48 protein-coding genes (1 of these 48 running past the window's edge) are annotated in these 57,671 nt (G+C 64.5%); 28 read left to right on the top strand and 20 right to left on the bottom strand.

Annotated elements, in window-relative coordinates; genetic code table 11:
* Positions 1 to 1,076: the 3' portion of a hypothetical protein gene (locus K8I61_02810; protein MBZ0270942.1), read on the top strand. It extends 670 nt beyond the left edge of the window; only the last 1,076 of its 1,746 coding nucleotides appear in the window; its start codon lies beyond the left edge, outside the window; it ends in the stop codon at positions 1,074 to 1,076.
* 42 nt (positions 1,077 to 1,118) lie between these two features.
* Here K8I61_02810 and K8I61_02805 read toward each other — a convergent pair whose 3' ends face one another.
* The 6 genes from K8I61_02805 to K8I61_02780 form a co-directional block, all read right to left on the bottom strand.
* Complete coding sequence (locus tag K8I61_02805) at positions 1,119 to 2,135, bottom strand: glycerophosphodiester phosphodiesterase family protein (protein ID MBZ0270941.1); 1,017 nt, start codon at positions 2,133 to 2,135, stop codon at positions 1,119 to 1,121.
* 28 nt (positions 2,136 to 2,163) lie between these two features.
* Positions 2,164 to 3,309: a poly-gamma-glutamate system protein gene (gene pgsW / locus K8I61_02800; protein ID MBZ0270940.1), complete on the bottom strand. Its 1,146-nt coding sequence runs from the start codon at positions 3,307 to 3,309 to the stop codon at positions 2,164 to 2,166.
* On the bottom strand, positions 3,306 to 3,770 hold the full coding sequence (gene pgsC, locus K8I61_02795) for a poly-gamma-glutamate biosynthesis protein PgsC (GenBank protein ID MBZ0270939.1): 465 nt from the start codon (positions 3,768 to 3,770) through the stop codon (positions 3,306 to 3,308). The genes pgsW and pgsC overlap by 4 nt, the downstream gene beginning before the upstream one ends.
* A gap of 1 nt (position 3,771) precedes the next feature.
* A complete protein-coding gene (gene pgsB / locus K8I61_02790) occupies positions 3,772 to 4,965 on the bottom strand; it encodes a poly-gamma-glutamate synthase PgsB (GenBank protein MBZ0270938.1) in 1,194 nt (397 codons plus the stop codon).
* A gap of 206 nt (positions 4,966 to 5,171) precedes the next feature.
* On the bottom strand, positions 5,172 to 7,502 hold the full coding sequence (locus K8I61_02785) for a hypothetical protein (GenBank protein ID MBZ0270937.1): 2,331 nt from the start codon (positions 7,500 to 7,502) through the stop codon (positions 5,172 to 5,174).
* Positions 7,503 to 7,606: 104 nt separating this feature from the next.
* Positions 7,607 to 8,773, bottom strand: coding sequence for a hypothetical protein (locus tag K8I61_02780; GenBank protein MBZ0270936.1), 1,167 nt, complete (start codon positions 8,771 to 8,773; stop codon positions 7,607 to 7,609).
* 231 nt (positions 8,774 to 9,004) lie between these two features.
* On the opposite strand from K8I61_02780, the gene K8I61_02775 reads away from it, so the two are divergent.
* Complete coding sequence (locus K8I61_02775; protein ID MBZ0270935.1) at positions 9,005 to 10,147, top strand: DUF362 domain-containing protein; 1,143 nt, start codon at positions 9,005 to 9,007, stop codon at positions 10,145 to 10,147.
* Between the two features lie 342 nt (positions 10,148 to 10,489).
* On the opposite strand, the gene K8I61_02770 is transcribed toward K8I61_02775, so the two are convergent.
* The 5 genes from K8I61_02770 to K8I61_02750 are packed head-to-tail and all read right to left on the bottom strand — an operon-like array spanning position 10,490 to position 15,402.
* Entirely contained in the window at positions 10,490 to 11,665 is a 1,176-nt protein-coding gene (locus tag K8I61_02770; GenBank protein ID MBZ0270934.1) for a DegT/DnrJ/EryC1/StrS family aminotransferase, read from the bottom strand.
* Positions 11,662 to 12,261, bottom strand: a complete 600-nt coding sequence (locus K8I61_02765) for a transferase (protein ID MBZ0270933.1) — start codon at positions 12,259 to 12,261, stop codon at positions 11,662 to 11,664. The genes K8I61_02770 and K8I61_02765 overlap by 4 nt, the downstream gene beginning before the upstream one ends.
* 13 nt (positions 12,262 to 12,274) lie before the next feature.
* Complete coding sequence (locus tag K8I61_02760) at positions 12,275 to 13,312, bottom strand: Gfo/Idh/MocA family oxidoreductase (GenBank protein MBZ0270932.1); 1,038 nt, start codon at positions 13,310 to 13,312, stop codon at positions 12,275 to 12,277.
* A 10-nt stretch (positions 13,313 to 13,322) separates the two neighbouring features.
* On the bottom strand, positions 13,323 to 14,441 hold the full coding sequence (locus K8I61_02755; GenBank protein MBZ0270931.1) for an aminotransferase class I/II-fold pyridoxal phosphate-dependent enzyme: 1,119 nt from the start codon (positions 14,439 to 14,441) through the stop codon (positions 13,323 to 13,325).
* A complete protein-coding gene (locus tag K8I61_02750; protein ID MBZ0270930.1) occupies positions 14,431 to 15,402 on the bottom strand; it encodes an NAD-dependent epimerase/dehydratase family protein in 972 nt (323 codons plus the stop codon). The genes K8I61_02755 and K8I61_02750 overlap by 11 nt, the downstream gene beginning before the upstream one ends.
* 85 nt (positions 15,403 to 15,487) lie before the next feature.
* On the opposite strand from K8I61_02750, the gene K8I61_02745 reads away from it, so the two are divergent.
* From K8I61_02745 to K8I61_02720, 6 genes are all read left to right on the top strand, one after another.
* Positions 15,488 to 16,921 (top strand): B12-binding domain-containing radical SAM protein, encoded by a 1,434-nt coding sequence (locus K8I61_02745; protein ID MBZ0270929.1) that lies wholly within the window; start codon positions 15,488 to 15,490, stop codon positions 16,919 to 16,921.
* Positions 16,922 to 16,964: 43 nt separating this feature from the next.
* The gene (locus tag K8I61_02740) at positions 16,965 to 17,360 is read left to right on the top strand and encodes a DUF302 domain-containing protein (protein ID MBZ0270928.1); all 396 of its coding nucleotides are present in this window, start codon (positions 16,965 to 16,967) and stop codon (positions 17,358 to 17,360) included.
* Between the two features lie 21 nt (positions 17,361 to 17,381).
* Positions 17,382 to 18,458 (top strand): acetate/propionate family kinase, encoded by a 1,077-nt coding sequence (locus K8I61_02735; protein ID MBZ0270927.1) that lies wholly within the window; start codon positions 17,382 to 17,384, stop codon positions 18,456 to 18,458.
* Complete coding sequence (locus K8I61_02730; GenBank protein MBZ0270926.1) at positions 18,455 to 20,812, top strand: xylulose 5-phosphate 3-epimerase; 2,358 nt, start codon at positions 18,455 to 18,457, stop codon at positions 20,810 to 20,812. Before K8I61_02735 ends, K8I61_02730 begins: the two co-directional genes overlap by 4 nt.
* A gap of 173 nt (positions 20,813 to 20,985) precedes the next feature.
* Positions 20,986 to 22,611: a site-specific DNA-methyltransferase gene (locus tag K8I61_02725; protein MBZ0270925.1), complete on the top strand. Its 1,626-nt coding sequence runs from the start codon at positions 20,986 to 20,988 to the stop codon at positions 22,609 to 22,611.
* On the top strand, positions 22,605 to 25,235 hold the full coding sequence (locus K8I61_02720; protein ID MBZ0270924.1) for a DEAD/DEAH box helicase family protein: 2,631 nt from the start codon (positions 22,605 to 22,607) through the stop codon (positions 25,233 to 25,235). Before K8I61_02725 ends, K8I61_02720 begins: the two co-directional genes overlap by 7 nt.
* Positions 25,236 to 25,255: 20 nt before the next feature.
* Here K8I61_02720 and K8I61_02715 read toward each other — a convergent pair whose 3' ends face one another.
* On the bottom strand, positions 25,256 to 25,498 hold the full coding sequence (locus tag K8I61_02715; GenBank protein ID MBZ0270923.1) for a hypothetical protein: 243 nt from the start codon (positions 25,496 to 25,498) through the stop codon (positions 25,256 to 25,258).
* A 526-nt stretch (positions 25,499 to 26,024) separates the two neighbouring features.
* Entirely contained in the window at positions 26,025 to 27,098 is a 1,074-nt protein-coding gene (locus K8I61_02710; protein MBZ0270922.1) for a radical SAM protein, read from the bottom strand.
* 140 nt (positions 27,099 to 27,238) lie between these two features.
* Between K8I61_02710 and K8I61_02705 the strand changes: the two genes are divergently transcribed.
* From K8I61_02705 to K8I61_02680, 6 genes are all read left to right on the top strand, one after another.
* Positions 27,239 to 28,930: a carbamoyl transferase gene (locus K8I61_02705; GenBank protein ID MBZ0270921.1), complete on the top strand. Its 1,692-nt coding sequence runs from the start codon at positions 27,239 to 27,241 to the stop codon at positions 28,928 to 28,930.
* Between the two features lie 7 nt (positions 28,931 to 28,937).
* The gene (locus K8I61_02700) at positions 28,938 to 29,639 is read left to right on the top strand and encodes a glycosyltransferase family 2 protein (GenBank protein MBZ0270920.1); all 702 of its coding nucleotides are present in this window, start codon (positions 28,938 to 28,940) and stop codon (positions 29,637 to 29,639) included.
* On the top strand, positions 29,636 to 30,898 hold the full coding sequence (locus K8I61_02695) for a hypothetical protein (protein MBZ0270919.1): 1,263 nt from the start codon (positions 29,636 to 29,638) through the stop codon (positions 30,896 to 30,898). The genes K8I61_02700 and K8I61_02695 overlap by 4 nt, the downstream gene beginning before the upstream one ends.
* A 78-nt stretch (positions 30,899 to 30,976) precedes the next feature.
* Positions 30,977 to 31,807 carry a hypothetical protein gene (locus K8I61_02690; GenBank protein MBZ0270918.1) on the top strand — a complete coding sequence of 277 codons (831 nt, stop codon included), beginning with the start codon at positions 30,977 to 30,979 and terminating at the stop codon, positions 31,805 to 31,807.
* The gene (locus K8I61_02685) at positions 31,800 to 31,958 is read left to right on the top strand and encodes a hypothetical protein (GenBank protein ID MBZ0270917.1); all 159 of its coding nucleotides are present in this window, start codon (positions 31,800 to 31,802) and stop codon (positions 31,956 to 31,958) included. Before K8I61_02690 ends, K8I61_02685 begins: the two co-directional genes overlap by 8 nt.
* Entirely contained in the window at positions 31,955 to 33,352 is a 1,398-nt protein-coding gene (locus K8I61_02680) for a radical SAM protein (GenBank protein MBZ0270916.1), read from the top strand. The genes K8I61_02685 and K8I61_02680 overlap by 4 nt, the downstream gene beginning before the upstream one ends.
* Positions 33,353 to 33,527: 175 nt before the next feature.
* On the opposite strand, the gene K8I61_02675 is transcribed toward K8I61_02680, so the two are convergent.
* The 4 genes from K8I61_02675 to nifJ form a co-directional block, all read right to left on the bottom strand.
* Positions 33,528 to 35,105: a hypothetical protein gene (locus K8I61_02675; GenBank protein MBZ0270915.1), complete on the bottom strand. Its 1,578-nt coding sequence runs from the start codon at positions 35,103 to 35,105 to the stop codon at positions 33,528 to 33,530.
* Positions 35,106 to 35,189: 84 nt separating this feature from the next.
* Positions 35,190 to 35,684 (bottom strand): hypothetical protein, encoded by a 495-nt coding sequence (locus tag K8I61_02670; protein ID MBZ0270914.1) that lies wholly within the window; start codon positions 35,682 to 35,684, stop codon positions 35,190 to 35,192.
* 61 nt (positions 35,685 to 35,745) lie between these two features.
* Positions 35,746 to 36,738 carry a dihydroorotate dehydrogenase-like protein gene (locus tag K8I61_02665; protein MBZ0270913.1) on the bottom strand — a complete coding sequence of 331 codons (993 nt, stop codon included), beginning with the start codon at positions 36,736 to 36,738 and terminating at the stop codon, positions 35,746 to 35,748.
* A gap of 10 nt (positions 36,739 to 36,748) precedes the next feature.
* The gene (nifJ, locus tag K8I61_02660; GenBank protein MBZ0270912.1) at positions 36,749 to 40,336 is read right to left on the bottom strand and encodes a pyruvate:ferredoxin (flavodoxin) oxidoreductase; all 3,588 of its coding nucleotides are present in this window, start codon (positions 40,334 to 40,336) and stop codon (positions 36,749 to 36,751) included.
* Positions 40,337 to 40,615: 279 nt separating this feature from the next.
* On the opposite strand from nifJ, the gene K8I61_02655 reads away from it, so the two are divergent.
* From K8I61_02655 to K8I61_02590, 14 genes are all read left to right on the top strand, one after another.
* The gene (locus K8I61_02655) at positions 40,616 to 41,407 is read left to right on the top strand and encodes a VOC family protein (GenBank protein ID MBZ0270911.1); all 792 of its coding nucleotides are present in this window, start codon (positions 40,616 to 40,618) and stop codon (positions 41,405 to 41,407) included.
* Between the two features lie 128 nt (positions 41,408 to 41,535).
* The gene (locus K8I61_02650) at positions 41,536 to 41,931 is read left to right on the top strand and encodes a hypothetical protein (protein ID MBZ0270910.1); all 396 of its coding nucleotides are present in this window, start codon (positions 41,536 to 41,538) and stop codon (positions 41,929 to 41,931) included.
* A 168-nt stretch (positions 41,932 to 42,099) separates the two neighbouring features.
* Positions 42,100 to 43,449: a TolC family protein gene (locus K8I61_02645; GenBank protein ID MBZ0270909.1), complete on the top strand. Its 1,350-nt coding sequence runs from the start codon at positions 42,100 to 42,102 to the stop codon at positions 43,447 to 43,449.
* The gene (locus tag K8I61_02640) at positions 43,446 to 45,305 is read left to right on the top strand and encodes an efflux RND transporter periplasmic adaptor subunit (GenBank protein MBZ0270908.1); all 1,860 of its coding nucleotides are present in this window, start codon (positions 43,446 to 43,448) and stop codon (positions 45,303 to 45,305) included. Before K8I61_02645 ends, K8I61_02640 begins: the two co-directional genes overlap by 4 nt.
* Entirely contained in the window at positions 45,292 to 48,456 is a 3,165-nt protein-coding gene (locus tag K8I61_02635) for a CusA/CzcA family heavy metal efflux RND transporter (GenBank protein MBZ0270907.1), read from the top strand. Before K8I61_02640 ends, K8I61_02635 begins: the two co-directional genes overlap by 14 nt.
* 108 nt (positions 48,457 to 48,564) lie before the next feature.
* Complete coding sequence (locus tag K8I61_02630; GenBank protein MBZ0270906.1) at positions 48,565 to 50,778, top strand: copper-translocating P-type ATPase; 2,214 nt, start codon at positions 48,565 to 48,567, stop codon at positions 50,776 to 50,778.
* A gap of 13 nt (positions 50,779 to 50,791) precedes the next feature.
* On the top strand, positions 50,792 to 51,334 hold the full coding sequence (locus K8I61_02625; GenBank protein MBZ0270905.1) for a hypothetical protein: 543 nt from the start codon (positions 50,792 to 50,794) through the stop codon (positions 51,332 to 51,334).
* Between the two features lie 109 nt (positions 51,335 to 51,443).
* The gene (locus K8I61_02620; GenBank protein ID MBZ0270904.1) at positions 51,444 to 51,638 is read left to right on the top strand and encodes a hypothetical protein; all 195 of its coding nucleotides are present in this window, start codon (positions 51,444 to 51,446) and stop codon (positions 51,636 to 51,638) included.
* 26 nt (positions 51,639 to 51,664) lie between these two features.
* On the top strand, positions 51,665 to 51,886 hold the full coding sequence (locus K8I61_02615; GenBank protein MBZ0270903.1) for an SHOCT domain-containing protein: 222 nt from the start codon (positions 51,665 to 51,667) through the stop codon (positions 51,884 to 51,886).
* Between the two features lie 103 nt (positions 51,887 to 51,989).
* The gene (locus K8I61_02610) at positions 51,990 to 52,250 is read left to right on the top strand and encodes a DUF2933 domain-containing protein (protein ID MBZ0270902.1); all 261 of its coding nucleotides are present in this window, start codon (positions 51,990 to 51,992) and stop codon (positions 52,248 to 52,250) included.
* Positions 52,247 to 52,918, top strand: a complete 672-nt coding sequence (locus tag K8I61_02605; GenBank protein MBZ0270901.1) for an isoprenylcysteine carboxylmethyltransferase family protein — start codon at positions 52,247 to 52,249, stop codon at positions 52,916 to 52,918. The genes K8I61_02610 and K8I61_02605 overlap by 4 nt, the downstream gene beginning before the upstream one ends.
* Entirely contained in the window at positions 52,915 to 53,565 is a 651-nt protein-coding gene (locus K8I61_02600; GenBank protein ID MBZ0270900.1) for an L-2-amino-thiazoline-4-carboxylic acid hydrolase, read from the top strand. Before K8I61_02605 ends, K8I61_02600 begins: the two co-directional genes overlap by 4 nt.
* A complete protein-coding gene (locus K8I61_02595) occupies positions 53,558 to 54,223 on the top strand; it encodes a class I SAM-dependent methyltransferase (protein MBZ0270899.1) in 666 nt (221 codons plus the stop codon). The genes K8I61_02600 and K8I61_02595 overlap by 8 nt, the downstream gene beginning before the upstream one ends.
* Positions 54,220 to 55,089, top strand: a complete 870-nt coding sequence (locus tag K8I61_02590) for a methyltransferase domain-containing protein (protein MBZ0270898.1) — start codon at positions 54,220 to 54,222, stop codon at positions 55,087 to 55,089. Before K8I61_02595 ends, K8I61_02590 begins: the two co-directional genes overlap by 4 nt.
* On the opposite strand, the gene K8I61_02585 is transcribed toward K8I61_02590, so the two are convergent.
* The 3 genes from K8I61_02585 to ltrA form a co-directional block, all read right to left on the bottom strand.
* On the bottom strand, positions 55,073 to 55,300 hold the full coding sequence (locus K8I61_02585) for a hypothetical protein (protein MBZ0270897.1): 228 nt from the start codon (positions 55,298 to 55,300) through the stop codon (positions 55,073 to 55,075). The two genes, K8I61_02590 and K8I61_02585, sit on opposite strands and share 17 nt — an antisense overlap.
* 3 nt (positions 55,301 to 55,303) lie before the next feature.
* Positions 55,304 to 55,699: a hypothetical protein gene (locus K8I61_02580; GenBank protein MBZ0270896.1), complete on the bottom strand. Its 396-nt coding sequence runs from the start codon at positions 55,697 to 55,699 to the stop codon at positions 55,304 to 55,306.
* Between the two features lie 213 nt (positions 55,700 to 55,912).
* Positions 55,913 to 57,259: a group II intron reverse transcriptase/maturase gene (gene ltrA / locus K8I61_02575; protein MBZ0270895.1), complete on the bottom strand. Its 1,347-nt coding sequence runs from the start codon at positions 57,257 to 57,259 to the stop codon at positions 55,913 to 55,915.
* Between the last annotated feature and the right edge of the window lie 412 nt (positions 57,260 to 57,671).

Raw genomic sequence — 57,671 nt, 5'->3', positions numbered from 1 at the left:
GCTGGCTTTTGCTTTTTACGCTGCTGTTCGCGGCCGCGAAGTGGATCCCCGCCTCCGAGCTCTGGACGACCTCCAACGTCCGCGCCGCGGCGCTGGGGCACGCGCGCGACGTCGTCGCCCTGCCCGCGCGCGCCGATGCCCTGTTCGATCTCGTGGCGCCGGGCGGGTTCGGCTGGATCGTTCTGGTGATCGCGACCTTCGCGCTAATCGGCGCGGCGCTCGACGCTAACCGGCGCGGGTGGGGGCTGCTCGCCGCGTCGATGTTCTTTCTGGCGCTCTTGCCCGGCGCGTTTCCCGGCGGCGGCGTGCGCGCCCTGCCGGCGATGCTGCGCCCCATCGCCCGCCCGGATGCGGCGGCGCCGTTTGTCCTGCTCGTCGCGCTCGCGCCGCTTGTGGCCGTCGGACTCGATCGCCTGTCGCGCTGGGATCCGCGCGCCGCGACGTTTGCCGCCGGCGGGCTCGCGGCGCTTGCACTCGTGGCGCATCTGGATCGCCTGCCGCGAACGGCCGCGCCGCCCGAGCCTGTCGAATTGCTCACCTCCGCGCGCACCGATCGCATGACGCAGGTCGCGGTGACGCGCCCTCCGGGAGGCGACCCGCCGGTCTATCTGCATCCGACGCTCTATGTGATGGAAGGCAAGGGCGTGACGAACGCCTTGACCGCATTCCGGGGACCGCAACGCGCCACGCCAAAATACCGGCTTTATTCGCAGGGGCGCGCGGTTCGCTACAACCGGCAACATCGCTCGGAGATCCGCGTGGAGGATCGCCACGGCCGCGTGACGAACGCGCATCTCGGCGCGCGCGTCATTTCGTTCACCGCGACGACCGAGCGCCCGAACGCGGTGGTGGCCGTGAACCGCAACCATGACCGGGATTGGACGGCGAGCCTTGGCCGCGTCGTGCGTCCCCGCGGCATCCTCGGCGTGCGCCTGCCGGTCGCGGGCGAACATCACGTCGTGCTCCGCCACTCGTCCGGCGCCGTGCGGATCGGCCTTTGGATTACGTGGCTCGCGGTCGTGGGTTGCCTGGTGTTTGGGGGGTATCGGTTGAAGCGGCGATATCGTCCGGTCTGAATTTCCGACAACCGTTTCGTCGCCGATAACGCGCCCGGCCCGTCACTCGCACAGACTGTCGCGATGGCCCGCGAGCGCGCCGGGGAAGTCGGTCGAGATGATGTCGACGCCCTCCTCCATCATCGTCGTCCACGCCTGTGGGTAGCCGAGGATGGCGATGATGTCCCGCACACCGAGTGAATCCATGGAGATCGTCGCGCCGACGGACTTGATAAGCGCGACGTTCGCCGCGGACAAGCCCGCCTCGCCATTCAGCTCGATGTGCTCCGGGTCCGGATCGAAGTGGTCGAGAAGCGCCTGCGTCTCGGCGACGGACGCCGTGGGCGGCTGGATTCGGATGTCCGGCGACACGGCGCGCACGCGGTCGAGCTTGGAGAGGTTGCCGGAATAGACGAACGCGCTCGTTTCGAGCCCCAGGTCGATGAGCACATGCATGGCGCCTTCCACCGCGTCGGTTTTCAGATCGACGTACGCCTGCCCGCCGTGCGAGGCGACGAGCTGCATCGCCTCGCCGAATGTCGGCACACGCACGACCTCGTCGATCCACGGGTACATCCAGCGATTCAGTTCGAGGGCCTTGATCTCGGCGAGCGTCATGCCCGAGACGAGGCCGTCGCCGTTTGTCGTGCGGTTGACCGTGTCGTCGTGCATCAGCACGAACTCGTCATCCGCGGTGTCGCGCACGTCCATCTCGACGATCGTCGCCCCGCGCGCAAACGCCTGCTCCATGGCCTGAAGCGAGTTCTCCGGCGCGTAGGTGCTGCCGCCGCGGTGCGCGGAGATAAGCACGTTCGGATAGAGCGGAACGCAGTCGTCGTCGCCCGCGTCGTCGTCCGATGTGTCGTCGTCGGACGAATCGTCATCGGGCGTGTCGTCGTCGGTTTCGTCGTCGTCAGCGGCGTCGTCATCATCGACGGCGGTGTCATCATCCGCACCGGTGTCGTCGTCCGCCGCGTCGTCGTTCGCCGCGCCCGTGTCGTCATCATCGTCACCGCACGAGCACCCCGGCGCGAGCGCGCAAGAAAGGACGAAAAGTATCGCAAGAAACGAGATCCTCAATCCTCGATCCACGATCCTCAATCCTCCCTCACACCATCTGCTCCGGGGCCTGTTTCTTGCGTTCGCGCTTCGCGGCGCCGGTGATGCGATAGCCCCAGTCAAAGCGGATGAACGCGACCATGAGCGCGAAGATCGTGACGAGCGATCCGACGACGAGGTAGTCGTTGTATTCCTCCTTGACGAAGATCGTGCCCTCGCCCACGGGCGGCGTGACGATCGGCTGCAGCGGCAGGCCGTAGCGCATCGCCAATTCGTCGATACTCACCAGGTGGATGATCGGCACGCCGTCGAGCGCGAATCGCGTCATCACCGAATCGATCGCCAGCGACCCGCGCGGCGCCGTCATGTTGAGGCCCGGCTCGTACATGCGCTTGCCCACGCGCGTGCCCACCGACGTGGTGCCTCCGCCGACATTGATGTACGCCTTGATCGGCGCGTCGCCCGCGTTTTCGTAATAGAACTTCATGCGCATCTCGACGCTTTCCGCATACGTCGCCGGGCGGATCATCGGCAGGTCGTTGCGGTCGATGGCCTGGTCGATCAGCCGGCGGCCCTGCTTGGAAAGGCCGAGCGCGCGGTCCTCGACGCCGCCGCGCGACGCCGCGACCGAGCGGAACGTGAACACCTCGCGCTCGAAAAGCCACCGCTCCATGTCGATCCACAGCGCGTTCGTTTCGTTCGCGCCCCACTGCGATCCCGAGGCGCTGGAGATGGCGACCGGGAACAGATCGAGAGTTTGCACCGCGGCGTACGCACAAATGTTGAGCGCCGGAAACGAGCCGGACAATCCAAGCGCGACCGTGTCGCCCTCCTTCACTCCGGCGCGTTCGAGCAGATGAACGATCACCGCGGCGAAGTTCGGATTGACCGACGTCTGCTTGGCTTGCAGATGGCCCGTGTTCGTCGTGACGGGCGACATCAGAACGCCGACCAGGCCCGTCTGCGCCGGGTCGGCCTCCAGATCCGGCTTCCAGCCGCGCTTGAGCTTGTAGGCTTTGACGACCTCGAATGCGTCCTTCGTAAGACGCGACGCCTCGATTTTTTCGCCGTAACGCGGCTGCTTCACCTTTTCCAGACGCGTCTCGATGATCGAAAGGAACGCGATCGACAGGGTCGCGATCAGCGCGAGAACGACGCGGGAAACCTTATGCGGGCGCCAAAAAACCTTCTTCATACCGCGCGAACGTCCATGCCCACGGCGAGGATGAGGATAAGACGCACCGCGACCGACGCCGTGACGAGCGCGGAGACCGTCTCCACCACGCCCTGGCGGTCAAGCCAGATCGCGATGAGGCCGGGGATGATGAAACCGATGACGTCGTAGTCCGTGCCGAGCGGCGCGGTGATGGTGTGCGTCACGGACCGGACGATCATGCCGATGAGGTAGCCGACGAGGATCATCATCACCGTGCGGCGCCGGCCGTAGATGATGAGAATCGACGACAGGCTGTGGACGATGACGAAGGTCACGAAGCCGGCCAGGATCGTCAGAAGGCAATCGACGGGATTCCAGAGATTCAGCGCGATGTAGCCGGGCACGACCATGCCGCCGGCGGCCATGCCGAACATCTCCGTGAACACGAGGCTCAGGATGAGCCCGATGCCGATCGACAATACGAGAAGCTCGCCGCCCATTTCAGTCCTCCTTGGGGGCTTCGCGATTCTTGAAGAAGCGAACGATCTCGAGCCCGATGCCGCCGATGTTCCCCATGCCCATGACCAGCGCGGTTTTCGGGATGAGGCCGATGACCGTCTCGAAGATCTCCTCCACGCGCAAATCCTCGGCGAACACGATCTTGCCGATATCCACGCCGCCCTTGACCGCCTCGCGCGCGAAGATGTAGGTGCCCGTGCCGACAAGGACGATCTTGTCCGGAGGCGTCCATTTGGCCACGACCTGCCCGAGCTGGCGCGAGCGATCCGGGCGGTCGCTTCGGCAGTTGAAGATCGCGATGCGCGTTTTCATGCGCGGGTGCTTGCCGATCGCCAGGTTCCAGATTTGCTCGGTCGATTCCGGGTCGTTGGCCGCGAAGCCGTTCACGAACACCAGATCGCGCCCGAAAAAGTGGATCGGGTGCTCGGTCATCGCGCCCGGGTCGGGATTGAGCTTCCACATGCCGCGAATCGCCGTTTCGCGGTCGACGCCAAGGTCCTTCAGAACCGCCAGCGAAAGCGCCACGTTGTCCGGGTGCTCGGTGTAGGAGAAACCGGCCAGGTCGTCCACGGTCACGGACGAGATGTCCTCCTCGCCGATCGCGACGAATTGCGACTTGCGCTCGTCGGCCGCCGCCTTGAACACGTCCACGTGACGGCGGTCGGATGTAAACATCTTTCCGCGAATCGGCGTCATGCCCGCCAGCGCCAGCGCGACCTCGCGCTCGCCCGGGCCCATGACATCCAGATGATCCTCGCGCGCGTTCGTGACCACGCCGTGCGTCGCGCGGATGAACTTCGACTCGCACAGATATTGCAGATCGGGTTGTAGCGCCATGCACTCGACGACAAGCGCCTTCGACTTGTTCGCCGCGGCCGCCGCGACGATGCGGATCTGCTCGATGACATTCGCGCCCGACGGGCGAAATACGGGCACCTCCCGCCCGTCCGGAAAGATCATGCGCGCGAGCGTTCCCGTGGTTTTCGCGCTCGTGCGGATGCCGGCCTCCCGCAGGCCCGCGGCGATGAGCCGCGTGACGCTGGATTTTCCTCGCGTGCCGTTGACGTGAATCCGGATGGGAACGCGGGAAAGCGTCATCTTGTGCCGCACGTATTCCCAAAGCCCTGCCGCCACGACGAGCAACGTCAGGATCAGAAGAAAATCGTACGTGCCGATGACGTGCTTCAAAATCCGCCCAAATGCCGCCGCCGCCGAAGAATTCGACGACGCCGCGCGAGGCTGGCGCGGTCATCGCGTGACGCGCGCGGAGTTTCGGCAAATCGCCCCACGCGGTCAAGGGTCGATCGATGCGCGCACGTCAAACCACCGGCGGCCGGCCGCGGCGCGCGGCCCGAATTCACGGGCCTCGGCCGCGCGCGATTTCAGCAGCCGCAGGACGATCCGCAAGCGTCATCGTCGTCATCGTCGCCGCCTCGGCCGGGCGTATCGTCATCGTCGGCGGCGTCATCGTCCGCGGCGTCATCGTCCGCGGCATCGTCGTCGCCGGGATTCTCTCCGGAACAATCGGAGATGTACGCACCGGGCGTCACGGATGATTCCTGCCACGTTTCCGACAGGTTTTCGCTGGTTTCGTCCTCGAAGACGGTGCCGAAATCGTCGGCCTCATCGTCGTTCGGCGGCCGGGGGCAGCCGTTGCACGGAACGCGAATGGGCTCGATCCCTTCGCTCGCGTCGCATCGCTGAAAACTCTTGTCCACGGCGTGAGGCGTGCTTTTCACGCGGTCCTGCGTCGCGACCGATTGATCTTCCTGATACGTGCCCGGGACGGCATCCGCGTCCGGGCCGTCGATCTCGACGCCGGTCTTGTCGATGAAGCCGGAGCGATCGCCGAAGCTGGCGATGTCGCAATCGCACACGAGATCGGTATTGCCGTCCCAACGGTAAATCGCGACCGCCGGTCCGGATTGACCAAGATGCCCCTGCCCGCCGACCGATCCGGCAAACGCCTCCTCGAGTTCGGGAATCAGGTCGCTCCCGTCACCGTCTTCGTACAACTCCCAATCGGGATCGACGCCGTATTTGGCGCGAAACGCGTCCGATCCGCCGAGCGCGATCGTCCACACATCGCCCGGTTGAATGATCGTTCCGGCCGGGAACTTCGCGTTGAAATATCCGCCCGCGCCGGAGTTCGTATCGACGCTGCCGTTCTGCTTCACGACGCCGTAATAGAGATTGCTGTTCGACAGGTGCAGTGTCGACAGATCGAGCGCGGTGTCTTCGTAATCGAAAAATCCGAGCGCCGCGTTCGGGTTCAGGATCTCGACGAAATCGTCCGAGCCGCCGAGCACCACGAGTTCGGTCAAGAGCGGACACAGAATCTCGTCAAAGTCCGGCGGCGGAATCGTTGTCGTCGTCGGCGACGTTGACGTGGTCGTCGTGGTCGTCGTGGACGTTGTCGTCGTCGTCGACGACGTGGTCGTCGTGGTGGTTGTGACGGTCGTTGTCGTCGTCGACGTCGTCGGTATGATCGTTGAGGTGGTGGTCGTCGTTGGCTGCGTCGTGGAGGTCGATGTCGTCGTCGTTGTCGAACTAGTCGTCGTGGTCATCGTCGTTGTCGTGGTCGTCGTGGTCGTGGTCGTCGTTGTCGTGGTCGTTGTTGTGGTGGTTGTGGTTGTCGTTGTCGTCGTTGTCGTTGGGCATATATCGCCGTACGCACGCAGCATGAAATTGCCGCCGACGTAAGGCGTCGCGGTCACGCCGTTTCCCACGTAACTACGCTCGGTGAAAGAACCCGTCGTGTCCGTACCGACGCCCGTGTTCTGGTTCGGCGCGAGCAGGCGCACGCCGACGCACACCTCGCCCTGCGCCAGTTTGTCGAGATATCCGTCAAACAGGAGTTCGGCCTCGCAAAGATCCATCGTGACCCATTCCCCGTCGGCCGGCACGAACGGGTGCGAAACGAACCGCGGACTGATGACGGGGTCAAAGCCCGTGTCGGCGTAATAGATGACGAACTGAACGGGATCGCCGCCGCTCGTGGCGCCGAAAAATCCCTTCACGCCGCTGACGTAATACGGCTTGGTCGTCGGATTCACGCACGTGATGTATTCGGCGCCGGCCACGCTTGCCGTGGTGTAGGTTTCCGATCCGCCGTCGTCTTGCAACCATTCCTCGATGCCGCCGGCGCAATCCCCGGAAACGCAGACGTTATCGACGCCCCAGAATCCGGCGCCGAAATCGTCCGTCTGATAATTCCATTTCAGGCGAACGTCGTTTTGCCCGTCGGCCGTCGCCGAAATGTCGAAATCGAAGCTCGAAACGTCGTCCGCGGTGAGCGTTACGATGTCGTTGTAAACGACGCCGCCGCTCGAGACCGACGGCGTTCCGTAAGCGTCGTAGCCCGGAATGAAAAATTCGCCGAAATAGCTGTTGAAGCGAAGCCGCGTATTCGAAATTTCGGAGCAATCAATGACGCTCGAAATCAAGTCCGTATCCGCGAGATAGCCGAGATAATGAAGGTTGTTCACCGACGCGAAATTTTCGAACATGTTCGAAAGATTGCCGTAGAGAAACCCGTCGTATCCCTGCCAGGTCTTCTCGCCGCCCAGATTGTCGATCACCGACCAGTCGCCCGGGATGCCGTCCGGGTTGAAGTCGAAATCCTCCCAGAGCACGACGCGGGCCTGCGAGGGGACCGCCAAGGCAAGAACCACCAGATAAGCGGATGCCACAATCGAAATGAACCGGCGCATATCGCAACCTCCGAACAAACGTCCCGACGACGATGAGAATCACATCGCCGTGAACCCTACGTCGAAGCCCGACGAATTGGCCAGAGAAATTCTTGCGTGTTTGCTTACAGTTCGGGCGATCGCGCCGCGGATTTCGGTTGGAAGGGAATCTCAAGCGCGGCGCAAAAAGACTGCGTCACGAGCAGGAAACCCGCAGGATAGATCTCGTAATAGTCTCGAAACTCATCAAGGAATCCAAGCGGCGCGGTAAGAACGAGCATGGGAACCGCCATCGCGAGCGCATGCCTGAGGAATACCGGCTTTTCTTTCCACCGGTGGAATAAGGCAAGCGCGAGCACGCCGATCGTCACGACGACCGTCGCTCCGTAGTTTTGCGTCCACAGGTAGAAGATGTTGTGGTCGAATAGATGAAACTCGACGCCCGCGCCGGAATTTTCGCGGAAGATCGCCGAGAGGATCGCGCGAACGGCGACAAACACGACAGCCATGCCGGCGAGATGAGCGCGCATCCATTTTTTCCGGCGCGTGTCGTTTCGGTATTGAAGCCAGAACACGAATGCAAAAAGGACGACCGTTTCCTTGACGAACAGCCCGACGACGAACACCGTCCAGAAAAGAGGCATGTTCCGCCGATGCAAGGCGACAAGTCCCAACGTCATGACAAACAACAAAGGAAAGTCGTACACGTAGCTGTAGTAGCGGAACATGATCGGCAGGCACGCCACGCCGATCGCCGGCGCAAACAGCGCGACGCGCGGCGTCACGTCGTAGAGATCGAGCATCAGCCGCCGCAGCGCGAACGCAAAGCCGACGAGCGCCGCGTAGAGGACGAGGATCCCCGCGAGATACTCCGCCTGATAACCCTGCTGAAACCGCCAGAGCGACAATTTACGAAAGCCGTTGTCGGACGAATTGTTCAGAATCGCGAGAAGCCGGTCAAAGGTTCGATTCGCCGCCTCGGGGTCGATGCCGGGGCGGATGACCGACGCGACGCCGCGAATCACGGCCGGCGTCAGCGCGCGCATGACGTAAGGCTTTTTTGCCTTGCCCTGCACCATCGCCAGATAGTTCGCCGAAGCGAACCCTTCGATGCCCGGATTCGTGAGCCACACGCACAGGATCGGCATCGCGACGGCCGCGTAGAGTGCGAAGATGAAAAACGGCGCGATCGGCCGCGAGGGCGCGGCGCCGCGTCGATCCGCGAGCCTCGTCGGGACGGCGGTGTCGCCGCCGGAATCATTATCGCGCGTTGAACTATCGGGAACGTTCACGCCCGGCGCTCCCACGCTGTCGAACACGAATTTTCGGTGCGCGCGACGACGGTCGTTTCATGTCATGGCGCGACAATGCGCGCGCCCGCGACCCGCCGCTCTCCCTGGGCTACCCTCGAAATCAAGCCGCGAGTCTATCACGATTTAAAAAGTGCGAGCACGCCGCGCGTTGACATCGCGCAAGGCGCCTGCCTGAATGCGTACGCCCATTAACGAGACGGAACGTGCCCGGTGACCCGCGTATCCCTAATCCGCTGCGTCGATTACGACCTCGACCGCGTCATGACCGCGCTTGCCGAAGCGCTCGCGCCGCTCGGCGGCATCGGCGCGTTCGTTGCGCCTGGCGAGCGCGTGCTTTTGAAGATCAACATGCTGCGCCCCGCGCCGCCGGAGGCGGCCACGACGACGCACCCCGCCGTCGCCATCGGACTGGCGCGGATGGTCCGCGACGCCGGTGCGACGCCCGTCATCGGCGATTCGTGCGGCGGCGCGAAGGCGTATGGGCTGTCGGCGACCGCGCTCGAGGAATGCGGCATCGCGCCGCTGGCGCGCGAGCACGGGATCGAGACTGTCGTCTTCGAGACGGCGGGCGCAACGCGGATCGACGTGCCGAATGCGCGCTTCCTTCACGAGATCTACGTGTCGAACGCGGTGCTCGCGGCGGACGCGATCATCAGCGTTCCGAAACTGAAGACCCACGTCGAAACGCACATCACCGGCGCGGTGAAAAACATGTTCGGCGTGCTGCCGGGGGCTTACAAGCTTTCGCTGCACCGCCGCGCGCCCGGGCCGATCGACCTCGGCAATGCGCTCCTCGATATCTACGGCCGGATGAAGCCGCGCCTTTGCGTCATGGATGCGATCCTTGCGATGGAGGGCAAAGGGCCGAGCTGGGGCAAGCCCAAACACGTCGGCGCGGTTTTGGCGTCCGCGGACGGCGTGGCGCTCGACCACGTCGCGTCGCGCCTTGTCGGCCAGGACCCGATGACCGTGACGACGATTGCCCCGGCGGCGCAGCGCGGCATCGGCGAAAACGACGCGGCGAAGATAGAGATCGTCGGCGAAACCATCGAGGCGTTGCGTCCGAAGGACTTCAAGCTGACGAGCAACGCGGTGATGCGCGCGGCGCCAAAACCGCTTCTCAACATCATGAACAATCATTTCTTCCACGTGCGCCCGCGCTGGAACGAGCCCGGTTGCGAGCTTGCCGGCGATTGTGAGCGCGCCTGCCCGGTCGATGCGATCACGATCGCGAACCGCCGCGTCGCCATCGACATGAAGACGTGCATCGACTGCATGGCCTGTTACATGGTCTGCCCGAACGACGGGATCCACCTGAACAAGTCGATCGTCGCGCGGGTGTTGTCAGCGTAGGGGAAGGCGGCGTGTCGGCGCCCGTGCCCATGCCCGTGCCCGTGCCCGTGCCCGTGCCCGAAGGAATAGACGGAAATGCAGAAAGGCGGAAAGTCTGGAAGGTCACGGCAAGCGCCGAGCGCCGAGGTTCGAGTGCCGAGTGTCGAGCGCCGAGGGTCAAGTGTCGAGCGCCGAGCGCCGAACGTCGTTTCGCGCGTCGTAATCGCGGGTTTTCGCGATTCGTCATCCTGAGCGAAGCGAAGGATCCGGCCGGCCCCTGCTGACGGCCTCGCTGCAACCGATGCGGAGCCAGATCCTTCGGGTCGCTGCGCTCCCCTCAGGATGACAACTCGCTGCGCTCCCCTACGGATGACGAGTCGCGCGTCGACGGCTTCGACGTCCGCTCATCAAAAAAAAAGCCGCCACACCCTTAACGACGCGATCGACCTCCTCTTCCGTCATCGACGGATGATTCGGCAGGCTGAGCAGCGTCGCGGCGGCGCGTTCGGCGACCGGGAAGCTCGCGCCCTCGGCGTATCGGCGATACGCCTCGACCTGATGAACCGCGACGGGATAATGCGGCTTGGCCTCGATGCCGTGCGTCGCCAGGTGCGAGGCGAGGGCGTCGCGGCGCGCCGCGCGGATGACGACGTTCAGCGGCGCGGTTTCGGCGCCCGGAGGCGAGTCGAGAAACAACAGGTCGCCGGTGCCCGCCAGCCGCTCGCGGTACGTCGCCTCGATGCGGCGGCGCTTTTCGATCCACTCCGGCAGGCGCGCCAACTTCGCGCGAAGGATCGCCGCCTGCATCTCGTCCAGGCGGCTGTTGGATCCCGGCAGGTGCGCGAACCCGGCGAGATCGGCGCTCGCCGTGATGCCGCCTCGCCCGTGATCCGCCAGATGGCGAACGCACGCGGCGAGGTCCGCGTCATCCGTGACGACGACGCCCGCGTCGCCGAACGCGCCGAGCGACTTGGCGGGGAACAGGCTGAACGCGCCGGCTTTGCCGAACGTGCCGGCGTGCCGGCCGCCGATGCGCGCGCCGTGCGCCTGCGCCGCGTCTTCGATGACCGCAAGGCCGCGCGAAGACGCAAGACGCGCGATTTCGCCGAGCGGCGCGGGATATCCGTAGAGATGGACCGGGACGATCGCGCGCGTGCGTTCGTTGACGGCGGATTCGACCGCTGCCGCGTCGAGTTGAAGCGCGGATTCGGTGACGTCGACAAAGCGCGGTGCCGCGCCGCAGAGCAAAATGGCCTCCGCGGTGGCGACGAACGTCATCGCCGGGACGATCACCTCGTCACCCCGCCCGACACCCGATGCGGCAAGCGCGAGCGCCAGCGCGTCCGTGCCGTTGCCGACGCCCACGGCGTGCGCCGCGCCCGTGTACGCCGCAAACTCGCGTTCGAATTCCGTCGCCTCTGGCCCCTTCACAAAACGGCCGGAGGCGAGCACGCGCGCGATCGCCGCATCGATTTCGGCGCGAAACTCGGCGTATTCCGCACCGGGCCGCGAAAGCGGAATGTCGATGGTGTGCGTCAATATCCGATCCCGTCCGCGCGGCCGACGGGGCGCGCGGGGTTGCCCGCGACGACCGTGCCCGCCTCGACGTCGCGCGTGACCACCGCCCCCGCGCCGATGACCGCACGCTCGCCGATGACGATGCCCGGAAGGATCGTCGCGTTCGCGCCGACGATCGCGCCGTCGCGCACGTCCGCGCCGCGCAGGTTTTTGCGCACGCCCGGATAAGTCGGGTATTTCGCGTTGGTAAAACACGCGCGCGGCCCGACAAAGACGCCGCGCCCGATGTGCGTGTATTCGGGGATATAGACCATCGAGTGGATGCGAGCGTGGTCCTCGACCATCACATCGCGTTCGAGCACCGCGCCCGATCCGATCGACACACCGTCGCCGATGCGGCAGCCCTCGCGGATAAGCGCGTGGTGCCCGCAGAAAAAATCGCGCCCGATCGTGACGCCGGCGTAGATCACCGCGTGTGACCGGATGCGCGCGCCCTCGCCGATTATCGTTTCGCCCGCCTTCCCGTCGCGCGGCGGCTGACCGATGACGGCGAACGGACCGATGTCGGGCGCGCCGTCGATGCGAACGTTGTCGAGAATCCGTGCGGTTAGGTCCATGGCGCGCCGGGCGCTACATCGCGCCGACGGCGGCGCGCGGGCTCAGGTGGCGCCCGGCCTCAAGCAGGCGCTCGACGGTGCGCGTCACCGCGAGCGCCTCCGCGCCGCCGGTTCGCGGATCGGTTCGATCGCGGACGCATTCGAGAAAATGCCGGCATTCCACGCCAAGCGGTTCCTCCATGCCGCCCGCCGCTTCGATCGCGTCGACCGGCGCCCCCAGGGCGTCGAGTAAACGGCCATCGAGCGCCTCGATATCCGCATCCGCGCCCGCGTTGTTTTCGTACAGATCGACGCGGTGCGCCGCGGCCGTTTCGTCGTAAACCGCGACGCGGCGCTCGCCCACAACAATCAGGCGGCGTGTTTTGGTCGGCGCGAGCCACGACAGGCGGATGGAGGTCCGCACGCCGCCGGCGAAATCCATGCCCACGTCGGCCACGTCGGCGAAGCGGGCGTCGCGCTCGCGCGAGATCAAGCCCGAAACCCCGCTCGGCTCCCCGCCGAACCAGGACTGAAAAATCGCGACATCGTGCGGCGCAAGCGCCCACACGACGTTCATATGCTTGCGGCGCGTGTTGAGATTGACGCGGCGCGAATGGGCCGCGCGCACGGATCCCAATTCGCCGGCGGCAATGCGTTCGCCGAGCGCGTTGATCATCGGGTTGTACAGATAAGTGAATCCCGCCATGAACACGCGGCCGCCGCGGCGGGCGGCCTCGGTCAGCCGAAACACGCCCTCGACGTCGAGCGCGACGGGCTTTTCGACAAAAAGATCCTTGCCCGCCGCCAGCACGCGCAGGCCGGTCTCGACGTGCAGGCCCGGCGGCAGCGCCAGCATCACCGCGTCGATGTCCGGAGCGGTGACGATGTCGTTGAGGCTCGCCGTCGTGCGGACGCCGGGAAAGGCGTTACGCAAGGCGGCAAGGCGCGCCTCGTCAAGATCGCAAACGGCGGCCACGGCGCCCGAATCAATCCGCAGCAGATTGCGGACAAGGTTCGGACCCCAATAGCCCGCGCCGACAACGGCGACGCGCGGCCACGGAAGACTCGTCATATTGGCGATACTAAAGGAAGGCCACGCAACGTTTCAACTCGGAAGCGACGCGGCGAACGTCCTCGTCACGCATTTTTTCGTGGCATGGCAGCGCCAGGGATACCTGCGTCAGGCGGCGCGATACGCCCGGATGCGCGGGAATTTCGGCGCCGCCCGATGCAAAAACGGGCGAATCGGAGAGCGACCGCGCGGGGACGGCCGCCTCGATATCGGCTTCGGCAAGCGACGCGACAAGCCCGTCCCTGAGGCGCGCGTCGCGGCAATGGACGGCAAAAGTCTGGTGATTCCATTCCACGCCCGGCAATTCCTCCGGCAGGGCGATCTCCGGCGTTTCAGCCAATTCCTGGCGGTAAATCTCTCCCACGTGCCGGCGCGCGGCGACGATTTCCTCGATGCGCCGCGCCCCGTCGAGCGCGAGAGCGCACGAAATCTCCGGCAGGCGCAGATTCAGGCCGACGCCGGTCGAGATGCTGTCGCCCGGCACGATGCCGTGGTCGGAAAACGCCCACGCCTTTTTGTAAGTGGCTTCCGAGGCCGTCAAAAGCGCGCCGCCGTCGCCGGCGGTGACGAGCTTTCGCGGGTGAAAACTGAGGATGCCAAGGCCGCCTTGCGCGCCAAGCGGGCGGCCGTTGACGCGCGTTCCGTACGCGCACGCCGAATCCTCGACGACGCGATATCCGCCGTCTCGCGCCAGTCCCTGGATGTCCGCAAGGCGCGCGGGCCGGCCGAACTGATGCACGACAATGACGGCGGCAAGGCCGCGTACCAACGCGAGCGCGTCCGGGTCGATTTGAAAATCACCGGCGACATCGACGAAGACGGGCGTCGCGCCGAGATATTTGACGGCGTTCGCCGTCGCGACGAATCCATAGTCCGGCACGGCCACGCGGTCGCCCTCGCCGACGCCCGCCGCCGCCAGCGCGGCGACAAGGGCGACGGTCCCCGAGGAGTACGTGACGGCATACGGCACGTCGAACGCGCGGCAAAGTTCGGCCTCGAGTTCGACACGCGCGCGCCCTTTGACGAGCACCCCCGAGTCGAGAATTTCCCCGATACGCGCCGGCAGGCTGGCGGAAAACGAAGGGTGCGCCAGGCGAATGGGCTCGCGGCCGCTCGAATCATTTGGCATGGGCGCGGTACCAGTCGATCGTTTTTTTCAGGCCCGATCGCAGATCGACGCGCGGCTCAAAGCCCAAAAGGCGCCGGGCCTTGTCGATGTTCGGCGAGCGGTCCTTCACGTCGGCGCCGAAATGCGTCTCGTCGCGCAATGCCGACCGGCCGTCGACGAGTTTCAGGATGATATCGGCCAATTCGCGCACGGAGACATCGTTTTCGGGATTGCCGACGTTGATCGCCTCTCCCGCGATGTTTTCGGCGACAAGCGACGCCATCGCCGCGTCGACGAAATCGTCGAGATAACACCACGCGCGCCGCTGCCGGCCGCCGCCGTGAACGACGACGTCCTGCCCGTAGAGGGCGGAAAGAATCATGTCGTGCACCGCGCCGTCGCCGGTCTGCCCGGGGCCAAACACGTTGAACGGGCGAAGGCTCGTGACATCGACGCCGTTTTGACGTCCCCACATGAACGCGGCCTTCTCCGCCGCGATCTTCGAGACCGCGTACACCCAGCGCGGCTCGGCGTAATGCCCCGCGACAAGGGCGTTGTCCTCATTCGCGTTACGCGCCTTGTCGCCGTAAACCTCGCTCGTCGAAAAATAGATGAGGCGTTTTGGCGGCGAGGACTCGACCGCGTCCAAAAGGTTCATCGTGCCGCGCAAATTGACGCGCATGACGTCGTAGGGCGCCTCGTAGTAGCGCGGTACGCCGGCGATCGCCGCCAGGTGCAAGATGACGTCAGCGCCCGCCGCCGCCTCCGTGAGCGACGCGCGGCTGCCCACATCGCCGCGAACGACGTGGAGGCGCGCGGCGACCGGCCGATCGAGGAAACGCAGGCTGTCGCGCGCGAAATTGTCGAAAACCGTGACGTCCCAGGTCTTCGAGGCGCGCGCCGCGATGGCGGCGCCAAGGAACCCCGCGCCGCCGGTGATGAACAGCCGGCCGGCGCTCTTGCGCGTTTGGTCGTCGGGCATGCGCGGAGTGTTCCTTAGCGGGCTTTTCCTTGTCAATCGCCTTGGCGGGTTTTGCGCCCGCAATTCGCTGTGATAGCTTCGAGGCATGCGTTCCGCCCTGCGAGACTCGCGCCGGCGCGTCGTTTTCGTCCACCCGTCACCCGGCGGCGGCGACCTTTTCGACAAGCTGGCGCAGTCGGATCTGCCGCCGCTCGGCGCGCTTTACGCCGCGCGCAGGCTGCTGGACGCGGGTCACGCCGTTTCCGTTTTCGACCTCAATCGTGAGGGCGAACGCGAACGCTTCATGCGCGAGTGGCCGTCGATGGACGCCGACGTGCTCGCCTTCGGCACGCTCGCGCCGTGCGCCGATTCGATCCTGAAACTCGCCGGATGGGCGCGCGGCGCGGCCAAACGCCCCGCGACGATCCTGGCCGGCGGCAACGACGCCACCGTGCGCCCGCGCGTGTGGGCCGATACGAACCTGTTCGACGCGGTGATCGTCGGGGAGTCGGACACGACGATCGCGCGCGTCGTCGAGAGCGCGCCGGAGATCGCGGCCCAGCCGGGTGTGATGCCGCGCGGGGCGGACGTACCGCCGCTGCCGGCGCCGATTCGCGCGGACGACGCACCCTTCCCCGCGCGCCGGCTGGTCGCGCTGAAGGCGTATCGCGGCGGACCGGCCTACAAACGCCGGCGGCACAGCACCAGCATCTACACGCATCGCGGTTGCGCCTACACGTGCACGTTCTGCGAGCAGGGTTCGGAGGCCGGGCCGATGCGCTTTCGGTCCGCGGCGAGCATCCTCGACGAGGTGCGCGAAATCCGCCGCGATCACGGCATCCACGACATCCGCTTCATCGACGACGTGTTCATGATCCACAAGCGCATCACGCGCGATTTTTGCGAGCTGGCGCTTTCCGAAGGCGAGCGATTCGACTGGATGTGCTGCAGCCGTATGGATCTCATGGACGCGGACCTGTTGAAGCTGATGCGCCGCGCGGGCTGCTACCGCATCGAGCTTGGCGTGGAGTCCGGCAACGACCGCGTTCTCGATTTCACGAAAAAGGGCGCCAACGTGCGCCAGGCGTTCGACGCGATGAAAAACGCGCGCGCCGCGGGCATCGAGGTGATCGCCAACTACATCCTGGGCTTCCCGACCGAAACGGAATCCGAAATGCGCGAAACGATCGACACGTCGATCGCGGTCGATTCGGATTTCGCGATCTACTTCATATTTCGCCCGTTCGCCGGCGCGAAGATGACGCGCGACCTCGACCTTTCCTGGGATACCGGCGCGGACAATTTCCGGGACGCGTCGCCGCACTACCGTCTCTCGACGGAAGGCGTGCAGGCGCTCGTTGACGAAGCCTACGGCCGATTCTACTTCCGGCCCCGTTTTGTCCTGAAACGGCTGTTCGTGCGCCGGACGTGGTGGGTGAACCTCGAACTCGCGCGACTGTCGATTCTGCATCTGTGGCGTCGCGCGAAATCGTGGATTCGGCCTTTTCCCTCACCGCGAATCGGCTCGGCCCAGGTATAATTCGCGGAGCGAAGCGCCGCTTTTCCGTCAAAGGGGGTTTGAGATGGAATACGGATGGGAAGTTCATCTGACCGAATCGTTTGACGTTGCCGTCGAGCGCGTCACCGCGCTGCTTGCCGAGCAGGGCTTCGGAATCCTGACGCGCATCGACGTGGATGCGACGCTCAAAAAGAAGATCGGCGTCGATTTTCCACGCTACGCGATCCTCGGCGCGTGCAATCCGAAGCTCGCGCATCGCGCGCTCTCGGGCGATCCTCACGTTGGCTTGTTGCTGCCTTGCAACGTCGTCGTGCGCGACGCGGGCAACGGAACGACGGCCGTCGAGATCGCCGATCCCGCGGCGATGTTCAAGATCGTCGACAATCCCGATGTGGCGCCCGTCGCCGAGGAAGCCGCAAAGCTCCTGCGTACGGTGTTTCACGCCCTGCAACCGAACTGACCGGGAGCGCGACCGCGCTGTATGTTCGTTCTCGTTCTGAACTGCGGTAGCTCCACGGTCAAATACCGCCACTTTGAGGCGAGGCGCGGCACGCCGCGCGAAATCGACGGCGGCATCGTCGAGGTCGAGGGCGAACACGAGGACGCGGTCGCGCAAGTCCTCGCAAGCCTTTCCGCGCGCGTCGATGCGATCGGCCATCGCGTCGTGCACGGCGGATCGAAGTTCACGCGGCCGACGGTGATCGACAAGGACGTGCTGCGTACGATCGAGGCGCTTTCGCCGATCGCGCCGCTGCACAACCCGCCCGCCGTCGCGGGCATCCGGCGCGCGCGAAAGCTCGGCGTGCCGATGGTGGCGGTGTTCGACACGTCGTTTCACGCCACGCTGCCGCCGGTGGCGTACCGCTACGCGCTGCCGCCGCTTGAGACGGCGGGCGAGACGATCCGCCGCTTCGGGTTCCACGGCATCTCCCACCAATACGTCTGCGAGGAATACTCCAGGCGCGCGCGACGCAAGAGGCCGACGATCGTCACGCTGCACCTGGGCAACGGCGCATCTGCCTGCGCGATCAAAAACGGCGTAAGCGTCGATACGTCGATGGGCTTTTCTCCCCTCGAGGGCTTGGTGATGGGCACGCGTCCCGGCGATGTTGACGCGGAGATCGTTCTTCGCCTTATCCGTGACGGGCGGAGCGTGGACGAAGTGGATCGTCTTCTGAACAGGGAGTCCGGCTTGCGTGCGCTCGGCGGCACGAACGACATGCGCGAGCTGCTCGCCCGCGACGATGACGACGCGCGCTTTGCGATCGACGCGTTCTGCTATCGCGCGGCCAAATACGTCGGCGCGTATCACGCAGCGCTCGGCGGCGCCCAAGCGGTGGTGTTCACCGCCGGCATCGGCGAGCGCTCGGCCGCGATCCGCGCGCGCATCGTGTCGCATTTGAAGGCGCTTGGGTGCGTCATCGACAAGCGGCGAAATGCCAAGGGCGACGGGCGTATCAGCACGGACGGCTCGCGGCTTGCGGCCTGGGCGATTCCGACCAACGAGGAGTTGCTCATCGCGCGCCGGACCGTCGAAACCTTGGGGGACCAACGATGAAACGCACGCGATTCGCAAACGACGACGAGGCGTACGCCGCTTGGAAAAAGGGACACGGCCCGATCCGCCACGGCGCGAAAACCCGCGCGCGTGTCGCGGACCTCATGCGCCTATTCCCGAAAACGCACGACGGCCCGTCGATCGGAGAGGCGCTTGTCGCGGCCGACCGCTTAACGAGCGCCGCGATGTGGCTGACCGTGCACGACACGTACGCGCGCAACGTCCATCTCGACGGGCGCACGCTCGCCTCCGGCGATTTCAAGGACACGCCCGAGGGCCACACCGGAAGCGCGCTCAACATCATCCCCGCGTACGTCGGCTACCTGCTCGCGAACATGATCACAGGCGACACGCGCGGGTGGGTCGCCGAGCAGGGCCACGCGGTCAGCGGTATCGATTGCGTGAATGTGCTGGTTCGCAACATCACGCCGGCGTTCAAACGGTACACCGTGGACGACGCCGGGCTGACGCGCTTTGTGCGTGATTTCTACAACTACGGCGTCACGAAAAACGGCGACGCCGCGAGCCCGCGCGGCAGTCACGTCAACCCGAATACCGCGGGCGGCATCCTGGAAGGCGGCTATCTCGGCTTCGCCGGGCTCGAATACGTCCACATGCCGCTGCCGGGCGAGAAGCTCGTCACGTTCCTGTCCGACGGCGCGTTCGAGGAGCAGCGCGGGCCGGACTGGGCGCCGCGGTGGTGGCGGCACGAGGACTGCGGGCTGGTCGCGCCGATCATGATCATGAACGGCCGGCGCATCGACCAGCGCTCCACAATGGCGATGGCCGGCGGCACCGACTGGCTCGCCAGGCACCTGCGCCTGAATCATTTCGACCCGATCGAAATCGACGGCGGCGATCCGGCCGCGTATGCGTGGCTGATCCTGGAGATGGAGCGCCGCCTTGCCGGCGCGCCGCGCGCGTATCCCGTGCGTCTGCCGTATGGGCTTGCGGTCGTGGAGAAAGGATTCGGATTTGCCGGCGCGGGCACGAACGCGGCGCACAATCTGCCGATCGGATCGAAGATGAACGCGGAGGCGATCGAGGCGTTCAACCGCCACACCAAACGCCTGCACGTTCCGGCGGAGGATCTGTCCGACGCGGTCGCGACGTTTCGCAAGCACCGGCGCCGGCCGATCGAGCGCGATCACGCGCTGGCCACGCGCGACGTGTCGCTAAAGAAAAAGCCCGCGCCGAAATTCAAAAAGCCGGGCGAAATGGCGGCGCCCATGCGCGCGATCGACAACACGTTCACCGAAATTTGCCTCGCCAATCCGCACCTGCGTCCGCGCATCGGCAATCCGGACGAGATGCGCTCGAATCGCCTGGACCGCACGCTCGACACGTTCAAGCACCGCGTCACCAGCCCGGAGCCGGGCGTCGCGGAGGACGTTCACGGCAAGGTCATCACCGTGCTGAACGAGGAGGCCGTCGCGTGCGCCGCGCTCGGCAACAAGGGCGGGATCAGCCTCGTGCACAGCTACGAGGCGTTCGCGGCGAAGATGCTCGGCATCGTGCGACAGGAGATTATCTTCTCCGCGCACTGCCAGGAGATGGGACGGCCGCAGAAATGGCTGTCGGTGCCGCTCGTCCTCACGTCGCACACGTACGAGAACGGCAAGAACGAGCAGTCGCATCAGGACCCGGTCGTCTGCGAGGCGCTGATGGGCGAGGCCGCGCACGTCTCGCGCGTGCTGTTTCCCGCGGATTACAATTCCGCCGCCGCGTCGATCGCGGAGGTGTACAACACGCGCGGGCGCATCTTCACGCTCGTCGTGCCCAAGCGCGAGCTGCCGGTGGTGTTCGACGCACGCGACGCAAAACGCCTCGTGCGCGAGGGCGGCATCGTCGTGAAGCAGGCGAAAAAGCCGCGCATCGTCCTGACGGCGATCGGCGCGTATCAGTTGCAGCAGGTACTCAAGGCGTCATCGGAGCTTGACGCGCGCGGCATCGCGCACAACGTCGTGTACCTCCTGGAGCCGCGCCGTTTCACCGAACCGAAAGATCGGCACGAGGCGAAAATCTGCCACACCGCCGAAACGCGCGACCGCTTCTATCCTCCCGCCGTCCTGCCGCGCCTGTTCGTGACGCACACCCGCTCCGGCCGCGTGCAGGGGATGATGCAGGTGATCGACACGGGGCCAAAAACGCTCGCACTCGGTTACCGCAACCGAGGCGGCACGTTCGACGTGGGCGGCATGCTGTTCCTGAACGAACAGACGTGGACGCACATCCTCGCCACGACCGCGAAGCTCATAGGCATCAAGCGAGAGCGGGTTATGGGGAAGGATGCGATCGACGTGCTGGAGGGGCGTGTCGCGCCGAGGGGGGAGTATTTGGCGGAGTGGTTTTGAAATTATTCGAGTTCCGTTGACAACTTTTGAGGATTGAGCGCCAAAACGAAGTCGGCTAAGGTTTCCGGCGATCACGCTTTACGCTTGCTTTTTTTAACTGGAAATTTCAACGCGCTAAACGCCCAATTCTTTTGTTCGGGTTTCCGAAATCGCGATAGGAAGCGAGGAGAGCGTTGCCGACTCTTGATTGGATCGGAAAGAAAGCCGTTCTGAATCATCACCGAGAGGTGCCGTTCCACCTACTGAAGCGCGACGCGCGCTTATCCGTGGGCGATACGGAAAGTGGGAACTTGCTCGTCCAGGGCGACAACCTCGTGGCGCTCAAGGCACTTCTGCCGCGCTACGCTGGGCAGGTGAAGTGCATTTACATCGATCCGCCCTACAACACCGGCAATGAAAACTGGGTCTACAACGACGCCGTGAATAGCCCGGAAATCCGAGAGTGGCTCGGGAAGATTGTCGGGCGCGAGTCCGAGGATCTTTCGCGGCATGACAAATGGCTTTGCATGATGTATCCGAGACTAAAGCTGTTATATTATTTTTTAAGGGACGATGGGTTAATTTTCGTTAGCGTAGACGAAAACGAGCACAGATACTTAGAGTTATTAATGGACGAAATCTTCGGCGCTAGCAATCGGCTAGAAACGATTATATGGAAAAAGAGCTACGGAGGCGGGGCCAAATCAAAGCATATTGTCAATCTACACGAATACATATTGTGCTTTGCGCGTGATATCTCAAAGGTAAACCCAATCGCCCTTCCACCCGACGAAAAAATATTAAAGTATTATAAATTTAAAGATAGCAAATATAAAACACGAGGGCCATACAGGCTTCAGCCATTGGCTACCAATAGCATGGACGATCGCGAAAATCTAAGATATGCGATTCAATATGGAAGAGAAAAAATTTGGCCAGAAAAGCAGTGGCAGTGGTCCAAGGCGAGAACATTGACGGCCTTGGCGAACGATGAGCTTGTAATAAAAGACACAAGAGGTAAATACACCGTAAATTACAAACAGTATCTTAAAGACGATATGGGCGAGGAACGGGCAAGAAAGCCCTATTCAATTATCGAAGGCATATATACACAACAGGGAACAAATGAAATTAAAGCAATGTTTGGGGATGGGAAAATTTTTTCATTTCCGAAACCGAGGCGTCTTATTGAGGAACTCGTACAAATGACGAGTTCTCCAGGTGACATTATTCTTGATTCTTTCGCGGGGAGTGGCACGACGGGCCATGCGGTGCTGTCTTTAAACGCGCAAACGGGAATGAATCTTAATTTCATTTTGATTGAAATGGAAAAAGGTATTTGCGTAGATGTAACTCGTAAGCGACTTGAAAAGGCAATCAATGGCTATAGGGCAAAAAAATCAGGTGATTCGAATGCAAAAGTTGCGACACTCGGCGGCGGCATTAATTATTGCATCATTGATAAGCCGCTATTCAATGAATGTGGCGAGATTAATGCTCACGTTTCTTTTGTTGACCTCGCATCTCAAGTTTATTTTGTTGAAACGGGTTCACCGCTGGTCGCAGAAGTGACGGGGATGACGCCTTTTATTGGAGCGCACAAAGGCACAGCGATTTTTCTTCTTTACAACGGCGTCCTAAAAGACAAGAAGCCAAACGCCGGGAACGTTCTTACGCGCGCCGTGCTTGATTCCCTGCCACGGCACGACGGACCGAAAGTCGTTTACGGAACGAGTTGCCGTGTCGGAGCGGAACGTTTGCGACGGTCGAATGTCGTTTTTCGGCAAATCCCATACGAGGTGAAGGTAGACCGATGCTGACCCTCAAAGACTACCAACAGCTCGCCTTGGACGCCCTGAATGCTTACTTTGAGGAGTGCGTCAGTACCCGTGACGCCGACACCGCCTATTACTCGATGACCCGGAAAACAATCGGCCGGGGGATTTCCTATAATCCCGTGAAGGAGCTTCCTGGTCTGCCATACGTCTGCATTAGAATCCCCACAGGTGGCGGCAAAACGCTCGTGGCGAGTCACGCCGTTGGACTCGCTTCCCGTAACCTTCTCCACACGAGTAGCGCCTTGGTCCTTTGGCTCGTCCCGTCCAATCCCATCCGCGAACAAACCCTGAAAAACCTGAAGGACCGGAAGCACCCCTATCGGAAGGCGCTCGAATCAGTGACGAAAGGGGCGAACGTCCTTGACGTTGAACAGGCGCTCAACGTCAAACCCGCCGACCTTGACACGGGCGTGACAGTGATCGTTTCCACCATGCAAGCGTTCAAGGTCGAAGATACGGTGGGGCGCAGGGTTTACAAAAATAATGGCGATCTTATGGACCATTTCAGTGGCTTACCGGAGGCGGTACTGGCGGGGCTGGATCGAGGTGAAGCCGGGAATCTTTACCACTCGTTGGCTAACGTGCTTCGCTTGCGTCGTCCGATTGTGATCGTGGACGAAGCCCACAACGCGCGGACGCCCCTGACATTTGAAACCTTGGCGCGGTTCAACCCATCCTGCATTCTCGAGTTTACGGCTACCCCGGACCTGGAGAGGAATCCGAGCAACGTGCTTTACACCGCCTCGGCGGCGGAACTAAAGGCCGAGGCAATGATAAAAATGCCGATCCGTCTGGAAACCCGGCCGGATTGGAGGGAACTTCTCGCCGATGCTATCGCCTGCAGGGTCAGACTTGAGAAACTCGCCGCACTCGAGCGCCAGGAATCCGGAGAGTTCATCCGCCCGATCCTGCTCATTCAAGCGCAACCCCAAAGCAAGACACGGGACACTGTTTCCGTAGATGTTGTCCTTGACGCGCTCGAAAAAGATTTCAGGATTCCGCGATCGCAAATTGCCGTCTCCACGGGCGAAAAAGAAGAACTTGAATCCGTGGAAGACATCGAAGCCCACGACTGTCCCATTCGATTCATCGTGACCGTCCAAAAGCTCCGCGAGGGGTGGGATTGTCCATTCGCCTACGTGTTGTGCAGCGTCGCGGAAATGAAGTCCACAACTTACGTGGAACAGATTCTTGGGCGCATAATGCGTTTACCGAAAGCGGACTGGAAGAAGCGCGTGGACTTGAACATGTCCTATGCATTCGTCGCGTCCCGGCACTTCTACGACGTGGCGAATTCGCTGACCGATGCGCTAGTCCAAAACGGATTCGATCGTCAGGAAGCCCGGGAATTGATCGTCAAGGCGCCCGACTACGGTCGCCAGGACGAGCTGCCATTCGACGGCCACGGACCGGCGATGGGCACGGCGACAGTGGAATTGCCGGAATTGCCCTCTGTAAAGCGGTTTTCACCGGAGGTCCAAAAAAAGGTTTCCATCGACACGAAAAAGAAGACGCTCACGATCAATGGTCCGCTCACGCGGGATGAACAAGAGGAAGTGAAAGCAGCTTTCAAGACCGACGCGGGACAGAACGCCGTTGAAAAAGCCGTGCGCGTTTACAATGGGTTTCCCGAGACCGTTCGTGGTACGCCGTCGGAGAGGCAAATCGAGTTTGCTGTGCCCGAATTGGCGATCCGACAATACGACATGTTTGAGAAATTCGAAGAAACACATCTGCTCGATCACCCGTGGAGCCTGTCGAATTGCGATGCGCTTCTTTCCGAAAACGACTACTCTGCGGTGCGCACCGGTACGGAGCAAGGCACGATCGACATCACTGAAAAGGGCACCGTGGGATACGAGTTTCTCGGAACGCTTCAAAATCAGATGGCGCTGTACGAGTCCGGGCAGGGATGGAAGTTGGCCGATCTCGTGTATTGGCTCGATCGCGCCTTCCCTCATCAAGACATTTCCCCGCAGGAGACGGGGGTGTTCCTCACGAGGCTCGTTCAGGCGATGGTGGACCAACGGAGCATCCCCTTGGAGACGCTCGTTCACGACAAGTTTCGTTTTCGTCGAGCTGTGGAGAAAAAAATCAACGAGTTGCGGCACGAAGCAAAAAACGAAGCCTACCAACTATTTCTGGATCCGCATTTCGAGACGCCGCTCGTGGTGACGACGGACTTGTGCTTCCGTTTTGACCCGCGCCAGTATCCGGCGAATCGGACTTATCGCGGAAATTACAGATTCAAGAAGCATTATTATCCCGATGTCGAGGACTTCACCACCAAAGAAGAATTCGAGTGCGGGCAATTTATCGATGCCCTCGATGCAGTCGATTTTTGGGTGCGAAACGTATCGCGTGGCCGATTCGCTTTTTCGCTCCAGACTTCTTCCGATCGTTTCTATCCGGACTTTGTCGCGAAGCTGAAAGATGGACGTACCCTGGTCGTTGAATATAAGGGCGAACACCTTTGGAGCAACGACGATTCGAAGGAGAAGCGGAACATCGGCGAGCTATGGGCGAACCGCAGCGAAGGGAAATGCTTGTTCGTCATGCCGAAGGGAAAAGATTGGGCAGCGATTCGATCGATCATCTCTCAGTGATAATAGGTGCGATAACAGCGTTAGCCACTACCCTTATCCAGCTTAATTTTCCAAACCGCAAGGGCAGCCAGAGCGGTCAAAAATGCCGTGAAGATACCAAAATCGAATGAAAGTTCGACTTCGACCCCGAAACATTGGATCGCCCAATTAAACGCGCCGATCCCAATGCCGGCGGCAAAGCCCAACACGGCGAAAGTGACCGCGAGCATTGCAAACAGCATTGGCAGCGTCCAGAAAAGAGATGCGCATCCACCTTTCTCCATGATATCCCCCAAGTCGTACACGTCTGAGAAACCAACGTCCTAGAACAATTTCTCGACTCTTATTCCCTGCGCTACTCTCGTTAATAGCGCCATTCGGGACAGTCACCCATTAAAGTTATTTTTAGATAGTGCGAGCGCCTTCGCGAGCCGTCAGCGCAGAGCGATTTCAGCGACCCAAACGCGGGCGAACTTGATTCGAAAATCAAAACAAACCGCCGGATTTCGGCGGAATATTTTCGGAGCAGGCGGGGACCCGCCTTCGCCAAGGTTTCGGCGTGCCGGGCGCGCGCGGCTCTGTTCGTCGCAACCCGCGCGGGGCGGCCCCGATGGCGCAACGAGATTTTGCCCGGGCGGCGCCGACCGCGCACTCCGGCCCCGCTCGGAGCGGGGCCTTCGTTTGCGGCACTGACGGCGCGATTCGAAGCGGGCGGGCCGCCCGCGGTCCCAGGTTTCTTCGCGCTCTTTGCGCCTTCGCGGTGAGATTCTTCGCTTCGCTCAGAATGACAAACGCGCTCACTATGACACCTTACGCCCGCATGTCCTCCGGCGCGATGGCGGGGTGTTTGTCAAAGGGCAGCGGCAGGACGGGATGTTGTTTGAGCGGCTCGATGTAGGTGTCGATGAAGCGCTCGTCCTCGGAGCTGCGGCACATGCTGGCGCCTTCGCGGAACTCGCTCCATCCGCTCATGCGCGCGAGGATGGCGTCGAGCGGCTCGTCCTTCACGTTGCCGAAGCTGATCTGGATGTACGGGCACGGGATCACGTCGCCATACGAGTTGACGTAGATTTCCTTGACGCCGCAAGGGCACTCGTACGGGCCGTTGCCGACGTTCGCGTGCACGAAGACGCTGGGATCTTTTTGCAGCTCGTTCAGCCGAGCGCGCTGCTCGGGCGAAAGCGACACCTCGCGATGGTTGTCCCACCGCCCGACGGCCGTCGGCAGCACGTAGCCGATGGTGACATCGTGCTCTTTCGCGAGCTTGAGCGCCTCGACGACCTTGCCCGAATCGACCAGCTCGCGCGTCGCCGTCATGCAAAAGTGGCTGCGCAGGCCGGGCATCTCGCGGTTGATGAAATCGACAAGCTCGAAGTTGTGCTTCCACAGGCCTTCGATGCCGCGCCAGGTGTCGTGCTCGTGGGGGTCCGGGGAATCGAGGCTGAACTTGATGAGATCGAGCCCCGCCTCGGCCAGGCTCCGGATGCGTTCGGGCGTGAGGAAGCCGCCGTGCGTGTTGAGCCCGAGGAACGTGCGTTCGGGGTGGAAGTAGCTGACGATGTCCTCGAGGTTCTTGTCGAGGGTCGGCTCGCCGCCGGTGAAGTTGACCTCGTAGGTGCCAAGCCTGCGGGCGGTGTCGGCCAGCTCGCGGATCTTCTCGTGAGAAAGGCGCGGGCGGCCCTTGTCCTGCATCTTGTCGGACGAGCACTTGGGGCACGCCGCGTTGCAGCTCATGACGACCGCGTATTCGAGCGCGTTCAGGGTGAGTTCGCCGCGCCGCGTCCGCCGCATGTTGTCGAGGGCCTGCCACGCAAACAGCGGCTTTTTGACCAGGTACCGGGAAAACTTCGGCAACCGGCGAAGGATATCGATGGGGCGTTTCATCCTTCGGCTCCGCGCGCCTTCTGGCGCAAAAAATTCCGTGCTCCAAAAGCGCCCGAAGGCGCAAAATCTTTCGAAATTTCGTTGACCACCCATAACAGGTTTGCTACACACCGACAAGTTTCCACCTCACAGGGGGACGATTGCGGGTCCTTGGCCTGAATTTCTCCACGGACGCGGCGGCGGCTCTCGTCATCGACGGCCGCGTCGTGGCCGCGGCGCTCGAGGAGCGCTTCGATCGCGTGAAGCACTCCGGCGCGTTCCCTCGCCGATCGATCCAATTCGTTCTTGATTTCGCGGGCTTGCGCCTGGCCGAGGTGGACGCGGTGGCGGTGTCCTGGAACGCGGGCGCGCACCTATTCCACCCGAATCGGCGGCGCGAGGCGATGTTCCGTGACCATCGCGAATACCTCGACATCATCCCCGCCAGGCTCCTTGCCATGACGCCCGAGGCGGTCGCGGGCGAGGCGACGCGCCTTTCGATCGAGCTCGAGGGGCGCACGCTCGACGCGACGTTTTTCGATCACCACCTCTGCCACGCGGCGGGCGCGTTTTACGCGTCGGGTCTTGAATCCGCGGCGATCCTGACCGTGGACGGCTACGGCGAGGAAGCGAGTTGCCGCCTGTCGCACGGAAAAGACGGCGCGATCGCGAACGTCGGCGAGGTGCGTTTTCCGCATTCGATCGGCTCGGTTTACGCCGCGGTGACGCAGTTCCTCGGCTTTTCGCCAAACAGCGGCGAGGGCAAGGTGATGGCGCTCGCGGGCCTTGGCAACGCGGAGCGCTACGCCGCGGCGTTCGAGGACATCGTGCGCCTGGAGGATGACGGCTTCGCGGTCGATCTTTCGATGTTCTCGTATTACATGCCCGGCCGGTCGCGCGTGTCGGATCGATTCGTCGCGAAGTTCGGTGCGCCACGCGCGCCCGAATCGCCGCTGACAGAGCGCGACCTGGACCTCGCCGCCGCGCTACAGACCGCGACCGAACGTGCGTTGACGCACGTCGCGAATATCCTTCACGAGCGCACGGGCGAGACACGGCTTTGCGTCGCCGGCGGAGTGGCGCTCAATGCCGTGGCGATGGGGCGGCTCGAGCGCGACACACCATTCGCGGAGCTGTTCGTGCTTCCGCCCGCGCACGACGGCGGCGGGCCGCTTGGGGCGGCGTGGCTCGCCAGCGCGCGGGGCGGTGTCGCGCCCACCCTCGCGGGCGATGCGTACGACGATCGGCTGGGTCCGGACATCGACGCGGCGTCGGCCGAGTCGCGGTTGCGTGCGTATGGCGTGCGTTATCAGCACGTCGAGGATCCCGCGACGGCGACGGCCGAGACGATCGCGGGCGGCAAGATCGTCGGCCGCATGAGCGGGCGGATGGAATACGGACCGCGCGCGCTCGGGGCGCGGAGCATCCTGGCCGATCCGCGCGACCCGGCGACGAAGGATCGGCTCAACGCGCGCATCAAGTATCGCGAGCCGTTCCGGCCTTTCGCGCCGATCGTCATCGAGAGCGCCGCGACGCGGTTTTTCGACGATGCGCGCCCGACGCCTTATATGAACAAGGTCTATATGGCGAAGTCCGAGACGGTCGACCGCGCGCCGGCCATCGTGCACGACGACGGCACGGTGCGCGTGCAGACGGTCGGCGAGACGCACGACCCCGAGCTGTACCGCCTGGTGAGCGCGTTCGCGGAGATCGCGCGCGTTCCGATGGTGGTGAACACCTCGCTGAACAAGCGCGGCGAGCCGATTTGCGCGAGCCTCGAGGACGGGCTCGCATGCCTTTTCACTTCCGGCCTGGACGCGCTTTTCGTCGGGCCGTTTCTCGTGACGAAGTGATCGGGCCGTGCCCGACAGCGATCGATCGTCGGTTTCCGTGATTGTCCCCGCGTACAATGAGGCCGCGACAATCCGCGACATCGTGGGCGAGACGCTCGCCGCGATGGACGCAAGCGGGCGCGCATTCGAGATCATCGTCGTCGAAGATGGCAGCGCCGACGGCACGGCGGACGCGGTCGCGTCGCTTGCCGATGCGGGGCGCATTCGACTGTTGCGGCACGCGACAAACCAGGGCGCGGGCATGGCGATCCGCACCGGGTTTGGCGCGGCGACGGGCGACCTGGTGCTGTACATCCCCGCGGACGGGCAGTTCGATCCCGCCGAAATCCCGGTGTTCGCCGACGCCGCGGACGCAAGCGGCGCGGATATCGTCGTCGGGGTGCGTCGCGATCGCGCGCCGTATGGCGCGTGGCGGCGGTTGCAGTCGCGCGCGTACCTGGCGATCGTCAATCTCGTGTTCCGGCAGAATTTTCGCGACGTGAACTGGGTGCATCTGTGGCGCCGGCGCTCCATCGCGCCCCTGCCCCTTCGCGCGCGTGGCGTGTTCATGCAGCAGGAGCTTCTGGCGCGCGCGGCGCGGTTGGGGCTTGCCGTGGTGGAGATCGAATCGGACTTTCGCCGGCGCGCGGCGGGCGTCGCCAAGGGCAGCAAACCGTCGGTCGTTGTGAAAACGCTCGCGGAGCTTTTTGCGTTTCTGGTGAAGCGATGACGATGGGTCCCGCGCGCTCGGTGCTCGGCGATGCGGCGGTTGATGCGCTTGCGCGCGCGTTCGAGGCGCGGCTGCACGAAACCGACGCGCTCGCGCCGCTCGCGGACGGTTACGCGGTACGCGTGCCCGTGCGCGCCTTTGGCGACACCGGCGTCGGCACGCCGCTTTATCTGCGCGAGTTCGATTTCGACGCACCGCGCGGCGATACGCTGTACGAGGCGCGCATCGGCGACATCTGGCGACCGTTGGCGGTGCGCGGCGGCGGCGTGCGACTTGCGACCGATCTCGCTCGCGCGGCGGACGATCTGCTCGACGACGATTACGCGCGCCCGGCGCGTTCGGTGACGACGTTCTTACCGTTTCATTACCGGCGCATCCCCGAACAGGCGCTCGTGCGCGCGCACCGTTGGCTTGTCGGCGCGCGCCGGCGGTTGCATCCGGAGGTGACCGCCGGCGTGTGGCCGACGTGGGGCGCGCTGGCGCTGCTCGCCGATATTGCGCGCGCGTGCGGGGCGGTCGTCGTGAACAGGGCACGAACGAATCCGTGCGTCGTCGTGTTTAGCCACGACATCGACGGGGCGGAGCAGCTTCCGTTCGCGGAAGAAATCGCCGCGGTCGAGGCGGATGCGTGCGTTAGCGCGACGTTTTTCGCGCCGGCGGAGATGATCCGCGCGCACCGGCCCGTGTTCGACCGACTCGCGGCGCTCGGGCACGAGATCGGCTTTCACGGCATTCGTCACGACAACCGGCATCTTTCGATCGCTCCCACGGATTATCTTTTCCACCTTCGCGGTTTTGCGTACGACATCGAACGCTACAACGTGCGCGGATTTCGCTCACCGAGCCTTCTGACGTCGCGGGCGTTGCGACGCGCACTCGGTGAGCTGTTCGCGTACGACTCGTCGATACCCGACACGGACGTGTATGGCGAGGCGGGCGTCCACCACGGCTGCGGCGCGTTGGCGCCGTTTGACGCGACGGGCATCCGCGAACTGCCGATCACACTGCCGCTCGACGATCGCCTGTTCACGCTCGGGGAACGCGATCCCGTGGCGACGTGGACCGCGAAGGCCGAACGCGTTTTTGCCGCCGGCGGAGTGGCCGTTCTCTGCACACACGCCTGCAAGGCGTATTACCCCTTCGGCTTTGCGGATGTGTTCGAGCGGCTGTGGCGCGGTTTATCGTCAGAGGGCGCGATGGCGTCGATGACGTGCGCGGAAGCCGCGGCGAATCGAAGATTGAAGATTGCCGGCGGCTGACCGCTGATCGCTGACGGCTTTTTTTGACGCACCTGCCGCGCGGTCGCTATGATGTCGCTTTCTTTCGGGGAGAGACCGGTGGTTGCGCAAAGTACCGAGAATTTCGTCGCCGAACGGGCAACCGTCCTGTTTTCCGGCGGCACCGATTCGACGTTCGCCGCGTGGCGAGTGGCGGAACGCGTGCGTCACGTGACGCTTCTGACGTTCGATAACGGCTTCATCTTTTTTATCGAAAATTCGAAGCGCCACGCGGACGCGTTGCGCAACGCACTCGGCACGGACCGCGTGACGCACGAGATCATTCCGATCAAGGACGCCATTCGCCGCATTCTGCTCGGGCGCCCGAAAGAGGATCTGAAAAAATACGGCTTCAACCTCACCGCGCTCGTGTGCCTGGGGTGCCGCATGTCGATGCACGCGGCGGCCTTGATCTACAACCTGGAAAACGGCATTCCGATCGTGGCGGACGGTTCGATCATGGAGCAGTCGTCGATCCCCGAACAGCTCGACGGGTTTATCCGCGCGAACCGGCGGCGGCTCTGGGAGCGTTATGGCATCCGCCACTATTCGCCGATCTATCACGAGGCGCACAGCGACATCCGCCTGGACGAGGTCGGGGTCTCGACGACGCCGCACCTGAAGCGCCAGTTCATATTGTACGACACGCAACCGACCTGCGCGGTCGGCGTGCCCGCGGACGTGTACGCCAAGCTGTTTTACGGCGAAGCGTCGCGTGACGCGCGCGAGGTGGACACGTTCGAATACAGCGAAGAGCGATATCCGCTGATCGACAATCTCGTCGCCGCGCGTTTCGCGGGTGCGTCGCCCGCTCTTTCCGCGCGCATCGAGGATTTGCGGCGCGCGACGGAGCATCTGCCCGCGACATGGGAGGATCTCGTCCTTGGTTAAGCTCATCCTGCGATACCTGATCGCGATCGTGATGATCCCCGTCGGCGTACTACTCGGCATCGGCGGCGTGATTCAGAACCGGGTGCGTCGCGCGGATTACGAAAAGCGGCGACAGGCTCTCGCGACGCACCTTGCCGAGGGACCGCCTTGAGCGCGCCGCGCGTCACCTTCGTCAATCCGCCCTTCCGCCGGCGTGTGCAGCGACGCTTCACGGCGTCGTACTTCGCGCCGAACTTCCTCATGCCGCCGACCGATCTGCTCTACGCCGCGTCGTCCGCGCGCGCGTTCGCCGGCGCGGCAACGCACGTGCTCGACGCGGTGGCGAAATCCTGGACGCGGGAAAGCGCAATCGCCCGTGTCGCGGAGACGGCGCCGGATGTCGTGTTCGCGCAGCTCGGCTTCGCGACGATCGAGGATGACCTGGAGTTTTGCCGGGGCGTGCGCGCGGCGACGGGCGCGCGTGTGGTGGCGATGGGCTATCTGCCCACGGTGATGCCGCGCGAGGTTATGGAACACTCCGACCTTGACGCGATCGTGCTTGGCGAGCCGGAGATCGCGTTCGCCGAACTTTTGAACGCGTGGTCAAACGGCGGCGCGGCCGACGACGTGGCGGGCGTGTGGACGCGGCGCGGCGATGCGATCGTCGAGGGCCCGCCCGCAAAGCCGGTGCCGAATTTCGACGACCTGCCCTTCCCGGATCACGCGGCGGTGGACGCCAACGACTACAGCGAGGTGCTCGTCGGCCGACGGCTCGCCGCGCTTTTCACCGCGCGCGGCTGCCCGTATCCGTGCACGTTCTGCGTGCGGACATTCGGGCGGAGGCTGTCGAAGCGTTCGGCGGAATCCGTGCTTACCGAGGCGCGCCACGTCATCCGTGACCTTGGTATCCGCAACCTGCGTTTCATGGACGACACGTTCAACATCGACGAGGCGCGCGCGATCGCGATCTGCGAAGGGCTTGCCGCCGAAGGGAGGCTTGCGTGGTCGGCGCTCGCGCGCATTGACCACGTGACGCCCGCGAGCGCGCAGGCGATGGGCCGCGCGGGGTGCAAGCGCGTTTACGTGGGCGTGGAGTCCGGCGCGCAGGGCGTTGTGGACGGCTACAAAAAGGGTCTTGATCTCGCCGCCGTCGCGCCGGGCGTGAAGACGATGCACGACGCCGGTATCGAGGTGTCCGCGTTTTTCATCGTGGGCGACCCGGCCGAGACGCGCGAGGATTTCGAGGAGAGCGTTCGTCTTGCCAGTCGCGCGAAGGTTGATTTCGTCATCGTGACGCGCCTGCAATACCACCCCGGCACGGCGCTATTCGACGAGCGGCGCGACCAGATCGACCACCCCACGCCGTTCGAATTCGTGCCGCGCGACCGCGACGCGTACGCGCGCGTGCTCGGCCGCGAGCGCGAGTTTTACCGGCGGTTTTATCTGCGTCCGGGATATGTGTTGAGGCGCCTTTCGCGCATCCTGTCGCACCCGCGCGACGCGCTGGAAAGCCTGATGCGGTTGGGCTCGTTTTTGCTGCGGCCGCCGAAGGAAGATTTTATTTAGAACGGTTTCGACGGTATATAGAGAACACGGCGAAGACACGGAGGACAAGGAGTCAGATTTTAAAATACAAACGACTGTGCTCTCTGTGTCTCCTCTGTGTGCTCTGTGTACCGCTGAAGAAAAACGCGTTGCGACGACCTTTCCGTCTTTCAGCCTTTCCGTCTTCCAGCCTTTTCTAATCCGTCACGTAGATCGCGTTGCCGTAGATCAGCGGATATTCGTGGATGAAGTCCGCCGCGTCGGCGCCGAGCCATGGCTCGAGGTGGTGCGGCGTGACGTAGACCTCCGCGCGATACGCGCCGGGTGCGAGTACGTCGTACGTCAGTTCGTCCCCGGTTGTCGTTTCGGCGACGACGATGCCGCCGTCGGAATCGGCCATGATGATGCGCGTTCGGAAATCCGGCGCGGGAAGGCCCGACGGCATGTCGAAGAATGTCGGCACTTCGACAACGAGCGTGGGCGCGTCGGCCAGATCGACCGTTTCGCCCATCTCGGCGACGCCGCCGTCGTGATCGGCGCGGAAATCGAAGCCGACCGGCTCTCCGAACACCTGGAATGCACCGTACATGCGGCCGTTGTCGATCGCGTCGATGTAGCCTTCGGGCGTCGCCTCGTCGATAAGCGCGTAGTTCGCGAACCAGCGCATCATGCGGCGGTAGCTGTCGGCGCGGTCGCCGTCGAGCAGCGGAAACGGCAGGGCGTTGCGGTGCGCGTCGGTGCCCATCGTTCCGACGACGCGGCGCTCGGCGAGGATGCGGTCCATGTGGTCGAGCCCCGGCCCGTTCTCCGACAGGAACGTCAGGAGCATGAGATCGGAGTGGCCGGCCTCCTCGAACGGGAAGATGAATTTGAACAGATCGAGGATAAAGCTGAGCGCGGGAAGCCCGAGATCGTCGGCGCGAATGCCGGGATCGATGTTGGCGTGCAAGTTGTAAAACTCCCAGCCAGTGACCGGCACGGCGCGGATTTCCTCGGTCGTCCAGCCTTCGGGGTGCGCGATGAAAACCGCCGCGCCGAGTGCCTCCATTTCGGCGACGACCGGGGCGTCGGAGCGGCCAAGAAACGCCTTGCGTTCGGCCACGGTGCCGTCGGGCATGCGGCGAAAATGGATCGGCATCAGCTTGTTCTCGCTGCCGGCCATCAGCGTCACGTCGTTGCCGTCGGCGCAATGCACGACATTCGCGATCGGGTCGTCGCCGTCGTATAAAAGCGTGTCGCCCGCCGCTTCGTCATGCAGCAGGACCGCCGGGAAATCGAATTCGCCGAAGTGCGTCCCGTGATCGGTCAACATGATGAACTGCTGGTTTGTCAGGCAAATCGCTTCGCGGAACTGCGCGAGGCATTTGGCGTTTGGGACGCCGCCGGGCAGCGGGCGATTATCGCAACCGTCGTGCGAATAGACATTGTGAATGTGGATCATGCCGCGCGCGACCGTGTAGCCACGGGGCGTGCCGTAAACGTCGATCGGCACGACAGCGGACGGCTCCCATTGCCCGTCGTCGTCCCCGGTGTCGTCGTCCGCGGCGTCATCGTCGACATCGTCGTCGCCCGCGTCGTCGTCATCGACGGCATCGTCGTTCCCATCGTCGTCCGCGTCGTCATCGCCGGAAGCCGAGTCGTCGTCGTCCGCCGCGTCGTCATCGACGGGCGAGCCGGCGTCGTCATCGTCATCGTCGCCGCAGCCGCAAGACGCCACGAGAAGGACTATGGCGGCCAGTCCGACAAACAAGACAAACAGGCGCGCGTCGCGCATCGGGAACCTCCAACCGGAAATATCAGGCCGTTATTTTACACGGGCAGGCGCCCCGGCGATACAACCCCGCGGCCCGCCCAGCCGTTACGGCGCGCGGCGAAGCTTGATGACCCGGTCCTTGTCCCTGGGATCCGCGGACGTGAAATCGGCCGTGCCTTCGCCGGTGAAGCGAATCGTCACGCGCTCGGTTTCGCCCTTCACATTGGCCATGTCGAAGACGGCGGCGTCCGTCTCGCAGCCGATGAAGGTGAACGGCTTGGCTGGTTTTTCTTTCGGGCCGATCTTCGCGGTCATCGTTTTCGCGTCGGTGTCGAAGGTCATCGACATCGGGCCGAAAACCTTCTCGGCGGTTTGTTCACCGGAGCCCGACGTTTCAACGTTCCACGTGCCGGCGAGGCGCTTGAGGCAGAGGTCGTCCGCGGCAAGGACGACAGTCGCAAACCCGAGGAAGGCGACGGCGGCGAACATAGCGGCGAGAAGCACGCGGAAACGGCGTGCGGCATTAGCGCCGCAGGCGTCAGCGCGCGAGCCAAAACGAGTCGCCAGGTTCTCTTTGTCCATCCGGTCCATGATGTCCATTTTGCCCACCGTCAAAGTCGGGCGCGGGCGCGGGCGCGGGCGCGGGCGCGGGCACAATACCCTACCCGTGCCAGGAATGCAGGAGGTGGATGTAGTTCGTGCGCTGGTAAACCGTGGGGTCCGGGCAGCGTTCAAGATTCATGCTGCCGACGAGCTGCCGCCAGGAGACGTATTCGTGCTCCTGCAACCACTCAGCGAGCCAGGCGCGCAGCTCGCGCATGTAGGGCACGCCGTGGCGAAGCAGCGCGGACACGAGCTGCGTCGCGTCGGCGCCGGCCATGCCCGCGCGGACAACGTCGATGGCCGTGTGCACGCCGCCGCTAGCGGCGATCGACAACCCCGCATGCGGCGAGATCACCGCGATGGCGTGCAGGCGCGGCCCGAGTTCGGAGGAATCCGACAGGTGCAGCGCGCGCGACACCTCGAGCGTTTCCGGATCGATCTCCGGCTGGTAGAGGCGATTGAACAGCACGACGCCGCGCGCACCGGCTTCCTTGAGGCGGGCAATGAAATTCGGCAACGCGGTGTGGTGGGGGGACAGCTTGACGCCGACGGGAATGCCGACGCGGCTTGTCACCTCGCGCACGACCTGGATGTGGCGCGTCTCGATGGCTCCCGCGTCCTGGGTGGTCTCGGACGTGAATTCGTAGAGGTTCAGTTCCAGCGCGTTGGCGCCCGCCTGTTCCATCAGACCGGCGAACTCCAGCCACCCGCCGAGCGTCGTGCCGTTGAGCGAAGCGATCACGGGAATGCCAAGCGCCTCGCGCAGGCGGCGGATCTGTTCGAGGTAATGATCCGGCGCCATGGCGAACGCCTCGGACGGCGGAAAATACGACAGCGCCTCGGCGAACGAATCCCCGGGGACGTCCATGTGGCGATGGGCGGCAACCTGTTCGCGGACGATCTGTTCCTCGAACAGCGAACGCATGACGATCGCCGGCGCGCCGGCGTCCTCGAGGCGGCGCGCGGGATCGGTGCGATCGGCCAGCGGCGACGCGCCGGGAATGAGCGGATTGGAAAGCGGCAGTCCAAGCCAGGTGGTCGAGAGATCCATCGTTTGCTCCTCAGGCTCCGCCCTTGTTGGAACCGTTCGGCGCGGGCACGCGCACGCCGGCCAGTTGTTGATAAATCGCGAACCGCGCGTTGGTTTCGCGCTCCGCGGACTCCAGAAGTTGCTGGTAGCGGCGCGGATCGGCGAGCTCGACCATGCGGAATCGCCCCTCGCGGCGCATATAGTCGGCCACGCGCACCGTCGGCGCGGGAGAGTCGAGCACAAGGGGCGGCTCGCCCCGGGACATGCGATGCGGATCGAACCGGAACAGCGGCCAAACGCCGGATTGCACCGCGAGGCGCTGGTGCTCCGCGCCCTGCGAAAGATCGTATCCGTGCGCGATGCAATGCGCGTACGCGATGATGAGCGACGGTCCGCGGTGCGCCTCGGCCTCCACGAACGCGCGCACCGTCTGCGCGTCCCTGGCGCCAAAGGCGACGTGCGCCACGTAAACGTGGCCATACGACATGGCGAGCATGCCGAGATCCTTCTTGGGTGTCGTCTTGCCCTTGGCCGCGAACTTCGCCGCCGCGCCGATGGGCGTGGCCTTGGACATCTGCCCGCCGGTGTTCGAATACACCTCCGTGTCGAGCACGAGGACGTTGACATCGTGCGGCAGCGACAGGATGTGGTCGAGGCCGCCGTAGCCGATATCGTACGCCCAGCCGTCGCCCCCGACGATCCAGACCGACTTGCGCACGAACGATTCCGCCACGGCGTCGAGACGGCGCGCGACGGGGTTGCTCGTGTTCGCGAGGCGCTCGCGCAGCATCCGCACGCGCTCGCGCTGCGCCGCGATGCCGGCTTCGTCGTCCTGCGCCGCGTTCATGATGGCGTCGGCGAGGTTGTCATCGATCACCGTGGACAAGCGCGAGAGCAGCTCGGCGGCGAGGCGTTGCTGCGCGTCGACCGCCAGCCGGAAGCCCAGGCCGAATTCCGCGTTGTCCTCGAACAGCGAGTTCGACCACGCGGGTCCGCGCCCCTGCCCGTTCGCGCGATACGGCGTCGTCGGCAGGTTGCCGCCGTATATCGACGTGCAACCCGTGGCGTTGGCGATCAGCAGGCGGTCGCCGAAAAGCTGCGTGAGCAGTTTGATATAGGGCGTCTCGCCGCAGCCCGCGCACGCGCCGGAAAACTCGAAAAGCGGTTCGCGAAGCTGGCTGCCCTTGATGTCGAGCGGCAACTTTTCGCGCGGCGGCTCGGGCAGCGTGGTGAAATACGCCCAGTTCGCGCGCTCGCGCTCGCGGTGCTCGCCGACGGGCCGCATGTCGATCGCCTTGTGGCGCGGATTCGACTTGTCCTTGGCCGGGCACACCGCGACGCACAGCCCACAGCCCGTGCAATCGTCGGGGGCGACCTGGATAATGTATTTCCAGCCGTCGAAGCCCTTGATGAAGCGATTGTCCTTGACGCGAAATTCGCCTGGAGCGCCGTCGAGCACGGACGGCTCGACGAGGTTCGCGCGGATCGTCGCGTGCGGGCAGACCATCGCGCATTTGGCGCACTGGATGCACACGTCGGGATCCCAGATGGGGATCTCAAGGGCGATGGCGCGCTTTTCCCATTGCGTCGTGCCGGTCGGCCACGTGCCGTCCACGGGGAACGCGCTGACGGGAAGTTCGTCCCCGCGCCCTTCCAGGATGACCGCCGTGACGCGCTGGACGAACTCGGGCGCCTCGCGCGGCACGGTGGGCGCAGGCTCGCGCGCCGGCCCGATCGCATCGGGGATCGGCAATTCGCGCAGATGCCCGAGCGCCGCGTCGACCGCCGCTTCGTTGCGCCGAACGATCTCGTCGCCGCGTTTGCCGAACGTTTTTTTGATCGCGCCCTTGATTTTTTCGATCGCCTCGTCCATCGGCAAGACGCCGGAAAGCGCGAAAAAACAGGTCTGCATGACGGTGCTGATATGCCGGCCGAGATTCGCCTTGCCCGCGACGGCATAGGCGTCGATCGCGAACACGCGCAGATTTTTTTCCTTGATCGCGCGGCGGACTTTCGTCGGCAGCGATTCCCATAGATCGTCGATCGGCGTCGGCGTGTTCAGCAAGAAGACGCCTTCCGGTTTCGCGCAGGCGAGCACGTCGATCCGGTCGAGGAACGGCGCGTGGTGACAGGCGACAAAACCGGCCTCGCGGATGAGGTACGGCGCGCGGATTGGCTCGGGGCCAAAACGCAGATGCGAGATGGTCATCGCGCCGGACTTTTTGGAATCGTAAACGAAATAGCCCTGGCCAAAGTTGTCCGTTTCCTCGCCGATGATCTTGATGGTGTTCTTGTTGCTGCCGACGGTGCCGTCGGAACCAAGCCCGAAAAAGACCGCGCGCACGACGGAATCCGGCTCGATCGAAAACGCGGGGTCGTACGGAATCGAATGGTGCGTGATGTCGTCGACGATGCCGACGGTGAAATGGCGCTTTCGCGACGACTCGGCCAGATGATCGAAAACGCCCTTGACCATCGCGGGCGTGAATTCCCTGGAGGACAAACCGTAGCGTCCGCCGATGACGGCGGGCATGGAGTCAAACGGCGCGGCGCCGTCGTCAAGCGCCTCGCCGAGGGCCGCGACAACGTCGAGATACAGCGGTTCGCCGACGGCGCCCGGCTCCTTCGTGCGATCCAGAACCGCGATCGACTTCACGCTCGCGGGCAGCGCGGCGACGAACGCATCGATGGCGAACGGGCGATACAGGCGCACCTTCACGACGCCGACGCGCTCGCCGCGTTTCGCGAGATGCGCGGCGGTTTCGCATGCGGTATCCGCGCCCGATCCCATGATGACGACGACGCGTTCGGCCTCGGGGTGCCCCTCGTATTCGAACAGGCCGTAGCTTCGGCCCGTAAGTTCATGGAAACGCGCCATCGTCTCGCGCACCGTGGCGGGGCACGCATCGTGGAATCGGTTGGCCGCCTCGCGCGCCTGAAAAAACGTATCGGGATTTTGCGCGGTACCGCGAATGACGGGGCGATCGGGCGACAGCGCGCGTTCGCGGTGCGCGAGGATCGCCGTGTCGGGAATCAGCGCGCGCAGAGTGGCGTCGTCCACGACCTCGATCTTGCCGATCTCGTGAGACGTGCGGAAACCGTCGAAGAAATGCAGGAACGGCACGCGCGATTGCAGCGTCGCCGCATGCGCGATCGCGGCCATGTCGTGCGCCTCCTGCACGTTCGCCGAGGCCAGAAGCGCGAAGCCCGTCTGCCGGCACGCCATGACATCGGAGTGATCGCCGAAGATGGACAGGGCGTGCGTCGCCAGGGTGCGCGCCGCGACGTGCATGCAAAAGGCCGTCAGTTCGCCGGCGATCTTGTACATGTTGGGGATCATCAACAGCAGGCCCTGCGACGCGGTGAACGTCGTCGCCAGCGCTCCGGCCTGCAGCGCGCCGTGCACGGCGCCCGCCGCGCCGCCCTCGGATTGCATCTCGACGATTTTCGGGGGCACGCCCCAAAGATTCGTGCGGTGACGGGCGGTCCATTCGTCCGCGTATTCGCCCATGGGCGTCGCGGGCGTGATGGGATAAATCGCGATGACCTCGGCCAGGCGATGCGCCACCATCGCGACCGCTTCGTTCGCGTCAATCGTCAGAACGCGGCGGGGCTCCATGGCGTTTCTCCTGAAATTCGACCGGCCGCCGGCGAGATTGTCGCGGCCCCTGAAGATAGAACTTCCGCATCAACAATGTAGGGGGTGTGCGGGCCGCGGCGTAGGGGAGTCCCCTTGACCGATATCAAGGTTTCTCTTGCGCCCCGTCGGACGAAATCCGCGGCGATCCTCGGAAATTTCCGATCTTGTAATTTTCCTGCCACGTTTTTTTCGCCGGAACCGTATTATCGAGCGGCGCGAAGGCGCCAGGCAACGCACATTCAATCCAAGGAGGCCATCATGGGGGGCGCGGGACGCTGGGTGTGGTACGAGTTCGTGACGCACAAGCCGGAGCAGGCGGAGGAGTTCTACACGCAGCTTTTCGGCTGGACGATCAATCGCATGCCGGTGCCCGGCGGCGGGGGCGAATATCGCGGGCTGCGCATCGCAAACGACGAAAGCGCGGGAGGCGGGATTTTTCAGCCGCCGCAGCTTCCGCCGGATGTGCCTTCGCACTGGTGCGGATACCTGGCGGTCGACGACGTCGACGCCGCGGCGAAGAAGGTCGCCGAGCTAGGGGGCAAGACGCTGACCGAGCCGATGGACATCCCGGACATCGGGCGCTTCGTGGTTTGCCAGGATCCGGACGGCGCGGTGTTTTCGGCGTACAAGGCCGCCGGGCCGCAGGGCGAACACGCGCATGGGCCCAAGCCGGGCGAATTCTGTTGGAACGAACTGCAGGCGGCCGACATCGAAGGCGCCAAGAAATTCTATTCGCGGATTTGCGGGTGGACCTATGACGCCATGCAGATGTCCGAAAACATGACCTACAATGTGGCCAAGACCGACGCGGGCAACCCGATGGGCGAAGGCGGCCTGATGCAGAAAATGCCGGAAACGCCGGCCAGCTTCTGGTGCCCGTATGTGATTGTCGAAGACGCGGACGCCACCGCGGCGAACGCCAGGGAACTCGGCGGACAGGTTCTGGCCGGGCCGATGGACGTGCCGAACGTCGGGCGGCTCGGAGTCCTGATGGATCCGCTGGGGGGTGTGATCGGCTTCCTGAAGCCCGAGATGCCGTCGAACGCGTAAAGCGTGTGGGACTGCCGGAGCCGGCCCGAGCGGCCGGCTCCGGTCAGCCGCGCGCTTGACATAAGTCAGACAAAAAGTGCGATGTCCAACTTGACTTTGCCGATCGACGGGCCGATATTTCGAGCAGGATGAATCGCACCGCACGCCATCATCGCATCGCCCTTGTCGCCCTGACGGCGGCCCTTGTCGTCGCCACGAGCGCGTTCGGGCGCGTGATGTTCCTTTGCACGATGGGCGGCGGTGTCCACGCCAACGGGTGCTGCTGCGCCTCGGACGAAGCGACGGAATCGACGGGGACAAACCTCGTCGAAAAGGCTTGCTGCGATCCGTTCACCATCAGCGCCGAGTCGCCGCGCGCCGCGCTGGCGCCGGGCGCCGATGGCGCGGATTCTGAAATCGTCCGCCTCCCGGCGGTCGATGGATCCGCGACCATCGCGCGCGCGGCGGGAGCCGGCGAGGCGGATCGCGCCCCTCCCGGCGCCGATGTCCCGATCTACATTCTCGTTTCTTCCTACCTGATCTGATCGCTCCTTACGGCCTTTAGAGCCGGTGTGCGCACGTGCATCCGCGTGCCGCGCGCCGCGTATCGAAACCCGTAACGAGGAGCGAGGATCATGCACCTCCATCAATTCTTCCGAGAGGCCGCCATGTCGAAGGACGGGGCGACCGCTCCCTCACGGTCGCGGCTCCGATTGACGCCGCTCGCGTTGGCGCTTGCCGCATTATTCGTTGCAAGCGGCTGCGCCCTTGGCGCGCCGCGTGCGGAATACAACGCGTTGTCGGACGAGCTGGAACAAGCCGCGCCGGCGACGCCGCCGGATCAACATCACGAATCCGACAACCCGTTCGCCGGGCAGGCGACGCTTTCGCGCGACGCCCTTGTGCGCCGGGTGCTCGAACGCAACCCGTCCATCGAGGCCGCGCGGCAGGCCTGGCGCGAGACGCTCGCGAAATACCCGCAGATGACCGCGCTCGACGACCCGCGCGCGAGTTACCGCGTGGCGCCCATGTCGATTGGCTCGGACATGGTGGACCCGATGCAGGAGTTCATGCTCGAGCAGATGCTCCCGTTTCCCGGCAAGCGCGGCCTGATGGGCGAAATCGCGGTGGCGGAAGCGGCGATGAAGCGCGAGGACTTCGCGGCGGTGCGCCTGTCGCTTGCCAACATGGCCGCCATGCTGCACGCCGATTACTACGCCACGGAACGGGCCCTCGACATCAACAAGGAGCACCAGGAACTGGTCGCCGATCTCGCGGTCAGCGCCGAGGCGCAATACGTCGTGGGCCACGGATCGCAGCAGGACCCCCTGCAGGCCGAGGTGGAACTGGCGATGCTCGAGGAGCAGCGCGTGATGCTAACGGCGCGCCGCGACACGATCGTGGCGCGCATCAACACGCTGTTGCACACGACGCCGAACGCGCCGCTGCCGCCGGCGCCGGGCAAGCTCGCGTTGCCGGTCGACGACGCCCCGATGCCCGAGTCGCTCGAGTCCGCGTTGCCGGAGCTTGCGATGCTGAAGGCCGAGGAAAAGGCTGCCGAATCGGCCGAAAAACTCGCCAGGCGCGAGTATTTCCCGGACATCGGCGTATCGGGCGCGTACTCGACGATGCAGCCGATGGAAGAGTCGCGCTACATGGTCGGCGTGTCCGTCAACGTGCCGATCCAGCTTGGCCGGCGCGGCGGCGCGCTCGACGAAGCTCGCGCGCGCGGCCAAAAAAGCCGCCGCCTGCTCGATCATATGAAACAGGAAGCGATCGGCGAGATCGAAACCGCGCGCATCGGCTTTGAGGAAGCCCGCCGCGTCGCCGAACTTTACGAGACGAAAATCATCCCCGCCGCGCGCGACCGGCAGATCGCCGCCCGCGCCGGCTACGAAACCGGACGCAACGACTTCATGGCCACGATCGAAGCGGAGCGCTCGCTGCGCACGCTCGAACTGCGCCGTCATGAGGCGATCGCCAACGCGTGGCGCATGGCCGCCGAGCTTGAACGCGCTCTTGGCCGCGTACCCGGTGAAAACACGGAAGGAGCCCTGCCATGAAAACCAACATCGAACGCATCGGGCGCGGCCGCGGTCCCGCCGTCGTCATCGCACTTGTCGCGCTCGGCGCGCTGCTGTTTCTTTTCCGCGGACCGCTTGTCCAATGGTTTGCCGGCCCGCTGCGCGAAGACGCTCCGTCGTCCGCCAAACCCATGGCCGGCGGCCATCAGCACGGCGGCGCGACGGCGCCCGCCCAAACTGATGAGGTTGCGCCAGGACACGCGGAAAAAGACATGGCGTCGCACGAGCTGCAGGCCGTGCCCGCGCATCGATTTTCCGACGCCGCCATCAAGGAACTCGGGAATCTCTTCGCGGCTTATGAGGCCGTCCGCAAGGATCTGGCCAACGACAATTTCGCGAATATCGCCAAACACGCGAAAAATGCGCTGACCTCGGCTCGCGCCGCGGGCCAGAACGCGGACGCGGCGCCGCACGCCGTTCACCAGGCGCTCGACGACGCCGGGGAAACCGCCGCGCGGCTCGGCGAAGCCACGGACATCGACGCCGCGCGCGCGCATTTTTCCGACTTTTCGCATGCGCTCGTTCGCCTGGCGGCGATCGATACGCGTCTGCGCGAGGGACGAAATCTGTTTGAGTGCCCGATGGTCGAGGGCTACGGCTACTGGATGCAGCCCGGCGACGGCACGGAAAACCCATACATGGGAAGCAAAATGCCGACCTGCGGTGGCGAGGCGGACTGGAAGGCCGCGGCCGCGGGAAAAGACGCAGCGGTCGAGGATGCCATGGCCGACATCGAGGGCGGCGACGAGATCGCCTACTACACCTGCTCGATGCACCCCAGCGTGAGGCAACCCGATCCCGGCAAATGCCCGATCTGCAACATGGACCTGCAACCCGTGACAAAGGGCGACCTCGCCACCGGCGTCGTGACGGTTGACGAAGTGCGTCGCCAGCAGCTCGGCATCCGCACCGAGACGATCGCCCGGCGCGCGCTGACCAAAAGCATCCGCGCCGTCGGCGTCGTGGCTTATGACGAAACGCGGTTGCACGACGTGACGACGCGCATCGACGGCTGGGTCGAAAAGCTCCGCGTGGATTCGCCCGGCCAGCGCGTCGGCCGCGGCCAGACGCTGTTCGAACTTTACAGCCCGGAGATCGTGGCCGCGCAGGAAGAGCTCCTGATCGCCCGCGCGCGCGGCGGATCGCTTGAAAATGCCGCACGCCGGCGCCTGCGCCTGTTCGGTATCGCCGATGAGCGGATCGACGCGATCATCGAGCGCGGCAGCGCGACCGACACGATCGCCATCCCCTCCCCCGCGAGCGGATTCGTGGTCGAAAAAATGGTGATCGAGGGCATGAGAGTGATGCCCGGCGAGAAACTGTACCGCATCGCCGATCTATCGCGCGTGTGGATCGACGCGGACGTGTACGAGAACGACCTGCCGTTTTTGTCTCGCGGACAGAAGGCCGAGGTTTCGTTCCCGTATTTTCCCGGCGAAACGCACGCCGCGAAGATTTCCGAGATCTATCCCTATCTCGAGGGCATGGGACGCACGGCGAAGATCCGGCTTGAGATCGCCAATCCGAAGTTCGCGCTGAAGCCCGACATGTACGCGAACGTCACGTTCGAGGTGGACAGCGGCGAGCACCTGGCCGTGCCGGTTGAGGCGGTGATTTACACCGGGCCGCGGCGGCTCGTGTTCATCGATCTCGGCCAGGGGCGCCTGCGGCCGAAGGAGATCCAGATCGGCGCGCGCTACGGCGAGTGGTTCGCGGTGCGTTCGGGCCTTGCCGAGGGCGAAATCGTCGTCAGTTCCGGAAATTTCCTGATTGCCGCGGAAAGCCGGATTCGCTCCGCCGCCAAGTTCTGGAGGCCCGCCGATGCAACCGACTGATCCTGAAAAAAGCGGCCTCATCGGCCGCATCATCGAGAACTCGGCGCGAAATCCGTTCATTACCCTGCTTTTGATCGCGGCGCTCGTCGCCTGGAGCTGGTACGCGCTCATGCGCACGCCGCTTGACGCCATCCCCGACCTGTCCGACGTGCAGGTCATCGTCCTGACCGAATGGTCCGGACGCAGCCCGGACCTCGTCGAGGATCAGATCACTTACCCGATTTCGTCGGCGCTTTTGTCGGCGCCGAAGGTCACCGCCGTGCGCGGGCAGTCGTTCTTCGGGCTGTCGTTCGTGTACGCGACGTTCGAGGACGGCACGGACATGTATTGGGCGCGCACGCGCGTGCTCGAATACATGACCGGCCTTTCGGGCAAGCTGCCCGACGGCGTGACGCCGACGCTCGGCCCCGACGCGACGGGCGTCGGCTGGGTGTTCATGTACGCGCTCGTGGACGACACGGGCAAACACGATCTGCAACAGCTTCGCGCGATTCAGGACTGGAATGTGCGCTACGCGCTTGCGGCCGTTCCCGGCGTCGCGGACGTCGCCTCGATCGGCGGGTTCGTGAAGCAATACCAGATCCACCTCGATCCCGTCCGCATGCGCGCCCTGGATGTGATGCTGATGGACGTCGCCGACGCCGTGAAGGCCAGCAACGAGGACACCGGCGGGCACGTCGTCGAAGTCGCGGGGCATGAGCACATGATCCGCGGGCGCGGCTACGTGAAGGATATTTCCGACCTGGAGAGCATCCCCTTGCGCGTGGACGAGCACGGCACGCCGGTCTTGCTGTCGCAGGTCGGGGAGGTGACGCTCGGGCCGGATATGCGCCGGGGCATCGCGGAGCTCAACGGCGAAGGCGAGGTGGTCGGCGGCGTCGTGGTGATGCGCTACGGCGAAAACGCGCTCACCGTCATCGAACGCGTCAAGGAGCGCATCGATGAGATCAAGGCCGGCCTGCCCGAGGGCGTGCGCTTTGAGATCACCTACGACCGGTCCGGGCTGATCAAGGACTCGATCGCCACGCTGAAGCACACGCTCATCGAGGAAATGATCGTTGTGTCGATCGTGATCTTCCTGTTCCTGCTGCACGCGCGCAGCGCGCTCGTGCCGATCATCACGCTGCCGATCGCCGTGCTGCTCTCGTTCATTCCGATGTTCTACCAGGGGCTGACGGCGAACATCATGTCGCTTGGCGGCATCGCGGTCGCCATCGGCGCCATGGTCGATGCGTCGATCATCATCATCGAGAACATTCACAAACGCCTCGAGGAATGGGAGGCCGGCGGGCGCGCCGGCGACCGCGTCGGCGCGATGGTGGACGCCATGAAGGAGGTGGGCCCGTCCATCTTCTTCTCGCTGCTCGTCATCACCGTGTCGTTCATGCCGGTGTTCACCCTCGAGGCGACCGAAGGGCGCCTGTTCAAGCCGCTCGCGTTCACCAAGACCTATTCGATGGGCTTCGCGGCGATCCTCGCCGTCACGCTCACGCCCGCGCTGGCGGCGCTCGTCGTGCGCGGCCGCATCCGCCGCGAGGACGAAAACCCGCTGAACCGCTGGCTCGTCGCGGGTTACACGCCCGTCGTGCGTTTCGTGGTGACGCACCGGCTCGCGGTCATCGTGGCGACGGTTGTCGCGATGATCGTGACAGTGCCGGCGTTCCTGCGCCTGGGCGGCGAGTTCATGCCGCCGCTCAACGAGGGCGCCATCCTGCACATGCCGTCCTCCCCGCCGGGCATGTCGGTCACGCAGGCGTCCGCCGTCATCCAGGCGATGGACCGGCAGATCCGCGAGGTGACGGAGGTCGCATCGGTGTTCGGCAAGATGGGCCGCGCCGAAACCGCGACCGACCCGGCGCCGGTCGACATGGCGGAAACCACCATCGTGCTCAAGCCCCGTGAGGAGTGGCGCGAGGGCCTGACGTGGGACGATCTCATCGCCGAACTCGACGAGAAGATCCGCGTGCCCGGCCTGCCGAACATCTGGTGGATGCCGATCCAGACGCGCACCGAGATGCTCGCCACCGGCGTGCGCTCGCCGCTTGCGGTGCTCGTGTTTGGCGACGATTACGCGTCGATCGAGCGCGCGGGCGTGGAGGTCGAGCGCGTCCTCACGGACATGCCCGGCACGCGCACGGCGGTGGCCGAGCGATCCGCCGGCGCGTTTTACATCGATATCCACGTCAACCGGGAAAAGGCCGCGCGTTTCGGCCTGACCGTGCGTGATGTGAACGAGGTCGTCACCATGGCGATCGGCGGCATGAGCATCGCCGAGACGGTCGAGGGCCGCGAACGCTACCCCATCAACGTCCGCTACGCGCGCGAGTTCCGCGACGATCCGGAGCAGCTCGGCAACGTGCTGATCGCGACGAAAAGCGGCGCGCAGATCCCGATTTCCCAGGTCGCCGACATCAAGCACGTGAACGGCCCGCCGATGATCCGCAGCGAGGACGGCAAGCTCGTCGGCTTCGTGTTCGTCGATCCGGGCAAGGTGCCGATGGCGAACTACGTCGAAATGGGCCGGCGCGCGCTTGAGCAAAACGTCGAGTTGCCGGCGGGCGTGCGCCTGTCGTGGACGGGCCAGTTCCGCTACCTGGAGCGCGCCAAGGCAAAGCTCAAGATCGTCGTGCCGCTGACATTGCTCATCGTCTTCGTGCTGCTCTACTTCAACACGAAATCCGTCGTGGAGACGTTCATCGTGTTGCTGGCGGTGCCGTTTTCACTCATCGGAGCGGTCTGGCTGCTGTACCTGCTCGACTACAACATGAGCGTCGCGGTGTGGGTGGGCCTGATCGCCTTGGCGGGCCTGGACGCCGAAACCGGCGTCGTGATGCTGCTGTATCTCAAGCTGTCGTATCAGCGTCACCGGAAAGAGGGCGCCATGCGTTCGTTTGAAGACCTGCGCGAGGCGATCGTGGACGGCGCGGCGCGGCGCATCCGCCCCAAACTCATGACCGTACTGACGACGATGATCGGCCTCGCGCCCGTCCTGTGGTCAACCGGCACCGGCGCGGACGTAATGAAGCGCATCGCCGCGCCGATGATCGGCGGCCTGGTCACGTCGTTCTTCCTGGAGCTCACGGTGTATCCGGCGATCTTCGCTTTCTGGAAGGGACGCGAGTTCGCGCATTCCGAGGAGGTGTCGCCATGACGTTCTTCGACGCGAAAGGAGGCAGCCATGCACGATCATGATGACCACTCGAAGCACGGCGCGCATCAAGCGGCGACCGCGTCGCCCGGCACGAAATGGACCTGCCCGATGCACCCGGAGATCGTACGCGACGAGCCGGGATCGTGCCCGAAGTGCGGCATGGCGCTGGAGCCGACGACCCCGCCCGGAGCGGGACCGGCGAGGACCAAGTGGACCTGCCCGATGCATCCAGAGATCGTGCGCGACGAGCCGGGATCGTGCCCGAAGTGCGGCATGGCGCTCGAGCCGATGACGCAGACCGACGAGGGCCAGGACGAAAATCCCGAACTTGCCGGCATGAGCCGGCGGTTCTGGTTTTCGGTCGCGCTGACCGCGCCGCTTGTCGTCATCGTCATGGGCGACATGTTGCCCGGCCAACCGATCTCGCGCCTCATCTCGATGCGCGCGCGGATGATCGTCGAGCTCGCGCTCGCGACGCCGATATGCGTTTGGGCGGCGTGGCCGTTTTACGTGCGCGCCGTTCAGTCGGTGAAAAACCGCAGCCTCAACATGTTCACGCTGATCGGCCTTGGCGTGTCCGTGGCGTACGTCTACAGCGTCGTCGCCGCGCTGTTGCCAAATATCTTTCCACCGTCGTTTCGCGGCGAGGGCGGCGAGGTCGGCGTTTACTTCGAGGCCGCCGCGGTGATCGTGACGCTCATCCTGCTCGGGCAGGTGCTGGAGCTTCGCGCGCGCGGCTCGACGGGCGCGGCGATCAGAAAACTGCTCGGCCTCGCGCCGAAAACCGCGCGGCGCATCGGCGAGGACGGCGCGGAAGAAGACGTGCCGCTCGACGCCGTGCGCGAGGGCGATCGCCTGCGGATCCGGCCGGGCGAGAAGGTGCCGGTGGACGGCATTGTTCTCGAAGGCCAAAGCTCCATCGACGAATCGATGGTGTCCGGCGAGCCGATCCCTGTCGAAAAGCACGAAGGCGACCGCGTCGTCGGCGCGACGGTCAACGGCACCGGCTCGCTAGTGATGCGCGCGGAGAAGGTCGGCGCGGACACGCTGTTATCGCGCATCGTGGCGATGGTGGCCGAGGCGCAGCGCAGCCGCGCGCCGATCCAGCGCCTGGCGGATGTCGTGTCATCCTGGTTCGTGCCGTCCGTCATCGCGATCGCGATCGTGGCGTTCGCGGTCTGGTCTTTTATCGGCCCCGATCCGCGCATGGCGCACGCGCTTCTCGCGGCGATCGCCGTCGTCATCATCGCTTGCCCGTGCGCGCTCGGCCTCGCGACGCCGATGTCGATCATGGTCGCCACCGGCAAGGGCGCGTCGATGGGCATCCTGTTCCGCAACGCCGAGGCGATCGAGGTGATGCGCAAGGTGGACACGCTCGTCGTCGACAAGACCGGCACGCTCACCGAGGGCAAGCCGAAGCTGGCGACCATCTTCGCCGCGGATCGCGGCGGGGAAAACGAGCTGCTGCGCCTTGCCGCCTCGCTCGAAAAGGGCAGCGAGCACCCGCTCGCGGCGGCGATCGTGAACGGCGCGGCCGAGCGCGGGGTCAAACCGGCCGACGCGGCGGACTTCGAGAGCGTCACCAGCAAGGGCGTCAAGGGGCGTGTGGACGGGCGCGACGTGGCGCTCGGCAACCGCGCGATGCTCGAGACGCTCGGCATCGACACCAGCCCGCTCGCCGAAAAGGCGGAAGCCATGCGCGCGGAGGGCCAGACGGCGATGTTCGTCGTGGTGGACGGCCGCGCGGTGGGCCTGGTCGGCGTCGCGGATCCCATCAAGGAGAGCACGCCGCGTGCGATCCGCGAGCTGCACGACGAGGGCATCCGCATCGTGATGCTCACCGGTGACAGCGAAACGACCGCGCGGGCGGTGGCCAAAAAGCTCGGCATCGACGACGTCATCGCCCAGGTGCTGCCCGATCAAAAGGTCGAGGCCATCAAGCGCTTGCAGGACGAGGGGCGCTTTGTCGCCATGGCGGGCGACGGCATCAACGACGCGCCGGCGCTCGCCAAGGCGCAGGTCGGCATCGCGATGGGAACGGGCACCGACGTGGCGATGGAAAGCGCGCCCGTCACACTCGTGAAGGGCGACCTTCGTGGCATCGTGCGCGCGCGGCGGCTATCAAGGATGACGATGCGCAATATCAAGCAAAACCTGTTTTTCGCGTTCGCGTACAACACGGCCGGCGTGCCGATCGCCGCGGGCGTGCTGTACCCGTTTTTCGGAATCTTGCTGTCGCCGGTCATCGCGGCGGCGGCCATGAGCGCAAGCTCGGTGTCGGTCATCGCCAATGCGTTGCGCCTTCGCCGGGCCAAAATCTGAAAGGAGTGAGGAAATGAAGATGAGAACCCTGTTGATTGTCATGACGATCGCCGCGACGTCGCTTTTCGTCGGACTCGCGTGGGGCGAGAGTGGCGACGGCCACAAAGGCCACCAGCACGGAAAAATGTCCGACATGACGGACATGTGCCCCATGCACGTCGCGGACACCAAGGTCGCGCGCACGGACGTTGACGGCGGCATCGCGTTCGAATTCACGACCAGCGGCGACAACGTGGTCGAGCTACGCAAGCGCGTGAAGGTGATGGCGGCGATGCATGACGACATGGGCAAGCACCCCGAGGGCATGATGCACGGCGGCATGCACAAGGAAGGCGGCATGATGATGCCTGCCTCGACCGCGACCTCCGAGGACATCGAAGGCGGCGCGCGCATCGTCGTACGCCCGAAGGATGCCAAGGACCTGCCCGCGCTGCGCGAGCACGCCGGTAAGCACATGGCCATGATGGAAAAGGGCGAGTGCCCGATGATGTCGAACGACGAAGAAGAAGTATCGCCGGACGCCGACGAGACGGATCATTCGAAACATCAACATTGAGCGGAAGTCGGCTCATAAACGGCCGTGGCGCCGGTTTCCGTGCCGGCGCCGCGGCCGCGCGCCCTGGCACAATCCTTCGCGATGACTCCGGGGCGGAAAGGACCAAGCCATGGAATTCCTGATCTCCGTATGGCTGGCGATCGCGATGTTGGTCGCCGCGTTGGCGCGGCCCGTCATCCAGTTGGCAATTCGCGCGATGGCGGCCCGGCACGAAACGCCGATCGACATCGTGAGTCGACGCTACGCGGTCGGCGAGATCGACCGCGCGACGTATCGGCGAATGCGCGCGAATCTCGGCACCTGAAAAGGCGCCAGAAAGTGAGGTGAGGCATGGGCGAGCACGCAATGGGGTACCACTTCCAGAATCTCGCGATCTGGTTAATTGCGGCCGCGATCGGCGTGATGTTCGCGCTCTACTTTTGGCGCGGGCGAAAGGACGGCAACGCGCGAAACGGACGCGAAACACCCGAGCAGATCGTGAAAAAGCGGTACGCCGCCGGAGAAATCGACCGCGAAACATATGAACGAATGATAAGCGACCTGAACGCCTGAGCGATGCGATTTCGGCGTCCGGGGACGCCGCGGCGGGCGCCGAATCCGCATGGTCGGCGGGAATTGCCCCCGCCGCGCCCGACCTCGAAAGGAGAAAATCGTCATGAACGCCTCAACGCAAAATCCCGAGCGGAGCGTCCTGTCGTTGAATCGTGTGCTGATCGCTTTTTGCGCCTTTCTCGCCATCGCCGGTTTCATGCTGTGGGAAGAGCACCGAGCGCACATCCTCGGCATCTTGCCCTGGGTTTTGCTGCTCCTTTGCCCGGTGATCCACCTATTCCTACACCGCCACCACGGCGTTCACGGGCCCGTGCGCGAACGCGGGCGTGAAGCGCACGTGGAGAAGACGGGAGGTGCGTCATGAACCACCCGACCGACGCCCCGGCCTACGGGCTTTGGACCCTCGTCTTCATCAACTCCGCGATCTTCATCGCGTTCGCGTACAGTTTCTTCACGCCGCGTACAGGGCGCGACTGGCGCACGTTCGGCGGTTTCGCCGCGTTTGTCGTGGCGCTTTTCGCCGAGATGTACGGCTTTCCGCTGACGATCTACCTGCTGTCGGGATGGCTTGTCCGAAAATTCCCCGGCGTGGATCTTTTCAGCCATGAGGGCGGCCATATCTGGTACTCGGTCCTGGGATTTCGCGGCGACCCGCACGCGAATCCGGTCCACGTTCTCAGCAACGTCCTCATCGTCGCGGGATTCTTCCTGCTCGCGTCGGCCTGGCGTGTTCTCTACCAGGCGCAAAAAGATAATCGGCTGGCGTCAAGCGGACCCTACGCCGTAATCCGCCATCCCCAATACGCGGCGTTTGGCGTGATCATGCTGGGCTTTTTGGCGCAATGGCCGACGCTGGTCACGCTCGTCATGTTTCCGATACTCGTCGCCGTGTACGTTCGTCTAGCGCGGCGCGAGGAAACAGACGCGCGGCGGGCATTCGGGCGAGCGTGGGAGGAATACGCCGCCCGTACGCCAGGATGGATTCCGCGGCTTCGCCGGCAACATGAAATGTACGCGGGAGGCCGGCCATGAGCGCCATGCGTCTTCTGCGCCCGTTCCTCGCACATTTCGCGCGGCGCGGCCTCGCGTTGACGTTCGAGCGAGCGCAAACCGCCCGTATCCTCGATGACGCGCTCGCCGACTATGAGGCGCAACAGGCGAAGCTGCCTCGCGAGGCGTCGCTAGGCGGCAGAATGATGGTCCACCTCGCCGCGTTAACGATCGGGTTTTATCGCGCCCTCGTCATCCGGGACCTTACCGCGGAGGACGCGCGCTGGCTGACCGGGCGCGTAACGGCACTCGCCTACGAGAAGATGGCTTTTTTCCCCACGCTTCTCTCGCGGGTCGGCGCGCCAGGCGCCGACGCGCGGCTGCGGCGCGCGACGAACGTCTTTCGCAAATTCCCGTTTAGCGCGCCGTCGTACGAGATGGTGAACCTTCCCGCCGAGAACGGGATCGTGGCGTTCGACGTGCGTCGTTGCCCCGTGGCGCGATATTTTCGCGAGCACGGACTCGGCGAGCTGTGCGTCACGTCCTGGTGCAATCTCGATTATGCGCTCGCCGAGCGGTGGGACGCGCACCTTGAGCGCCACGGATCGATCGCCGCCGGAGATCTCGCATGCGATTTTCGATGGATCCCGCGCGGCGAGAACACGAAGTCCGAGCGACGGCATGCCTGAGTCGAAGCAGGATCTCGCGCGCGTACGTCGCGTTTACTCGGCCTGGGGGAGGCACCCGCGACTCTACGACGCGCAGGACGCGATCACCTTTCTCGGCCGGCACCGCACGATCCGGCAACGCGCGGCCGCGGCGACCAGCGTCGGCGCGGGGGCGCGCGTTCTCGAGGTCGGCTGCGGCAGCGGGCGCAATTTCCCGTACATCGAGGAATTGATCGGCCCGACCGGACGCCTGGTCGGCTTCGATTACACGGAAGCGATGCTCGACGCGGCTCGCGCGCTCGTCGCGCGGCGCGGTTGGGAAAACGTGGAACTCGTTCAGGGCGACGCCGCGGTACTCGACCTCGGCGATGAACCGTTTGACGGCGTCCTGTCCGCGCTGGCGATGTCCGTGATGCCCGACCTCGCCGCGGTGCTGAGACGATGCCGCGACGTGTTGCGGCCGGGAGGAACGCTCGCGGTCTGCGACGCAAGCCTGTTTTCGGGCGCGCTCCGGATATTCAATCCGCTCGTGCGCGCCGTTTACGTTCGGCTGACGGCTTGGAACCCGGACCGCGACATCCCGGCCGCCATGCGCTCGGTTTTCGGCAACGTGTCCGTCGAACGCTTCAACGCCGGAACATTTATCATCGCCACCTCAACAAAGGACGCCGACCCATGACGGCCGACACACGGACGGACACAACCCCAGCCCCGGAAATCGCGCCGGCCGCGGTTTCCGCGCCGGAGGTGACCGCGCCCGCATCGGCGAAGCGGACCGTCAGGCGGCGCATCCTGACCGGCATCACCGCGGTCGTCTCGATCGCCGCGTTCATCGCGATTCACCTCGCGGGGTCCTGGGCGCATCTGCTGCTCATTCCGCTCGGTGCGTGGTTCGTCTGGCTCGGTTTCGTGTCGATCCGCGAGTGGCGCACGTTGTCGCCGACGGAGGTGACGCGCCGGCGCTACGACCGCATCGCGCCCCTGTACGATCTCGTGGAGCTGGCGTCCGCGCTTCAAACGCGCAAGTGGCGGCGCGGGATGTGGTCGCGCGCGCGCGGGCGCGTGCTCGAGATTGGCGTCGGCACCGGGCGCAACCTGGCGCTGTATCCGAAGGACGCCGCGATCGTGGCGATCGACCTGTCGCCGCGCATGCTCGCGCGCGCGGAGAAGACGGCGAAAAAGCTCGGGCTGTCATCCGCGCGCTTCGAGGTGGCCGACGCCGAGGCGCTGCCGTACCCGGATGCGAGCTTTGACACGATTGTGACGAGTTGCGTGTTCTGCTCGGTGCCCGATCCCGTGCAGGGCTTGCGCGAGGCGCGCCGCGTGCTGAGACCCGGCGGCAAGCTCCTGATGCTCGAACACGTGCTGTCGGAAAAACCGGGACTGCGCCCGTTGATGCGATGGCTCGACCCGATTCCGTTTCACATCTGGGGCGCGCATATCGATCGGGAGACCGTCAGCAATGTCCACGCGGCGGGATTCACGGATATCGACGTGAAGAAACGGTCGCTTGATATCGTCCTCGAGATCACCGCGGCGGATTGACGGCGCCGCCGGCGCGTTCGCGGCGTCGCTGAACGCGCCCGACGACGATAAGCACGATCCCCGCGAGCGCGGCGCCCATGCAACCAAGGCCGATCGCGCGGCGAACGGCAAACGGCAACTCCTGGCCGAGATCGACGGCCGGAAATACGAGCGAGACGCCAAGCGCGGCAAGAAAAATCGCGCCGCCGATCTTGTCGAGACCCGGGCGCACGGGTTACGTATCCGTTTTGCGTTTGACGCGTTCCCTGGCGCGGAAGCGCAGCGCGGACCAGGTGTCGTCAAGCGCGATCTGGCGCACCGCGCGAAGACCGAGCGCGTCGAGCGAATCCCATCCGCGGTCGCGCGTGATATCGGCGGCGATGCCCGACGTCTTTTTCGGATAGGCGAACCAGAGGACGCCGTCCTCGCGCAGTACGCGAACGATGCCCTTGCCGCGCGATTCGATCTCCTCCTCGTTCGTCACGAAAACGAGCGCCCAGTCGAGCTCCGCGTCGGAGCTTCGGGCCTGGGGCAGCGCGTTCAATTCTTTCAGGCGAAGGTCGTCCGGCGGCGCGACGATGCGACCCCGCCATCCCTCGCGGATCTGGAGCTTGGTACGAAGGCTCGGCATGCAGTCTCCCGTGTTGCACGGGCGATTTTAGCGGATGCGAGCCGGAGAAAACAGGAAGGTCGAAACAGGAAAGAGAAAAGAGGAAAGAGGAGGGAGGAAATAGTCGTGAAGATGGCGCGCGATCGGCATAGGGGCTCCGAGGAATAGCCTCGGAGTTCCCCTGCCACACCACCGGACAAGCGGGTCCGCATCCGGCGGTTCGGCGAGTTGAGGTCACGCGGCCAGCCGGGGGACTCCCAACTGGTCGAAGTAGCGGATGGTCAGGACCATGTGGAGATACATCGCCGAGTTCTTCCACCATCGCTTGGTGTTCGCCGCGACCGTCGCCGCCACCGTCGGCGTCGCGCCTCGCGCGCGCAGCTCGCGGTACGTCGTTTTGCCGCGTCTCCAATGTTTCAGGTGGAGTGCCCGCAACCGGTGACGAATCCACTCGTCGAGTTCGCGGAAGACTCCGGGCGTGTCCGCCAGTTGGAAATACGCCTTCCATCCAACGAGGTAGCTCCGTAAGTCCCTGGCGACCCGCTCAATGCTCCGCCCCCCGCTGCGTCTCGTGATTTCCCGCACCCGGTCCTTCATCGTCGCAAGAGCCTTGCCCGCCACGCGGCGTTTCACCGTCCGACCCGGACCGATCCAGAAGGAGTAGCCCAGAATCTTCCGCTTCGTCGCCGCGTCCACCGCGCTCTTGGCATCGTTGACGCGGAGCCGAAGGTCCGCGAAGAGCCGCCGAAGCAGCCTCATGACGCGCTCCCCCGCTCGCTGCGACCGAACGTAAACATTGCAGTCGTCGGCGTAGCGGATGAAAGCGTGACCGCGTTTCTCAAGCTCCTTATCCACTTCGTCCAGCAGCGCGTTCGCGAGCAGCGGCGACAAGGGACCGCCCTGCGGCGTCCCCTCGTGCCGCTCCGTCGCCACCCCGTCCGACATCAGGCCGGCTTCGAGATAGCGGCGGATCAGCCTCAGCACACGAGCGTCCTCGATCCGTTTCGCGAGCCGTCCCATCAGCACGTCATGGTTCACGCGGTCGAAGAATTTCTCCAGGTCCACGTCCACCACGATGCGGCGGCCTTCCTGAACGTAACGCTGCGCCGCGACGATCGCGTCGTGCGCCCGGCGTTTCGGCCGGAAGCCGTAGCTGTGCTCCGAAAAGCTCGGATCGAATTGAGGTTGCAGGACCTGCAAAAGGGCCTGCTGGATGAAACGGTCGAGCACCGTCGGGATGCCGAGTTCGCGCGTCCCGCCGCCGCTCTTGGGAATCGCCTGCCGCTTCACCGGCGAGGGACGGTACGTCTCCGAGAGAATGTCTTCTCGGAGGCGCGGCCATTCATCCCGCAGGTAATCCGGCAGTTCATCCACCGTCATCCCGTCGATGCCGGGGCCGCCCTTGTTCCGGCGCACCCGCTTCAGCGCGGCCTGAAGGTTCGCGCGGCTCAACACCGCCTCCAGCAGACCGCTCGCTCCCGAGCGCTCGTTTCCGCGCGCCGCCGTCGAAGCTTCCTCGCTGCGCTCCCCGCGTCGGGCTTCACCCTTCGCCATGAACGCGAGCTCCAGTTGCCCGGACATCTGAGGCCTGGCTCCTTCGAGGCGCACGGTCGTATCGCCCTCCTCTCCGTTCGGCCCTTCGTCCCGCGCGGAACTACTACGGCCTCGGCTGACTTCTCGCTCCCCCGCTTTCGCGGAGTCGCCCTTTCAGGCGCAAGGCGAGATCTCCCCAGGTAAGAACGCTGTCCTTCCCCGCACGACCGCCGGATTTACGCCGCCTGGGCTTTGGCCATCGGAGCTTCGCGGTCAATTGCCCGCTCGCCCCGCCCGGCGTCGCCTCGAATCCGGTTTCTGTACGTCGGCCCGCGGGTTCGCTCCACGCTTCCTCCCCACGGTCGGTCGCCCTTCCGCAGTTGCGCTTCGCTTCGATCGGGATGGCCTCCTCTCGGTCGGACTTACACCTACAAGACAGCGCCCATGCTGGGCGCACAAC

The sequence above is a fragment of the bacterium genome (genome assembly GCA_019912885.1).
In the GTDB taxonomy this organism is placed as follows: Bacteria; Lernaellota; Lernaellaia; order JACKCT01; family JACKCT01; genus JAIOHV01.
This window is presented reverse-complemented; position numbering and strand designations above follow the sequence as displayed.

Excerpts from the sequence above, each read along its gene's own strand:
- K8I61_02665 (MBZ0270913.1), bottom strand. The coding sequence starts at position 36,738 with ATGGATCTCTCGACCACCTGGCTTGGACTGCCGCTTTCCAATCCGCTC.
- pgsW (MBZ0270940.1), bottom strand. The coding sequence starts at position 3,309 with ATGAAGAAGGTTTTTTGGCGCCCGCATAAGGTTTCCCGCGTCGTTCTC.
- K8I61_02720 (MBZ0270924.1), top strand. The coding sequence starts at position 22,605 with ATGCTGACCCTCAAAGACTACCAACAGCTCGCCTTGGACGCCCTGAAT.
- K8I61_02625 (MBZ0270905.1), top strand. The coding sequence starts at position 50,792 with ATGAAGATGAGAACCCTGTTGATTGTCATGACGATCGCCGCGACGTCG.
- K8I61_02710 (MBZ0270922.1), bottom strand. The coding sequence starts at position 27,098 with ATGAAACGCCCCATCGATATCCTTCGCCGGTTGCCGAAGTTTTCCCGG.
- K8I61_02670 (MBZ0270914.1), bottom strand. The coding sequence starts at position 35,684 with ATGGACATCATGGACCGGATGGACAAAGAGAACCTGGCGACTCGTTTT.
- K8I61_02640 (MBZ0270908.1), top strand. The coding sequence starts at position 43,446 with ATGAAAACCAACATCGAACGCATCGGGCGCGGCCGCGGTCCCGCCGTC.
- K8I61_02615 (MBZ0270903.1), top strand. The coding sequence starts at position 51,665 with ATGGGCGAGCACGCAATGGGGTACCACTTCCAGAATCTCGCGATCTGG.
- K8I61_02600 (MBZ0270900.1), top strand. The coding sequence starts at position 52,915 with ATGAGCGCCATGCGTCTTCTGCGCCCGTTCCTCGCACATTTCGCGCGG.
- K8I61_02630 (MBZ0270906.1), top strand. The coding sequence starts at position 48,565 with ATGCACCCGGAGATCGTACGCGACGAGCCGGGATCGTGCCCGAAGTGC.
- K8I61_02580 (MBZ0270896.1), bottom strand. The coding sequence starts at position 55,699 with ATGCCGAGCCTTCGTACCAAGCTCCAGATCCGCGAGGGATGGCGGGGT.
- K8I61_02755 (MBZ0270931.1), bottom strand. The coding sequence starts at position 14,441 with ATGCCAAATGATTCGAGCGGCCGCGAGCCCATTCGCCTGGCGCACCCT.
- K8I61_02605 (MBZ0270901.1), top strand. The coding sequence starts at position 52,247 with ATGAACCACCCGACCGACGCCCCGGCCTACGGGCTTTGGACCCTCGTC.
- nifJ (MBZ0270912.1), bottom strand. The coding sequence starts at position 40,336 with ATGGAGCCCCGCCGCGTTCTGACGATTGACGCGAACGAAGCGGTCGCG.
- K8I61_02675 (MBZ0270915.1), bottom strand. The coding sequence starts at position 35,105 with ATGCGCGACGCGCGCCTGTTTGTCTTGTTTGTCGGACTGGCCGCCATA.
- K8I61_02735 (MBZ0270927.1), top strand. The coding sequence starts at position 17,382 with ATGTTCGTTCTCGTTCTGAACTGCGGTAGCTCCACGGTCAAATACCGC.
- K8I61_02715 (MBZ0270923.1), bottom strand. The coding sequence starts at position 25,498 with ATGGAGAAAGGTGGATGCGCATCTCTTTTCTGGACGCTGCCAATGCTG.
- K8I61_02695 (MBZ0270919.1), top strand. The coding sequence starts at position 29,636 with ATGACGATGGGTCCCGCGCGCTCGGTGCTCGGCGATGCGGCGGTTGAT.
- K8I61_02730 (MBZ0270926.1), top strand. The coding sequence starts at position 18,455 with ATGAAACGCACGCGATTCGCAAACGACGACGAGGCGTACGCCGCTTGG.
- K8I61_02620 (MBZ0270904.1), top strand. The coding sequence starts at position 51,444 with ATGGAATTCCTGATCTCCGTATGGCTGGCGATCGCGATGTTGGTCGCC.
- K8I61_02745 (MBZ0270929.1), top strand. The coding sequence starts at position 15,488 with ATGCGTTCCGCCCTGCGAGACTCGCGCCGGCGCGTCGTTTTCGTCCAC.
- K8I61_02785 (MBZ0270937.1), bottom strand. The coding sequence starts at position 7,502 with ATGCGCCGGTTCATTTCGATTGTGGCATCCGCTTATCTGGTGGTTCTT.
- K8I61_02595 (MBZ0270899.1), top strand. The coding sequence starts at position 53,558 with ATGCCTGAGTCGAAGCAGGATCTCGCGCGCGTACGTCGCGTTTACTCG.
- pgsC (MBZ0270939.1), bottom strand. The coding sequence starts at position 3,770 with ATGGGCGGCGAGCTTCTCGTATTGTCGATCGGCATCGGGCTCATCCTG.
- K8I61_02750 (MBZ0270930.1), bottom strand. The coding sequence starts at position 15,402 with ATGCCCGACGACCAAACGCGCAAGAGCGCCGGCCGGCTGTTCATCACC.
- K8I61_02765 (MBZ0270933.1), bottom strand. The coding sequence starts at position 12,261 with ATGGACCTAACCGCACGGATTCTCGACAACGTTCGCATCGACGGCGCG.
- K8I61_02760 (MBZ0270932.1), bottom strand. The coding sequence starts at position 13,312 with ATGACGAGTCTTCCGTGGCCGCGCGTCGCCGTTGTCGGCGCGGGCTAT.
- K8I61_02610 (MBZ0270902.1), top strand. The coding sequence starts at position 51,990 with ATGAACGCCTCAACGCAAAATCCCGAGCGGAGCGTCCTGTCGTTGAAT.
- K8I61_02740 (MBZ0270928.1), top strand. The coding sequence starts at position 16,965 with ATGGAATACGGATGGGAAGTTCATCTGACCGAATCGTTTGACGTTGCC.
- K8I61_02655 (MBZ0270911.1), top strand. The coding sequence starts at position 40,616 with ATGGGGGGCGCGGGACGCTGGGTGTGGTACGAGTTCGTGACGCACAAG.
- K8I61_02650 (MBZ0270910.1), top strand. The coding sequence starts at position 41,536 with ATGAATCGCACCGCACGCCATCATCGCATCGCCCTTGTCGCCCTGACG.
- K8I61_02590 (MBZ0270898.1), top strand. The coding sequence starts at position 54,220 with ATGACGGCCGACACACGGACGGACACAACCCCAGCCCCGGAAATCGCG.
- K8I61_02635 (MBZ0270907.1), top strand. The coding sequence starts at position 45,292 with ATGCAACCGACTGATCCTGAAAAAAGCGGCCTCATCGGCCGCATCATC.
- ltrA (MBZ0270895.1), bottom strand. The coding sequence starts at position 57,259 with ATGTCCGGGCAACTGGAGCTCGCGTTCATGGCGAAGGGTGAAGCCCGA.